At 68.3% G+C, this 57671-nt stretch carries 47 protein-coding genes and 1 pseudogene (2 of these 48 only partly in view); 21 read left to right on the forward strand and 27 right to left on the reverse strand.

Features of this window, described 5'->3' with window-relative positions; genetic code table 11:
- The 5 genes from ACZZZN_RS13065 to ACZZZN_RS13085 all read right to left on the reverse strand — a co-directional run.
- Positions 1 to 1036 carry the 5' portion of an HTTM domain-containing protein gene (locus ACZZZN_RS13065; protein WP_463505567.1) on the reverse strand. Its footprint begins 149 nt before the window's first position, so only the first 1036 of its 1185 coding nucleotides appear in the window; it begins with the start codon at positions 1034 to 1036; its stop codon lies off the left edge, out of view.
- Positions 1033 to 1851 carry a DUF5819 family protein gene (locus ACZZZN_RS13070; protein WP_463505568.1) on the reverse strand — a complete coding sequence of 273 codons (819 nt, stop codon included), beginning with the start codon at positions 1849 to 1851 and terminating at the stop codon, positions 1033 to 1035. Before ACZZZN_RS13070 ends, ACZZZN_RS13065 begins: the two co-directional genes overlap by 4 nt.
- A gap of 77 nt (positions 1852 to 1928) precedes the next feature.
- Positions 1929 to 8306, reverse strand: coding sequence for a hypothetical protein (locus tag ACZZZN_RS13075; RefSeq protein ID WP_463505569.1), 6378 nt, complete (start codon positions 8304 to 8306; stop codon positions 1929 to 1931).
- Between the two features lie 365 nt (positions 8307 to 8671).
- Positions 8672 to 10441 carry a glycoside hydrolase family 3 protein gene (locus ACZZZN_RS13080; RefSeq protein ID WP_463506597.1) on the reverse strand — a complete coding sequence of 590 codons (1770 nt, stop codon included), beginning with the start codon at positions 10439 to 10441 and terminating at the stop codon, positions 8672 to 8674.
- Between the two features lie 2 nt (positions 10442 to 10443).
- Complete coding sequence (locus ACZZZN_RS13085) at positions 10444 to 11742, reverse strand: MFS transporter (protein WP_463505570.1); 1299 nt, start codon at positions 11740 to 11742, stop codon at positions 10444 to 10446.
- Between the two features lie 139 nt (positions 11743 to 11881).
- Between ACZZZN_RS13085 and ACZZZN_RS13090 the strand changes: the two genes are divergently transcribed.
- Entirely contained in the window at positions 11882 to 13219 is a 1338-nt protein-coding gene (locus tag ACZZZN_RS13090; protein ID WP_463505571.1) for a TetR/AcrR family transcriptional regulator, read from the forward strand.
- Here ACZZZN_RS13090 and recQ read toward each other — a convergent pair.
- On the reverse strand, positions 13180 to 15225 hold the full coding sequence (recQ, locus tag ACZZZN_RS13095; RefSeq protein ID WP_463505572.1) for a DNA helicase RecQ: 2046 nt from the start codon (positions 15223 to 15225) through the stop codon (positions 13180 to 13182). The two genes, ACZZZN_RS13090 and recQ, sit on opposite strands and share 40 nt — an antisense overlap.
- A gap of 91 nt (positions 15226 to 15316) precedes the next feature.
- Here recQ and ACZZZN_RS13100 point away from each other — a divergent pair, with 91 nt between their 5' ends.
- From ACZZZN_RS13100 to ACZZZN_RS13110, 3 genes and pseudogenes are all read left to right on the forward strand, one after another.
- Positions 15317 to 15634 carry a GNAT family N-acetyltransferase gene (locus ACZZZN_RS13100; RefSeq protein WP_241796980.1) on the forward strand — a complete coding sequence of 106 codons (318 nt, stop codon included), beginning with the start codon at positions 15317 to 15319 and terminating at the stop codon, positions 15632 to 15634.
- A gap of 62 nt (positions 15635 to 15696) precedes the next feature.
- Positions 15697 to 15933 (forward strand): annotated as a pseudogene (locus ACZZZN_RS13105) (pirin family protein); the annotation flags it as partial.
- Between the two features lie 40 nt (positions 15934 to 15973).
- Positions 15974 to 16552, forward strand: coding sequence for a pirin family protein (locus ACZZZN_RS13110; protein WP_463505573.1), 579 nt, complete (start codon positions 15974 to 15976; stop codon positions 16550 to 16552).
- 343 nt (positions 16553 to 16895) lie between these two features.
- Here ACZZZN_RS13110 and ACZZZN_RS13115 read toward each other — a convergent pair whose 3' ends face one another.
- Entirely contained in the window at positions 16896 to 19949 is a 3054-nt protein-coding gene (locus tag ACZZZN_RS13115; RefSeq protein ID WP_463505574.1) for a S8 family peptidase, read from the reverse strand.
- A gap of 174 nt (positions 19950 to 20123) precedes the next feature.
- Here ACZZZN_RS13115 and ACZZZN_RS13120 point away from each other — a divergent pair, with 174 nt between their 5' ends.
- The 5 genes from ACZZZN_RS13120 (at position 20124) to ACZZZN_RS13140 (ending at position 24821) form a co-directional block, all read left to right on the forward strand.
- On the forward strand, positions 20124 to 20636 hold the full coding sequence (locus ACZZZN_RS13120) for an ECF transporter S component (RefSeq protein ID WP_463505575.1): 513 nt from the start codon (positions 20124 to 20126) through the stop codon (positions 20634 to 20636).
- A gap of 90 nt (positions 20637 to 20726) precedes the next feature.
- A complete protein-coding gene (locus ACZZZN_RS13125) occupies positions 20727 to 22457 on the forward strand; it encodes an ABC transporter ATP-binding protein (RefSeq protein WP_463505576.1) in 1731 nt (576 codons plus the stop codon).
- The gene (locus ACZZZN_RS13130) at positions 22454 to 23272 is read left to right on the forward strand and encodes an energy-coupling factor transporter transmembrane component T (RefSeq protein WP_463505577.1); all 819 of its coding nucleotides are present in this window, start codon (positions 22454 to 22456) and stop codon (positions 23270 to 23272) included. The genes ACZZZN_RS13125 and ACZZZN_RS13130 overlap by 4 nt, the downstream gene beginning before the upstream one ends.
- Positions 23273 to 23283: 11 nt before the next feature.
- On the forward strand, positions 23284 to 24159 hold the full coding sequence (locus ACZZZN_RS13135) for a siderophore-interacting protein (RefSeq protein ID WP_463505578.1): 876 nt from the start codon (positions 23284 to 23286) through the stop codon (positions 24157 to 24159).
- Positions 24156 to 24821, forward strand: a complete 666-nt coding sequence (locus tag ACZZZN_RS13140; RefSeq protein WP_463505579.1) for an ECF transporter S component — start codon at positions 24156 to 24158, stop codon at positions 24819 to 24821. The genes ACZZZN_RS13135 and ACZZZN_RS13140 overlap by 4 nt, the downstream gene beginning before the upstream one ends.
- Positions 24822 to 24864: 43 nt before the next feature.
- On the opposite strand, the gene ACZZZN_RS13145 is transcribed toward ACZZZN_RS13140, so the two are convergent.
- The 4 genes from ACZZZN_RS13145 to ACZZZN_RS13160 form a co-directional block, all read right to left on the reverse strand.
- Positions 24865 to 25236, reverse strand: coding sequence for a type II toxin-antitoxin system PemK/MazF family toxin (locus ACZZZN_RS13145; RefSeq protein WP_463505580.1), 372 nt, complete (start codon positions 25234 to 25236; stop codon positions 24865 to 24867).
- On the reverse strand, positions 25233 to 25454 hold the full coding sequence (locus tag ACZZZN_RS13150) for a ribbon-helix-helix domain-containing protein (RefSeq protein WP_463505581.1): 222 nt from the start codon (positions 25452 to 25454) through the stop codon (positions 25233 to 25235). Before ACZZZN_RS13150 ends, ACZZZN_RS13145 begins: the two co-directional genes overlap by 4 nt.
- 96 nt (positions 25455 to 25550) lie before the next feature.
- Positions 25551 to 26714, reverse strand: a complete 1164-nt coding sequence (locus ACZZZN_RS13155; protein WP_463505582.1) for an acyl-CoA dehydrogenase family protein — start codon at positions 26712 to 26714, stop codon at positions 25551 to 25553.
- A 152-nt stretch (positions 26715 to 26866) separates the two neighbouring features.
- The gene (locus ACZZZN_RS13160; RefSeq protein ID WP_463505583.1) at positions 26867 to 27805 is read right to left on the reverse strand and encodes a M15 family metallopeptidase; all 939 of its coding nucleotides are present in this window, start codon (positions 27803 to 27805) and stop codon (positions 26867 to 26869) included.
- An 82-nt stretch (positions 27806 to 27887) separates the two neighbouring features.
- On the opposite strand from ACZZZN_RS13160, the gene ACZZZN_RS13165 reads away from it, so the two are divergent.
- Both ACZZZN_RS13165 and ACZZZN_RS13170 read left to right on the forward strand, forming a co-directional pair.
- Positions 27888 to 28949: an Rv2578c family radical SAM protein gene (locus ACZZZN_RS13165; protein WP_463505584.1), complete on the forward strand. Its 1062-nt coding sequence runs from the start codon at positions 27888 to 27890 to the stop codon at positions 28947 to 28949.
- A gap of 64 nt (positions 28950 to 29013) precedes the next feature.
- Positions 29014 to 29553: a YaeQ family protein gene (locus ACZZZN_RS13170; protein ID WP_463505585.1), complete on the forward strand. Its 540-nt coding sequence runs from the start codon at positions 29014 to 29016 to the stop codon at positions 29551 to 29553.
- Between the two features lie 55 nt (positions 29554 to 29608).
- On the opposite strand, the gene ACZZZN_RS13175 is transcribed toward ACZZZN_RS13170, so the two are convergent.
- Entirely contained in the window at positions 29609 to 31858 is a 2250-nt protein-coding gene (locus ACZZZN_RS13175) for a DEAD/DEAH box helicase (RefSeq protein ID WP_463505586.1), read from the reverse strand.
- A gap of 293 nt (positions 31859 to 32151) precedes the next feature.
- Between ACZZZN_RS13175 and ACZZZN_RS13180 the strand changes: the two genes are divergently transcribed.
- The gene (locus ACZZZN_RS13180) at positions 32152 to 33048 is read left to right on the forward strand and encodes an aldose 1-epimerase family protein (protein WP_463505587.1); all 897 of its coding nucleotides are present in this window, start codon (positions 32152 to 32154) and stop codon (positions 33046 to 33048) included.
- 111 nt (positions 33049 to 33159) lie between these two features.
- On the opposite strand, the gene ACZZZN_RS13185 is transcribed toward ACZZZN_RS13180, so the two are convergent.
- The 4 genes from ACZZZN_RS13185 to ACZZZN_RS13200 form a co-directional block, all read right to left on the reverse strand.
- Positions 33160 to 36375, reverse strand: coding sequence for an efflux RND transporter permease subunit (locus ACZZZN_RS13185; protein WP_463505588.1), 3216 nt, complete (start codon positions 36373 to 36375; stop codon positions 33160 to 33162).
- A 22-nt stretch (positions 36376 to 36397) separates the two neighbouring features.
- Positions 36398 to 36991, reverse strand: a complete 594-nt coding sequence (locus ACZZZN_RS13190) for a TetR/AcrR family transcriptional regulator (protein ID WP_463505589.1) — start codon at positions 36989 to 36991, stop codon at positions 36398 to 36400.
- Between the two features lie 105 nt (positions 36992 to 37096).
- The gene (locus tag ACZZZN_RS13195; RefSeq protein WP_463505590.1) at positions 37097 to 37456 is read right to left on the reverse strand and encodes a fluoride efflux transporter FluC; all 360 of its coding nucleotides are present in this window, start codon (positions 37454 to 37456) and stop codon (positions 37097 to 37099) included.
- Complete coding sequence (locus ACZZZN_RS13200; protein WP_463505591.1) at positions 37453 to 37842, reverse strand: fluoride efflux transporter FluC; 390 nt, start codon at positions 37840 to 37842, stop codon at positions 37453 to 37455. Before ACZZZN_RS13200 ends, ACZZZN_RS13195 begins: the two co-directional genes overlap by 4 nt.
- Before the next feature lie 86 nt (positions 37843 to 37928).
- Between ACZZZN_RS13200 and ACZZZN_RS13205 the strand changes: the two genes are divergently transcribed.
- Positions 37929 to 39458, forward strand: a complete 1530-nt coding sequence (locus ACZZZN_RS13205) for an FAD-dependent oxidoreductase (RefSeq protein ID WP_463505592.1) — start codon at positions 37929 to 37931, stop codon at positions 39456 to 39458.
- Positions 39459 to 39461: 3 nt separating this feature from the next.
- On the opposite strand, the gene ACZZZN_RS13210 is transcribed toward ACZZZN_RS13205, so the two are convergent.
- The 3 genes from ACZZZN_RS13210 to ACZZZN_RS13220 all read right to left on the reverse strand — a co-directional run bounded on the left by ACZZZN_RS13210 (position 39462) and on the right by ACZZZN_RS13220 (position 41917).
- Entirely contained in the window at positions 39462 to 40286 is an 825-nt protein-coding gene (locus ACZZZN_RS13210) for a nitroreductase family protein (RefSeq protein WP_463505593.1), read from the reverse strand.
- Between the two features lie 4 nt (positions 40287 to 40290).
- Positions 40291 to 40665, reverse strand: a complete 375-nt coding sequence (locus ACZZZN_RS13215) for a hypothetical protein (RefSeq protein WP_463505594.1) — start codon at positions 40663 to 40665, stop codon at positions 40291 to 40293.
- Between the two features lie 463 nt (positions 40666 to 41128).
- Entirely contained in the window at positions 41129 to 41917 is a 789-nt protein-coding gene (locus ACZZZN_RS13220; RefSeq protein WP_463505595.1) for a MerR family transcriptional regulator, read from the reverse strand.
- Positions 41918 to 42057: 140 nt separating this feature from the next.
- On the opposite strand from ACZZZN_RS13220, the gene ACZZZN_RS13225 reads away from it, so the two are divergent.
- The 3 genes from ACZZZN_RS13225 (at position 42058) to ACZZZN_RS13235 (ending at position 46229) form a co-directional block, all read left to right on the forward strand.
- Positions 42058 to 44544 (forward strand): glycogen/starch/alpha-glucan phosphorylase, encoded by a 2487-nt coding sequence (locus ACZZZN_RS13225; RefSeq protein ID WP_463505596.1) that lies wholly within the window; start codon positions 42058 to 42060, stop codon positions 44542 to 44544.
- A 222-nt stretch (positions 44545 to 44766) separates the two neighbouring features.
- On the forward strand, positions 44767 to 45606 hold the full coding sequence (locus ACZZZN_RS13230; RefSeq protein WP_463505597.1) for a DUF4097 family beta strand repeat-containing protein: 840 nt from the start codon (positions 44767 to 44769) through the stop codon (positions 45604 to 45606).
- The gene (locus ACZZZN_RS13235; protein ID WP_463505598.1) at positions 45603 to 46229 is read left to right on the forward strand and encodes a PadR family transcriptional regulator; all 627 of its coding nucleotides are present in this window, start codon (positions 45603 to 45605) and stop codon (positions 46227 to 46229) included. Before ACZZZN_RS13230 ends, ACZZZN_RS13235 begins: the two co-directional genes overlap by 4 nt.
- A 201-nt stretch (positions 46230 to 46430) precedes the next feature.
- Here ACZZZN_RS13235 and ACZZZN_RS13240 read toward each other — a convergent pair whose 3' ends face one another.
- Positions 46431 to 46973: a universal stress protein gene (locus tag ACZZZN_RS13240; protein WP_463505599.1), complete on the reverse strand. Its 543-nt coding sequence runs from the start codon at positions 46971 to 46973 to the stop codon at positions 46431 to 46433.
- 149 nt (positions 46974 to 47122) lie between these two features.
- Here ACZZZN_RS13240 and ACZZZN_RS13245 point away from each other — a divergent pair, with 149 nt between their 5' ends.
- On the forward strand, positions 47123 to 47308 hold the full coding sequence (locus tag ACZZZN_RS13245; RefSeq protein ID WP_463505600.1) for a DUF3073 domain-containing protein: 186 nt from the start codon (positions 47123 to 47125) through the stop codon (positions 47306 to 47308).
- Between the two features lie 133 nt (positions 47309 to 47441).
- Positions 47442 to 48263: an MOSC domain-containing protein gene (locus tag ACZZZN_RS13250; RefSeq protein ID WP_463505601.1), complete on the forward strand. Its 822-nt coding sequence runs from the start codon at positions 47442 to 47444 to the stop codon at positions 48261 to 48263.
- A 33-nt stretch (positions 48264 to 48296) separates the two neighbouring features.
- Here the strand turns inward: ACZZZN_RS13250 and ACZZZN_RS13255 are convergent, their stop codons facing one another.
- Genes ACZZZN_RS13255 through purM form a run of 3 tightly spaced genes read right to left on the reverse strand, consistent with a single transcriptional unit; the run spans position 48297 to position 52234 of the window.
- Entirely contained in the window at positions 48297 to 49652 is a 1356-nt protein-coding gene (locus tag ACZZZN_RS13255; RefSeq protein WP_463505602.1) for an MFS transporter, read from the reverse strand.
- A complete protein-coding gene (purF, locus tag ACZZZN_RS13260) occupies positions 49625 to 51097 on the reverse strand; it encodes an amidophosphoribosyltransferase (RefSeq protein WP_463505603.1) in 1473 nt (490 codons plus the stop codon). The genes ACZZZN_RS13255 and purF overlap by 28 nt, the downstream gene beginning before the upstream one ends.
- A gap of 6 nt (positions 51098 to 51103) precedes the next feature.
- A complete protein-coding gene (gene purM / locus ACZZZN_RS13265; RefSeq protein ID WP_463505604.1) occupies positions 51104 to 52234 on the reverse strand; it encodes a phosphoribosylformylglycinamidine cyclo-ligase in 1131 nt (376 codons plus the stop codon).
- Positions 52235 to 52296: 62 nt separating this feature from the next.
- Here purM and ACZZZN_RS13270 point away from each other — a divergent pair, with 62 nt between their 5' ends.
- Entirely contained in the window at positions 52297 to 52929 is a 633-nt protein-coding gene (locus ACZZZN_RS13270; RefSeq protein WP_463505605.1) for a zinc-binding alcohol dehydrogenase, read from the forward strand.
- A gap of 12 nt (positions 52930 to 52941) precedes the next feature.
- Here ACZZZN_RS13270 and ACZZZN_RS13275 read toward each other — a convergent pair whose 3' ends face one another.
- Together ACZZZN_RS13275 and ACZZZN_RS13280 are read right to left on the reverse strand one after the other, a co-directional pair.
- Positions 52942 to 53256, reverse strand: coding sequence for a potassium transporter Trk (locus ACZZZN_RS13275; RefSeq protein ID WP_463505606.1), 315 nt, complete (start codon positions 53254 to 53256; stop codon positions 52942 to 52944).
- 55 nt (positions 53257 to 53311) lie between these two features.
- On the reverse strand, positions 53312 to 53683 hold the full coding sequence (locus ACZZZN_RS13280) for a sterol carrier family protein (protein WP_463505607.1): 372 nt from the start codon (positions 53681 to 53683) through the stop codon (positions 53312 to 53314).
- 58 nt (positions 53684 to 53741) lie between these two features.
- Here ACZZZN_RS13280 and ACZZZN_RS13285 point away from each other — a divergent pair, with 58 nt between their 5' ends.
- Together ACZZZN_RS13285 and purD are read left to right on the forward strand one after the other, a co-directional pair.
- The gene (locus tag ACZZZN_RS13285) at positions 53742 to 54422 is read left to right on the forward strand and encodes an NUDIX hydrolase (RefSeq protein WP_463505608.1); all 681 of its coding nucleotides are present in this window, start codon (positions 53742 to 53744) and stop codon (positions 54420 to 54422) included.
- Positions 54423 to 54583: 161 nt separating this feature from the next.
- Positions 54584 to 55861 (forward strand): phosphoribosylamine--glycine ligase, encoded by a 1278-nt coding sequence (purD, locus tag ACZZZN_RS13290; protein WP_463505609.1) that lies wholly within the window; start codon positions 54584 to 54586, stop codon positions 55859 to 55861.
- A 90-nt stretch (positions 55862 to 55951) separates the two neighbouring features.
- Here the strand turns inward: purD and ACZZZN_RS13295 are convergent, their stop codons facing one another.
- Entirely contained in the window at positions 55952 to 56680 is a 729-nt protein-coding gene (locus ACZZZN_RS13295; RefSeq protein ID WP_463505610.1) for an amino acid ABC transporter ATP-binding protein, read from the reverse strand.
- Positions 56677 to 57671, reverse strand: partial view of an amino acid ABC transporter substrate-binding protein/permease gene (locus tag ACZZZN_RS13300; RefSeq protein WP_463505611.1) — the 3' portion only. 484 nt of this gene lie beyond the right edge of the window; 995 of the gene's 1479 nt are visible here — the last part of the coding sequence; the start codon falls outside the window, past its right edge — the gene reads right to left on this strand; the stop codon is at positions 56677 to 56679. Before ACZZZN_RS13300 ends, ACZZZN_RS13295 begins: the two co-directional genes overlap by 4 nt.

A 57671-nucleotide genomic window follows, 5' to 3' on the forward strand; every position in this document is an offset into this window, starting at 1 on the left:
GCCCCATGAGCACTGCGATGCCGATATGGAACGACAGGATGCCGAGCAGACCGAGCAGTCGGGTGGGACGAGTCAGCAGCATCAGCGGGAACGCGACCTGCAGGATGATCGATCCCCAGCTCGCGACGACCACCATGGGCCCCCACGCGGTGACCAGGTCGCTGAGCACCGGCCACGTGCCGAAGCGCGCGGTCTGCAGCGGGTTGTAGACCGCGTACCCCTCTTTCCACGGTTCACCCCCGGCCTTGAACAGCGCACCCGAGGCGTAGACGAAGCACACCTGTGCGGTCAGGGCGACCAGTGTGAGGTTGTGGAACATGGTGCCCAGGAGAGCAGGCTGACTGTTCGGCGGGAACCAGTCGCCGCTCTTGGCCCGACGTCTCGCATCGAGCGACCACCGGGCCGCAGGATCGGCGAAGAAGAGCAGGAACAGCGCGATGCGGAACATGTTGTCGCCCTGGTCGCCCACCATGTCATTGGCCTCGATGAAACCGACCCAGAGGCAGAAGAAGACGGGGAGCACGATACGGAAGCGCCAGCCGAGCACGAACAGCACCGCGAGCACTCCGAGCAGCACATACAGCGCGGTATAGAGGACGTCGTTCCCCATCGCCGCGTGGAACGCGCTGAACAGCCAGATCTTCGGGAAGTCGCTGACGGGTTCGGCGAGTTCGCCGTTCCACGCCGACCCGGAACCGAACGTGTAGAGACGTGTGCTGAAATTCGATGCCAGCAGCCCGATGGCGGTGACTCCGAACAGGATGCGCGTCACGGCGAGTCCGTACAGCGCCTTCTTGCCGTTGAAGAGCCAGTCGGCCACGAACGCCGAGATGCGGTCGATCGCCGTGAGGACCATGGCCCACAGCCCGCCGATCATCGACGACAGGAAGGTGAGGACTCTCACGGGGAACGAGACGGTCGACTCGCCCGCCGTCGGCGCGGATGCCGGGGCATCGGGCTGCTCAGCACCGGTCTCCTTCGCCGAGGTCTTCGGCGCCGCGGTCTTCGATGCCGAGGTCTTCGTCGGGGCGCTCACGGCTGAGTCCTCTCGAACTGGCTGCGGAAGGTGTTCGCGAAGTTCTCACGACTCTGCCCTTCCTCTTCTATAGGGGAACGCCAGCCCGTGGTCGAGAAGGTCGGGTCAGGCCGCTGCGCTCCGGGATCGTTCCGGTCCGCGTAAGGCACCACGTTCTGACGGCTCACCCGGTACTGCACCTCGACCACGGCATCCGCTCCCCAGATCGCATAGGCGACCTGGGTGGCGTATGCCGTGGAGAGACGCTCCTCGGCCATGTAGGCCTCGGTCGACGGGTTGTCCCCCTCGAGCTCGTCGAAGGAGCGGACCATCCAGTCCTCCCATCCGTCGTCCGTGAAGTCGAGTGCCACGACCGCCTGTTGCTGCTCGTTCAGCTTGTTGAAGGCACCCATCTGACCGCTCGCCACCTCAGTGGACTGGATGCCGGCGCGGGGCGGGAACAGGTTGTAGCGGATCATCGAGAGCTCGACATCCGTCGCACTGACCCATCCGGTCTCGGCTTCCTCGCCGTCTTTCTCGATGACGGCGCGGACGTTGAAGTGGTAGTCGCCGTTGATGGGTTCCGGCGCGAACACGCTCCACGACTGGCCGAACATCGGCAGCATGTAGCCCGCCAGCACCTCCTGCGTAGGGATCTCCCGCAACGCGGAGTACGGGGCGATCCACAGGAAGGACGCGCCGATGTGCCACAGCGTCAACAGACAGGCCGCGAAGGCGATGAGCTTGACCCACCACGTGGGGCGGGGCCTCTGGGCCGCTGCCGCGGGGAGAGTCTCGTCCTGTGCGTCCGGTGACGTCTGGGTCATCGTGCTCATTCCCATACCTTCTCATCACCGAAGGTCGGGACCGCCGCATTGACGGCCCCGACCTCTCAGCGTTTCTTACTCAGTACTCACTCCGTGTCGACGAGCGGCCGGCGTGAACGTGCGAGCCGCATCGTTCCCAGTCCGAGCATCAGCAGCAGCGCCGCCAGTGCGATCCATCCGCCCTGCACCTCTCCACCCGTGGTGGCGAGGCCCGCCGCCACGACCTGGAACGTCGTCGAGATGCTGCCGGAGGTGGGTCCGGTGAGCGTCACGGTGTGGGTTCCGAGGTCGTTGTCGGCCGGGATCGTCCAGGTGAACGAGACCGTGCCCTGCTCGTTCGCCACCTGAGTGCCGAGCGCGAGCGGGTCGGAGGTCATCACACCGGTGACCACCTCGCCCGGCCGGAAGCCGGTTCCGATCGCCGTCTGCTGCTCACCGCGCTCGATCACCGGGACCACGACTCGGATGCCGAGCTGCTGCGCCGGGTCGGCACCCGCGTCGGCCGAGGCCGAAGCCTGTGCCGTCGCGGAGGCGGATGCCTCAGCCGAGGCTTCCGCCGAGGCGTCGGCCGCTGCACTCGCGGAGGCCGTCGCCGACGCCGAGGCGTTGGCGGCCGCTGCCGCAGAGGCGTTCGGATCGGCATCGGCCGAGGCCGAGGAGTCTGCCGCACTGGTCGACGTCGCGTCGTTCTGCGCCGCAGCCTGCGCTGCTGCCGCCGCCGCAGCGGAGGCGTTCGCGTCGGACGTCGCGGTGGTCGAGGCGTCGGTCGACGCGTCGTCGGTCGCTGCCGCCTGCGCTGCCGCGTTGGCCGTCACATCTGCCGCCGCAGAGGCCGAGCTCGTCGCGTCGGCGAGTGCCGCAGCCTCTGCCGCGGCCTGCGCCGAGGCATTGCTGTCGTCATCCGCCTGCGCCGATGCCGCCGCCGAGGCCGAGGCGTTGGTGTTCGCCTGTGCTGCGGCCGCAGCCTCGCTCGACGCATCCGTCGACGAGTTCGCGATGGCCGCCGCATCCGCCGCCGACGAGGCATTGGCGTTCGCGACCGCCGAGGCCTGAGCCGCGGTGTCGTCGGACGCATCTGCCTGAGCCGCCGCCTGCGCCGCGACAGCGGCGTTGGCGTTGGCCGCCGAGGTCGCGTCGGCCGTGGCCGCCGTCGATGAAGTCGCCGTGGCCGCCGACTGCGCGGCTGCTTCGGCCGCAGGATCAGCCGCAGCCGAGCCCTCAGACGTCGCGTCTGCGAAGGCCGCCGCCTGCGCGGAGGCTTCGGCGACCGCAGCCGTGGTGGCATCGGCGTTCGCGGAGGCAGAGGCCGAAGCCGCCGCGTTCGCGTTCGTCGAGGCATCCGCCGAGGCGTCGTCGCTCGCATCCGCCACGGCTGCAGCCTGGGCTGCCGTCGAGGAGTTCGCGTCTGCGACTGCCGAGGCCGAGGCATTGGTGTCGTCCGAGGCATCAGCCTGCGCCGCCGCCTGAGCCGCGACTGCTGCCTGAGCGTTGGCGTCGGAGGTCGACGTGGTCGAGGCGTCAGCCGACGCGGCGGTCAGTGCCGCTGCCTCAGCCGCCGATTCGGCGCTCGCATCCGCCGCAGCCGACGCGGTCGAGGTGGCGTCGGCGAAGGCCGAGGCCTCGGCCGCGGCCTGTGCGGAGGGGTCACCGTCTGCCGTGGCGTCAGCGGATGCAGAAGCGGAAGCTGCCGCATTCGTGTTGGCCGAGGCTTCGGATGACGCATCCGTCGACGAGTCGCTCGTCGCCGCCGACTCCGACGAGGCCGCGGAGTTCGCATCCGCTGCCGTCGACGCCGAGGCGTTCGCGTCGTCCGAGGCGTCTGCCTGCGCTGCCGCCTGCGCGGCGGTCGCTGCCGATGCGTTCACATCAGAGGTCGCGTCGGTCGATGCCGCCGACGAGGCGTCGGGGGTGGCTGCAGCCTCTGCTGCCGCCGTCGCGTCTGCCGTGGCTGCCGCCGAGGCATCCGATGTCGCGTCGGCCAGAGCCGCGGCCTCCGCCGCAGCCTGGGCGGACGGGTCACCGTCTGCGGTGGCGTCTGCCGACGCGGATGCCGAGGCAGCCGCGTTGGTGTTGACGTCACCCGGGTCGCCCGCCGTCACCTCGGTGGTGTCGGTGGCCGTGATCGCGCCTGCGGTCGCCGTGATCGTGTAGCCGGTGGCCGGCGTCGCATCAGCGGGGACTGCATAGACGGTGGCGAAGGCTCCGAAGCCGTCCGTCGTCACATCGACGGGTCCGCCCACATCAGCGCCACCGCCGGGGGCGGTCAGCTGCAGCGTCACCGTGGTGTTGATCGGCCAGCCGGATCCCGTGACCGACAGGTTGGTGCCGGCCGGGACAGAAGCCGCCGCGTCGACGACGACTGCTGCCGCCGTGACCTCGGTGGTGTCGGTCGCGGTCTGCGTGCCCGCCGATGCCGTCACGGTGTAGCCCGTTCCCGCCGGCGTTCCGGCCGGAACCGGGTAGTCGAGCGTGAAGGCACCGAGCGCGCCGGTCGTCACGGTCTCGGGTCCGCCGATGGTCGCGCCGCCGGGAGCGGTGAGCTGCACCGTGATCAGGGTGTTCGCCGGCCACCCGGCGCCCGTCACCGTCAGGTCGGTTCCCGCCTCGACCGTGTCAGCAGCATCCACTGTCGCGGCTGCGGTGATCTCGGTCGTGTCGGTCGCGGTCTGGGTGCCCGCCGTTGCCGTCACGGTGTACCCCGTGCCCGGCTCAGCGTCGGCCGGAACCGGGTAGTTCAGCGTGAAGCCACCCGTTCCGTCGGTCGTGACCGTCTCGGGACCACCGACCGTCGCACCACCGGGAGCGGTGAGCTGCACGGTGATCTCGGTGTTCGCCGGCCAGTTCGTGCCGGTGATCGGCAGAGCTGCTCCGGCCTGAGCCGTGTCCGCAGCGTCCACCGCGGCCGCTGCCGTGATCTCCGTCGTGTCGGTCGCGGTCTGCGTGCCCGCCGTCGCCGTCACGGTGTACCCCGTACCCGGCTCAGCGTCGGCCGGAACCGGGTAGTTCAGCGTGAAGCCACCCGTTCCGTCGGTCGTGACCGTCTCGGGACCACCGACCGTCGCACCACCGGGAGCCGTGAGCTGCACCGTGATCTCGGTGTTCGCCGGCCAGTTCGCACCCGAGATCGGCAGGTCGGTCCCGGCCTGAGCCGTGTCCGCAGCGTCCACCGAGGCGGCCGCCGTGATCTCGGTCGTGTCGATCGCCGACTGTGCGCCGGCCGTGGCCGTCAGCACATATCCGGCGCCTGCGACAGCGGATGCCGGAACCGGGTAGCCGGTCGTGAAGGCCCCCGTGCCGTCGGTGGTGACCGTCTCGGGTCCGCCGATGTCTTCGCCGGTTCCGGGTGCGGTCAGCTGCAGGGTGATCACGGTGTTCGCGGGCCACGTGTTACCGGTGACCGGCAGATCCGTTCCGGCCTGCACGGTGTCGGCTGCATCCACGACCGGCACCGGAGCCGCCGTCACCTCGGTCGTGTCGGTCGCCGTCTGTGGGCCTACGTTCGCGGTCACGGTGTAGCCGGTCGCAGCGGGGGTACCTGCGGGAACCGGGTAGTCGAGGATGAAGACGCCCGCGCCGTCGGTGGTCGCCGTCTCGGGGCCGCCGATCGCGCCGCCACCGGGAGCCGTCAGCTGCACCGTGACATCGGTGTTCGCCGGCCAGTTCGATCCGGTGACAGCCAGATCGGCACCCGCCTGCACAGCCGGCGCGGCATCGATCGTCGCTGCTGCGGTGATCTCGGTGGTGTCGGTCGCGGTCTGCGTGCCGGCTGTCGCGGTCACGGTGTATCCCGTGCCCGGCTCAGCGTCGGCCGGAACCGGATAGTTCAGCGTGAACCCACCTGCACCGTCGGTCGTGGCCGTCTCCGGTCCACCGACCGTCGCACCACCGGGAGCGGTGAGCTGCACCGTGATCTCGGTGTTCGCGGGCCAGTTGGCGCCCGTGATCGGCAGAGCGGTTCCGGCCTGAGCCGAAGCCGCAGCGTCCACCGAGACCGCGGGAGTGACCTCGGTCGTGTCGATCGCCGACTGTGCACCGGCTGTCGCCGTCAGCACGTACCCGGCGCCTGCGACAGCGGATGCCGGTACGGGGTAATCGGTGGTGAAGGCACCCGTGCCATCGGTCGTGGCCGTGATCGGGTCACCGACGTCTTCGCCCGTGCCGGGAGCCGTGAGCTGGAGGATCACGTCGGTGTCGGCCGGCCAGGTGTTGCCACTGACCGCCAGATCCGTTCCGGCCTGCACGGCAGGAGCTGCATCGACGACCGGCACGGGGGCCGCGGTCACCTCGGTCTCGTCGGTCGCCGTCTGCGCACCGGCCGTGGCCGTGACCACGTATCCAGCGGCGGCAGGAGTCCCTGCCGGCACCGGGTAGGCGAGCGTGAAGACACCCGCACCGTCGGTCGTCGCCGTCTCAGGACCGCCGATCGCGGCGCCGCCGCCGGGAGCGGTCAGCTGCACCGTGACGAGGGTGTTGCCCGGCCAGTTCGAGCCGGTCACCGCGAGGTCAGTGCCCTCCTGCACCGCAGGCGCCGCATCGATCGTCGCCGCGGCCGTGACCTCGGTGGTGTCGGTCGCGGTGACAGCACCATCGGTCGCCGTCACCGTGTAGCCCGCACCGGGAGTCGTGGCGGCGGGGATGAAGAAGTCCGTCGTGAACGCTCCGTTGACATCGGTCGTCACGACGATGGGGTCATTGACGACCCCGCCACCGGGAGCGGTGACAGCGATCGAGACGTCGGTGTTCGCCGGCCAGCCGGATCCGGTCACGGGCAGGCTGGTGCCTGCAGGCACGGTATCGGCCGCGTCGATCGCGGCGACCGCTGCGACAGCGGCCTTGACCGTCGAGGAGCCGAGATCGAGCTCGACGCCTCCGCCCACGGCGGGGAGCAGGTCGATGCCGAGAGCGCGGACCGTGAAGCTGTCGCCGGCGATGTCGCCTGGTTCGTTCTGCTCGTTGATCGTGATCGTCGCGACACCCGAGAGCACGCCCTGGAGCACAGGATCGAGGGTGCCGAGGAGCGGGCCGGTGGTTCCGGCGAGTGTGGTCTGCAGACTCGGGACGACGCCGTTGAGCACACCATTCACCAACGGTCCGGTCGTGCTGCCGATCGCACCAAGAACCGCACCGAGTACCGGGTCGATGATCGTATCGAGATCGAGATCGATACCGAGCAGGTCGATGTCAGCGCCCACGTCAACCGGCTCAAGGTCTGTGCCGGCGAACTGAGCCAGGGTGCCCTGCACTGTCACAGTTCCGCTGGCGATCGGGACGAGCACGGTGAGGTCCACATCAACCGCGAGCGTCACCTCGAGAGCGTTGAGGGCTTCCGTCAGGATGGTCGACAGCTTGCCGTTCAGGCTGTTGGGGTGGGTTCCCGTGAGTGCAGACGTCACCCCCTGCTGGATCGCGGATATGGTCGATGCTGAGAGTACGGGTGTGTTTGCCGGAAGACTGTTCAGGTCGGCTCCGGCCTCCGTCTCGACCAGAATCTTGGCGAGGTCGACCGAGATCGTTCCGGTCTCGAGGTTGACGAACACCGACCCGGTCGTGTTCTCGAGCGGAGTGCTGAGAACCTGTGCCGCAACGTTCGCGCCGATGGTGTCGAGCCCGGCGATCGAGACATCGGAATCGGTTGCGTTCACGCCGATTACCGGGATGCCGACCGCTGAAAGACTGAGTGCTTCGAGCGTCGATGTCACAATGCCGAGCAGCGAGTTGAGTGCACCGCCGGGTTCGACGAGGGCGTTCACTGGCGCAATGGCACCTTGAACGGTCGTATCGAGGGTGTCTGCGAGGCCATCGAGGAGCTGGCTGTGAAGGTCGACGCCGAGATCCGCGATGCGGTATTCGGACGCGACGACGTCTTCGTTCGACTCGGCGCTCGAAGCGAGTGCGCCGATGCTCACGGATGCCTCGTCGACGATGCCGTCCGTCACGCCGTCAAGCCCGAGCTGGTCGAGCAGGCCTGTGAGTTCGAGGCTAGCGGGGCTGCTACTGCCGTCGATCGCGCCGGTGTCGATCGCGCCACCCGAGGTGATCGTTCCCGACGACGCGATCGACTGCGTCTGCGAGGGCGAGGAACTGTAGCTCTGCGTGGTTCCGAGGTCACCGAGCTGCAGAAGGCCGGAGTTCGTCCCGTTGGACAGGAGCGGCAGGTTCACCGCCCCGATCTGGAGGTTCAGCGCTTCGAGCGCTGTGACATCGAGTCCGCCGAGCTCTGGACCTGCCGCGGCCGGGTTGCTCGTGAGCGTGTGCCCGAGCGATGCGATGTCCAGTCCACCGAGCAGCGGCGCGGGCAGCTGGATGATCTGCCCCTGCGCGACTGACGGATCATTCGGATTCGCTGCATCGAGCGCATTCGCCGCCGATGGGACCAAAACACTCGCGAGGACGACCGCGGCGGCTGTAGCGCCGGCGATTCCCCCTCCGATGGCTCTGCGCGTGCGCAGAGTCTTCCCCTCCATGTTGCCCATTCGCCTCTCCCGTGATGCAGATAATCCGCGTCATAGGCCCTCCCCAGGTGTCGACGACTTCATCGACAGAGCGCATGTGGGAAAAGTATTGCCGTTTCTCACGGCCAAAGTCCAGGTTTTGTCTTAAGGCAACCCGTCAGAGGGAGACGTTTTGAGACAATCTGCAACTTGACTGGGCGTTCAATCAACTTAACGTAGATCTGAATATCCGTTCAATCAACAGAATGCCCAGGGGTGAATCGCTGTTCGTCATCGGCGTGTCGCAGCGTCGACCGCGCTCGCGACGTGGGGCGGCAAGACGCAGAACGCCCCGCAGGAGTGAAACCTGCGGGGCGTTCGGGGCGCTGAGGAAGGCGCTAGAAGGTGAGGCCGTGGCCGAAGCGGAAGAGCGGATCAGCCGTGTCGAACGGAACATCCGGCCGCGCGGCCTCGACTGCCGCCATCGATCGCGGAAGGTCGAACGGGAGTCGCCCTCCGGCGCTCGATCGGCCGCTGAGAACGTCGAGCAGTGCGGCACCGGACGCACCCCAGTTCACGGTGACCGCGGCCGCCGCATCCGTGATCGGCTCGAGGATCGGCGGGCGATCCGCGAGCACGTCGACGACGGTGGGCACCTGACCTGCGATCTCGCGGACGTGCTCGACGACCTCCGCGGCGAAATCGAGGGATCCCGCGTGGAAGAAGTTCTCGAAGGTCGTGTCTCTCTGCTCGAACGGTGCCTGCAGACGGATGATCGCGAGATCGGCCTCGGCAGGCGTGGTGACGACCTCGCCGTACGTGGCGGCGACCGCCGCATCGACCCCCTCTACGTAAAGCTTGATCCCGGAGGCGAAGGGCAGGGCGCCGTCATTCGTCAGCACGGTGATCGAGGCGCGCTGCGCCTCTTCACCCGCGGCACGGAAGTCGGCACGGCCGACGATCCGGTCGGCGGCATCCTCGTCGACGAACGGGTTCTCGAAGAGACCCAGCTCGAACTTCTCGCGCAGGATCCGTCGTGCCGAGACATCGAGCCGGTCTTCCGAGACAGAGCCGTCCGCGACGAGTTCGAGGAGCAGTTCGGGACAGTCCTCACCGCCGAACTGGTCGACACCGGCATCCAGGACCTTGAGCATCCGCTCGCGCGGAGTCAGCGACTCGACGCCCCACGCGCGCGCAGGGAAGGGCTGGCCGAAGATCTCCGCGTCGTTGATCAGGCCCCAATCGGTGCACACGAGGCCGTCGAAGCCGAAGCGCTCTCGCAGCAGCCCCGTGATCACTGACTTGTTGAATCCGAACCCGACCTCTTCGAACTCGGTGCCGACGGGCATGCCGTAGTACGGCATCATCTGACGCGTGCCCGCGGCGATGGCATCCTCGAACGGCTTCAGGTGCAGCTCGAACTGACCGCCGGGGTAGACCTGCTCGCGGCCGTAGGGGAAGTGCGGATCCTCTCCGTCCTTCTGCGGCCCACCACCGGGGAAGTGCTTCGTCATGGTCGATACGGAGCCCGGCCCGAAGGACCCCCCCTGGAATCCGCGAATATATGCCGTACCGAGAATGCCCGCGAGTTCGGCGTCTTCCCCGAACGTCGCCGTCTGCCGGGCCCAGCGCGATTCGGTCGCGAGATCGACCTGCGGATGCAGCGCGACGCGCAGGCCGACGGCCGTATATTCCTGACGAGCGATATCAGCGAACCGCTCCACCAGCTCTGGGTCGCGCGCGGCCGCGAGCCCCAGCGTCTCGGGCCACTGCGAAAACGGCCCGGCGAGGATCGATGCGCCTGGGTTCTCGCTGAACGAGTGCCGCGGATCGGTCGACAGGGTCACCGGGATCCCGAGGCGAGTCGACGCCGCGAGCCGTTGCAGGGCGTTCTGCCATGCGGCGATCTCCCGCCCGGTGGGAGCAGCGCCCAACAGGTTGAAGTGCGTCATCTGCTTGACGTCGACGAAGTCGCGGGCGCTGGGCGTGCCGAAGATCGGGTTCTGCTCGTCGAGGTCGCCGATCGCGATCATCGTGTGGAAGAACAGCCCTGCCTTCTCCTCCACGGTCATCTCCGCGAGAAGCAGCTGCACACGCTCGTCGACCGGCAGGGCCGTGTCGAGCCAGGGACGCTCGGTGGTCGCGTCGATCGAGTTCGCATCGGCCATGGTCACTTGACCCCCTTGATGCGGTACACGAGCACGGCGCCCGCGAGCGCGACCAGCGCGCCGAAGAGGTACCAGGTGGTGTAGCCGCCGAGAGGAGTGGCGGCGCCGATCGCGATGATGCTCGGAGCGATCGCCGGCGCGATCGACTGCGGGAGCGCGTTGGCGATGTTGAGGACGCCGAGGTCCTTCGCCACGTCGTCGGGATTGGGGAGCACCTCGGTGGCGAGGGCGAGATCGACGGACAGGAACGATCCGGCTCCGAGACCGATGATCGCCTGAGCCACGATCACGATCGCGATCGAGGGTGCGAGGGCGAGGATCACGAGCCCGACGACCATGATCAGCCCGGCGATGGCGACGAAGGGACGCCGCTTGCCGATCTTGTCGGAGAGGAAACCACCGAGCGGCGCAGAGATCGCCATGGCCGCCATCGAGGCGAGGTTCGCGAGGAGGATCGTGCTCACCGCGCCCTGCTCGTCGAGGCCGAACTTGGTCACGAGGTAGAGCGGCAGGAAGGTCGCGATGCCGGCGTAGCCGAACATCACGAAGAACTTGGTGAGCCAGGTCCAGCCGAAGTCCGGGTGCTTGCGGGGGTTGAAGACGAAGGAGCCGAAGAAGGTGCCGATCGTGAAACGGGTGGCGGGCTTTTCGGTCAGGCGGCGGTCCTTGAGGGTCAGCACGAAGATGACGACGAGGATCAGGGCGATCGCACCGGGCACGACGAACCGCTCGAAGTCACCGGGAAGGAAGTTCACGATGAAGCTTCCCGCGAGGATGCCGAGGGGAGTCGTGATGCCGATGATCCCCGAGACCTTGCCGCGGCTGGAGACGGGCACCTGGTCGGGCAGGGTCGCGTTGGCGGCGGCGAGCACCGCGTTCATGGATGCCTGGACGAGGCACCAGGCCAGCAGGACGACGAGCACCGAGGTGGCGGCGCCGATGATAGCGAAGCCGCCGAGTCCGACGATCGCCCCGCCGAGGATCCACGGTCGACGCATGCCCCACTTGGAGGTCGTGCGGTCGGAGAGTCGCCCGACCAGCGGGTTGGCGATGAGCGCGAAGGCCGCACCGACTCCCATGACGAGACCGAGGCTTCCCTCGGTGTTGACCGGGTCGAGGCGCTGGATCTTGAACGCCATCGACACCATCACCGGGGTGAGCAGCGCCAGATACACGCCGAAGTTCACCGCGGCGAGTCCGGGCGCGTACCCGCGGGGAGTTCTGCGGGGCGTGGTGCCGGGCGCTTTGAAGCCGGTCGTTCCGACGGCGGCCGCAGTCGCGGCCGATGACAGCTCTGTCATGAAGGGGGGTCCTCTCGAGCACAGGTGCGCCGATCCTCCGCGATCGGCGTCGAAAGACGACGATACAGCAAAACCGACCGTGTGGTAACTGAATGTCGACCGATTGGTAATGAGCGAGAATGGGAGGGAGGGGGCATCGATGATGACGACGGCAGCGACCGGGTCGCGACAGGCGCGCGCAGCGGAGACGCGCGTGCGGATCGTCGACGCCGCCCGCGAGCTGTTCGTCTCGAACGGCTACCGATCCACGTCCCTGCGTGACATCGCCGCAGCGGCATCCGTGAGCCACCCCGGTCTTCTCGGACACTTCGCCTCGAAGGATGATCTCCTCGCCGAGGTCGTCGCCGGCTTCGAAGACGAGAACGAGAAGGCCTTCGACCTGATCGCCGCCGCGTCCGAGCCCGGTGAGCTGATCTTCGCCGAGGTCGCCCGGCGCAATGCGACCGCACCCGGATACATCGAGCTGTTCGCAGCGCTCACCGGCGAAGCATCCGCGCCGGATCACCCCGCGCACCAGCGCATGCGAGAGCGGTACGCGCGTCTTCGAGCGATGACCTCCGAACTGTTCGAGGACGCCGTGCTGCACGGGACGATCGACGCGGATCGCGACGTCGACGACGAGACCGTGCGGCACATGGCCGGCTGGGACGGACTGCAGCTGATGTCGCAGTATCTGCCGGAGCGCGTCGACGTGGTCGGGATGCTCGAAGAGCGCGAGGCGCTCTGGGCTCTGCCGCTCGCCTGGCGAGACCCCGCGCAGCCGCCGCGTGCCGAGGACGCCGCCGGACCACTGCCCGCACTCATCGAGACGACGGTCGGAGTTCCGTCGGAGATCGACCCCGGGTATGCGGTCGGGCGACGCCGCCGGGCCCAGATCCTGGTCGATGCCACGCGACTCTTCTCACGCACGGGATACGGCGACACCAGTCTTCGTGACATCGCCGAGGCGGTCGGGGTCTCGAAATCGACGCTGCTGCACCACTACTCCTCGAAGGAACAGTTGCTCAGCGCCGTGCTCTCGGAACGCGATCGCTCGATCCAGGAGCGCACCTCAGCCGACCAGCACACGCGAGCGATCGATGCTCTGCGCTCGACCCCCGAGGGCGCTCAGGTGAACGCCCTCGACGAGCCGGGCCTCATAGAGGTCTATGCGGTGCTGTCATGTGAAGCGGTACCCGCAGCGCATCCGGCTCACGCCTACTTCGCCGAGCGCTTCCGTCGCGTCATCGATCATTTCGCCGGGCTGTTCGCGCTCGCGCAGGTCGACGGCGACCTGCCGGAGCATCGTGACCCCGAGCATGAGGCGATCTGGCTGCTCGCACTGTGGGACGGCCTGCAGTACCAGTGGCTCTACGACCGCAACACCGTCGACGTCGCCGCGCACCTGCGAGCCCATCTGGACGATGTGCTTCCCCGGGGTGAGCACCGCAGTTCCGGTCAGGCGGCCGCGATGACCGCGAGCACTCCCTCGCCGTAAGCATCGCGCTTCTTGGCTCCGATGCCGGTGATGCCGTCGAGATCGCCCAAGGTTCCAGGACGATGCTCGGCGAGCGCCCGCAGCGTCGCGTCTCCGAAGACGATGTACGCGGGCACGCCCTGTTCGCGAGCCGTCTCGGCGCGCCAGGCTCGCAACGCCTCGAAGAGGCCGCGATCGGTCGCATCGAGAGCATCCGCCGCGCTCGCCTTGCGTGCTCGTGGGGTGGATGCCGGGCGCCCGATCGTGTCTTTGCGCAACGGCACCGGGGTCTCGCCCTTCAGCACTTCCCCGGCCTGCTCACCCGGAGCGAGGGTGCCGTAGTCACCCTGCGCGGCGATGATGCCGCGGGCGAGCAGTTGCCGCACCACGCTGCGCCAGTCCTGGTCTGAGAGGTCGGCACCGATGCCGTAGGTCGCGATCTTCTCGTGGCCCTGCTGCCGGATCCGCTCGGTCGAGGCGCCTCGGAGGATATCGATCAGGTGTCCGGCGCCGAACGCCTGGTTGCGCTCCCGCTTGAGCCGCACGATCGTCGAGAGGAGCTTCTGCGCGGGCACCAGTCCGTCAAAGGTCTCGGCGGTCTCGAGGCAGGTGTCGCAGTTGCCGCAGGGCTGGGATTCCTGGCCGAAGTAGCCGAGCAGGTTCTGCCGACGGCACTCGACCGTCTCGCACAGGGCGAGCATCGCGTCGAGGTGCTGTCCCAGACGCATCTTGAAGGTGCGGTCGCCCGGGCTCTGGTCGATCATGCGCCGCTGTTGCACGACGTCGCCCAGACCGTAGGCCATCCAGGCGATCGACGGTTCGCCGTCACGCCCCGCACGACCGGTCTCCTGGTAGTACCCCTCGACGGACTTCGGCAGGTCGATGTGCGCGACGAAGCGCACGTCCGGCTTGTCAATGCCCATCCCGAACGCGATCGTCGCGACCATCACGACGCCGTCTTCGCGGAGGAAGCGCGACTGGTTCTTCGCGCGCACCTCGGCGGGAAGACCCGCGTGGTAGGGCAAGGCGTCGAAGCCCTGCGCCGCGAGATAGGTCGCCGTCTGCTCGACCGACTTGCGGCTGAGTGCATAGACGATGCCCACCGAGCCCTCGGGCTGCGCACGGATGAAGGCCACGAGCTGCTTGCGCGGGTCGACCTTCGGCACGATCCGGTACTGGATGTTGGGACGGTCGAAGCTCGCGACATAGTGCTTCGCGGCGTCCAGGCGCAGCCGCTCGGTCAGTTCCTTGTGCGTGGCACGCGTGGCGGTCGCGGTGAGCGCCATGCGCGGCACACCCGGGAACCGCTCGCCGAGATCGCCGAGTGCGAGGTAGTCGGGGCGGAAGTCATGACCCCACTGCGACACGCAGTGCGCCTCGTCGATCGCGATCACGCTCAGGGTGCCGCGCTGCAGAAGTGCCGTCGTCTGCGGCGACGACAACCGCTCGGGTGCGACGTAGATGAGATCGAGCTCCCCCGCGACATACGCGCGCTCGACCTCACGACGCTCGTCGATCGACTGGGTGGAGTTGAGATACGCGGCGCTCACACCGTTGGCACGCAGAGCATCGACCTGGTCGTGCATGAGGGCGATCAGAGGGCTGATCACGAGCCCGGTGCCCTCGCGCACGAGTGCGGGAACCTGGTAGGTGACACTCTTTCCGCCACCGGTCGGCATGAGCACGACGGCGTCGCCGCCGCCGATCACATGCTCGACGATCGCGGCCTGATCACCACGGAAGGCGTCGTATCCGAAGACCGTGTGCAGCGCCTCGGCCGCGGTCGGGTACCGGCTGGGGGTCGCCCGGCGTGCTGTCGGAGCGGATGCGGCCGTCGCCTGTCGCGCCGGGGTGACGGGTCCCGGACCCCAATCGAGCGGAGGCTCATACCCCGCGCCCTGCGGCTCCCAGTCCATGGGCTCGGGGGGCTCCGACGGCTCCCATCCGGCGCCGTCCCACGGCTCGTCCGCCCCTTCGACAGGCTCAGGGACCCATCCTTCATACGGGTCACGGGGAGTCTTCGGCATCCCTCCAGCGTAACGACCCCCGCCGACCTCGGCCCGCCCGTCCACAACTCGGCGGGCGTAGGTTGGACGCACACGCCCGAAGGAGAACTCGATGACCGACATCACCGTCACCCGCAACGACGACGAGTCCCGCTATGAGATCCGCACCGACGGAACGCTCGCCGGCTACGCCGAGTTCCAGCTGCGCCCCGGTGCGATCCGCTTCATCCACACCGAGCTCGACCCCGCGTTCCAGGGGCAGGGTCTCGCCGGCATCCTCGCCGAGCGCGCATTGACGGACGCCTCGGCATCCGGTGACGCGATCGTGCCCCTGTGTCCGTACATCGCCAAGTACCTCACGACCCATGAGATCCCCGGTGCGGAGATCCGCTGGCCGAAGCGCCCCGGTGATGCTCCGACGGAGGCGTGATGATCGGAGAACGCCGCATCATCCTCGAACCTCGCGAGGTACCGCTCGGCGGAGTGCGCGGCATGAACGTACTGCGCGTGCTCCCGCACCGCAATCTGCCGACGATCGGCGCGTGGTGCTTCCTCGACCGGTTCGGGCCGGCAGACACCAGGATGCGCGTCGAACCGCACCCGCACATCGGCCTGCAGACGGTCACCTGGCCGCTGGTGGGTGAGATCCGCCACCGCGATTCGCTCGGCAGCGACGCCGACCTGCGCCGAGGTCAGCTGAACCTCATGACCGCAGGCAACGGCATCTCCCACTCGGAGTATTCGATCGGCGACGACCCGATCCCGCTCGATGCGCTTCAGTTCTGGGTGGTGCTCCCCGACGGCGCTCGCCAGGGCGTCGGCGGCTTCGAGCGTCACACCGAGCTGCCTCGAGATCGCGATCGATGCCGAGGAAGGAGCGGATGCCACGGCCACCGTCGTACTCGGGGAGTTCGCCGGCACCGCGTCGCCCGCGACCGTGCACACCCCGATCGTCGGCGCGGAGATCTCGATCCCCGCCGGCACGAGCGTGCGCCTGCCGCTGCGCACGGAGTGGGAGCACGGGCTGATGCTCGTCGAGGGCGATGCGACCGTGTCGACCCACGAGATGACGCAGAACGACATGCTCTACCTCGGCGACTCGCGGGATGCCGTCGAGGTGTCGAGCTCGCGGGGAGCACTGCTGTTCCTGGTCGGCGGCGAACCCTTCGACGACGAGATCGTCATGTGGTGGAACTTCGCCGGCCGCACGCATGAGGAGATCGTCGATGCGCGTGCGGACTGGGAATCGGCGTCCGCCCGCTTCGGCGTCGTCGACGGCCACGATGTGCGGATCCCCGCACCTCCGCTGCCCGACGTGCGGTTGATGCCGCGAGGTCGGAAGATCTGACGCGACCCCGGTCGTCGAGCGAGGACGACGGAGTCGACCCCCGTTCGTCGAGCGAGGACGACGCAGTCGACCCTCGGTCGTTGAGCGAGGACGACGCCGTCGACCCCCGGTCGTTGAGCGAGGACGACGCAGTCGACCGAGACGAAACGCGGTGAGCCGACCCTGCAGACCCACCACGTTTCGTCTCGCTGCTCCGCCGCTCGCTCAACGACCGAGACGGAGGTCGTTGAGCGAGGACGACGCAGTCGACCGAGACGAAACGCGGTGAGCCGACCCTGCACACCCACCACGTTTCGTCTCGCTGCTCCGCCGCTCGCTCAACGACCGAGACGGAGGCCCTCCGCTACTGCGCGTCGACCGTGACGATCGTGCGCACGTCCGACTCGCCGTACTGCACGAGTCCGAGGTAGCGGGTGCCGGCGGTGAGGCCGGTCCAGCTGAGCTCGTAGCTCGTCGCCTCGCCGCGGACGGCGTCGATCGGGTTCGGGTTCGCGGTGAACGCACCCTCACCCTCCGGCTGCACAGAGGCGTGGGTCATGTCCCACGTCATCGGGGCCGAGGTCGAGTACACGTTCGCGACCACCAGGTAGGTGCCGGCCGTGGGAGCAGGCAGCGTGACCTGCTCATCCGCCGACCCCGTCGCCGACTGCCAGCGCTCGTAGTAGCGCAGGTCGTCGGGGCTCACGACCCGATAGACCGTGAGGTCGAGGTCGCTGCCGGTGTCGTCCGACGAGTCGAGGTCGAAGCGCGAGAGCGTGGTGCCCTCGGGCACATCGACGATCCACGACACGTCCTTGTTCTCGTCTCCCGACGCCTCGTCGCCCGAGTGCCCGACGACGCGGCCGTCGGGGTCCTCGAGCAGCGTGAACGGGGTGAGTCCCGAGAGTCCCAGCGCGAGCTCACCGTCGACACCGGGGGTGACGTCGACCGTGGCGACACCGTCGACGCCTGTTCCCGACACCTCGGCCGGAGCATCCGCCGTCACGGGGAACACCGCGATCGGTGACCGCACCGTGTTCTTCTTGCTCGTCCAGGTGAGCGATCCGGTCGCCCACTGCTCGACCGGTGCGCTCTGATTGTCGAACGTGACGGTGTAAGTCGCGGTCTGGCCGGGCTTGTCGAACGTGAGCGTCGAGGGCTCGACCGTCACGTTGACTCCCGGCAGGTCGACGGATGCGGTGAACGTGCCCTTCTCCGTCGCGGTGACCGTGCGGGTCACCGTCTGCGCGCTCGCGAGCGATCCGATCGAGAAGGACGCGATGTTGAGGTCGCTGCCGTCGATCGGTTCGACGCCGTCGAACTCCGCCAGCCCCTTGCCCTCGAGGAACGCCGCCCAGTCGGGCACGTCGTTCAGGTAGAGCAGACCCGGGGTGAAGAAGCGCTTCGGATCGACCTGACCGGCGCCCTGCTGGAACGGATCCCTGTTCGCAGAGCCGTCGGCGTTCACGGTGTCGTATGCGGTCGTCATCATCGCCGACTTGACCTCGGCGGGCTTGGCGTTCGGACGCTCACCGAGGTAGAGCGCGGCGAGACCGGCGATATGCGGTGACGACATCGACGTGCCAGACAGGATGCCGAAGGTCGGCGCCTCGCCGGGAGCGTTCTGCGTCGCCGCGAGGATCGCCACGCCGGGCGCTGCGATGTCGGGCTTCATGATGTCGCTGCCGTCGGCCAGCATCGGGCCACGGCTCGAGAATCCGGCGATCTGCGGCACGGGCGTCACGACCCCGGTCGTGTTCTCGCCCACGAGCGTGATCGGACGATCGACCCCGCCCTGTACGTAGGCCAGCACGGCCGCGCGGTGCACCGACGAGAGGTGCACGGTGGGCACCGCGTGGAAGTCGTTGTCGAGCGAGTCGGCGGCGCCGGGTACGTTCACGAGCACGACGCCCATGCCTCCGGCATCCTTCACGACCTGCGACTTCTCGGCGCGGGCGTTGCCGCCGCGGTCGCAGACCACGATGTGACCGGCGACCATCGCCGGATCGAGGCTGCCGGGAAGGCACAGCGCCGCATCGGCGGCCGCCTGACCGGCAGCCGGTGCGTCACCCGCGTAGACCGAGGGACCTGTGACCGTCGTGCCGAACGGCACGCTCACCGAGGCTCCGGCCTGGGCGAAGCCGTCGAACTGCACGGTGCCCTCCCAGGTCGGGACGGTGGATGCCGCGACCGTGGTGTACCACGGAGACGCATGGTCGGCGGTGACGGGATCGGGGCCGTCGTTTCCTGCACTGGTGGCCACGAAGACGCCGGCCGCTGCTGCGTTGAAGAACGCGATGTCTTCGGGGGCGAGCACGGTCGATGCCGCGCCACCGCCGATGGAGTAGTTGATCACGTCGACTCCGTCGGCCACGGCCTGATCGATCGCCGCGATGAGGTCGCTGCCCGCGCAGATGTCGTCGGTCGTGACGGCCTCGTCGGGGCCGATGTAGCAGGCCTTGTACGCCGAGACCTTGGCACCCGGAGCGACGCCCGAGATCCTGCCGAATTCGGTGTCCTCGATCGAGGCCTCGACGCCGAAGTTGCCTGCCGCGGTGCTCGCGGTGTGCGATCCGTGGCCGTCGCCGTCACGCGGCGAGAGGTAGTCGTATTGGAAGTCGAAGCCCGCCGCCTCGGCGCCCGCGTGGAAGTACTGGGCACCGATGAGCTTCGACGAGTAGTCGCTCTTGTCCCAGTCCTGGCCCTCGACCATCGCGGCCTGGAACTGCCCGCCGTCGGACTTGTCGAAGTACACGTGGGTGCCGTCGGTGTAGGGCTGCGAGCCCTTGTGTCGCTTGTCGTTCTTCTTCTGCTTCTTGAGCTTCTTGCCCTCGAACGAGGGGTGTTCCGGGGCGATACCCGTGTCGATCACTCCGACCACGACGCCCTCGCCTGCCTTCTCGACGCCCCCTGTCTGCTGCCAGACACCGCCGCGACCCTTCCGGTCGTCCCCGAGACCGAGGAAGTCGGTGGAGGTCTGGGCATCCGGATGCCGGACGAAGTCGGGGTAGACGCCGTAGACGTCCTTCGACGCGCGGAGCTGGTCGACCTGCTCGCCCGAGAGGTCAGCGCTGAAGCCGTTGAGGACCACCTGATAGGTGGTGTCGGGAGTGACGCCGACCTCCTGCGCCAGCGTCTGCTGCTGCGTCTCGAGGTGCTCGACGTAGCGCTGCGAGTCCTGAGACTGCGTCTCGAGCTGCTCGCCTTCGGCGGGCTTCGTCGCCTTGAGGCCGTTGACATCGCCGGTGTAGCTCGCGAGCGGGTCGGACTTCATCACGACGATGTAATGCCCTGGCGTGCCGTCGACCGGAGTGGGGTGGTTCACCTCCTCCGCCGCATAGCCCGTGGTTGCCGTCGATGCGATGAACAGCGTGGCCAAGGTGGTGGCCGCTGCCATCCGGAGGGGTGTTCGACCCATGTGCTTCTCCCGATGATCTTCGTGCGACCGGGTTGCCGCACCGCCGCTCAAGCTACGCCTCAGTCAGCTGCCGGTTCCAGGTTCCAGGGTTATTACTGGACGATCGGCCAGCCGACTCGCCATTGGTCGACAGTAGGCTGAGAGGGTGGCCCCCTCCCCGTCCTGACGACCCGTGTGCTGCTGATCTGCGCCGCGATCGGCGTCGCCACCGGCATCCTCGGCGGGATCGCCGGACTCATCACACCGGGCGTCATCGTGCTCACTCCGTACCTCTACGGGCTGGTGCTGGGGTCGCATGTGCTGCCGGGGATCATCGCGCAGGAGGTGCTGCGCCGACCGTTCGTCGCCCTCGTCACGCACCTGATCGCGGCACTCATCTCGAGCGCGTTCAACCCGGCCTGGGCACTGCGGTTCATCGGCACGGCGCTGCTGTTCGGCGCGATCCAGGAGGGCATCGCCGCCCTCACCCGTTACCGGTCGTGGGGCCCGTGGCGCTTCTTCATCTCGGCCGGGGTGATCGGTGTGATCGTGGCGGTCGTGGTCTTCTTCGCGGTCGATCTGGCGACCTTCGCCCCGTGGGTGCAGATCGCCTATCTGGCGATCTCCGTGCTCGGTCCCCTCGTCTGGACCGCGGTCGGACTCGCCATCGGCGCAGCCCTGTCCCGCGCCGGCGTCGCGCGGCGCTGACGCCCTCGCCACCCGAATCCGACGCGTGGCGATTCAGGTAAGGCTCAGCTAAGTTAGAACGGTACCGATCCGCAGAACCGGGGTTATGCCGTGCGCACATCTGCGCCTCTTCTCCGCGTGCGTGACCTCTCGATCACCCACGCCGATTCCGTGCACCCCTCTCCCGAAGACGTCACCTTCGACATCGCCGAAGGGGAGGTCGTCCTGCTGCTGGGCCCCTCGGGCTCGGGCAAGTCGACGCTGACCCTCGCGCTCAACGGGCTCGTCCCGCACGCCGTGCCGGCCACCATGACCGGTGCCGTCGAGGCCGGCGGCGTCGACACGGCCCACGCGACCACCGCCGAGCTGAGCACGCGGGTCGCGATGGTCTTCCAGGATCCGGATGCCCAGATCGTCACCGGAACCGTCTACGACGAGGTGGCCTTCGGCCCCGAGAACCTGCTGCTCCCCCTCGCGGAGGTGCATCGGCGCGCCGAAGACGCGATCCGCCGAGTGGGGCTGTGGGATCGACGCGACGAGAATCCCGACCGGCTCTCGGGAGGCGGTCGGCAGCGTCTCGCGATCGCCTGCGCACTCGCGATGGGGTCTCCGCTCGTCGTGCTCGACGAGCCCACCGCGAACCTCGACCCGCAGGGCATCGACGACGTCTACTCGGCGCTGCGTGACGTGATCGCTGCCGGCGATCGCGCCATCCTGCTCGTCGAGCACAACCTCGACGCGGCCATGGGATTCGTGACCAGGACGATCGTGCTCGATCGCGCCGGGCGTGTGGCATTCGACGGACCACCGGCCCAGATCATCCGTGACCACGTCGACGAGCTGATCGCACTGGGCGTCTGGCTGCCCGCGGCGACGCTGGCCGCGCTGCGCCTGCGGGATGCCGGGATGCAGTTCGCCGAGCTGCCGCTCACGCCGGACGAGCTCGCAGCGGTACTGGCCGCGGCCACGACTCACGACGTGTCGTCTCGCTCCGCTCGCTCGACGAGCGAGGAGCGCAGCGGCGAGATGACACGCGCTGACGCGGCCGAGGCCGCTCGCTCGACGGCCGAAAAGGCCCACACCGCACCGATCATCACCGCCCGCGGTCTCACCGTGCACCGCCGCCGCACCGAGATCCTGCGCGGTGTCGACCTCGACGTCGACCCGGGCACCCTCACCGCGATCATCGGCACGAACGGCGCGGGCAAGACCACGCTGCTGCAGGCGCTGGCCGGTGTCGTGCCCCCACCCAGACGACAGGTGACGGTCGACGGCATCGACCCGGGATCCGCATCGCCTCGTGAGCTCGCGAGCCGCATCGGCTTCGTGTTCCAGAACCCCGAGCATCAGTTCATCGCGCACACCGTGTTCGACGAGCTCGCGCACGGACTCCGGCTGCGCCGCACCCCGGATGCCGAAGTCGGCGAGCGCGTCGACTCGATGCTCCGGCGATTCGGGCTCGAGGCGAAGGCCGCAGTGCATCCTTTCCTGCTGTCCGGCGGGGAGAAGCGGCGCCTGTCGGTCGGGACGGCGCTGATCACGCGCCCTCGAGTGCTCGCACTCGACGAGCCGACGTTCGGGCAGGATCGCGCGCGGGCATCCGAACTCCTCGCGCTTCTGAACGACCTGCGAGACGAGGGCACCACGATCCTGATCGTCACCCACGATCTGCAGCTCGTGGCGGAGCACGCGTCGCACACCGTGATCCTGAAGGACGGACGTGTGCACGCCGCCGGCCGCACCGGCGACCTCTTCGCCGATGAGACGCCGTTCGTCGAGGCGGGTCTGCGTCTGCCCGCACTCCAGCGGATGCTGGCCGCGACAGGACAGGCCATCGCATGAGCGTGCAGACCTTCGATCCGTACGCCGGCGTGGCGGCATCCGCTCCCCGCCAGTTCCTCTACGCGCTGAACCCGCTCGCGAAGGTCGCCGGCGTCGCACCGGCGATGCTGGTGCTCATCGCCGTGCGCGATCTCGCCACCCCCGCCACCTTCCTGATCGTGGCCCTCGCCACGATCGTCGTGGGATCTCGGCTCACTGCGCGCATCGCGGCCCTGCTGTTCGCCGCCCTGCCGATCGGCCTGCTCGCGATCGGCGTCGGATTCTCGCTGTGGGTCGATGCGGGGCTCGTCGACGGCACCACTGCGGTGGTGGAGCTCGGTGACTGGACGCTGTACCGGGGCGCTCTCGCGATCGGCTTCGCGACGGCACTGCGTCTCGGCGCCATCGTCGCACTGGCGCTCATCGGCGGTCTGACGACGAGCGGCCCCGACCTCGTGCGCGCGAGCGTGCAGCAACTGCGGGTGCCGTATCGAATCGGATACACGGCGCTCGCGGCCTTCAGATTCGTCCCGCGCTTCGGGCACGAGCTCGCCGTGATCCGCGCGGCGCATCGGGTTCGCGGACACCACGGAGGCAGTGGGCCCTTCGCACGCATCGCGCGCGGGTGGGGCTACATCGTGCCCCTGCTCGCCGGAGCGATCCGCCACGCCGAGCGGGTCGCGCTCGCGATGGACTCCCGCGCCTTCGGCGCGCACCCGACGCGCACCGAGCGTCACCTCGTACCGTTCCGCACGCGCGACACCGTCTTCATCGTCGTCTGCGTGCTCGCATCCGCCGCGATCTTCACGTTCTTCTTCCCCTGGCAGCTGCCCTGAAAGGCGCCCGCATGGCATACAGCAAACTCGTCAAGCCCGAGTCGTCCGAACTCATCCACCTCAGCGTGCTGCGCACCGAACGACTGTCGGAGCACTGGATGCGGATCACGCTCGGCGGCGGTGAGATCGAGAAGTTCCGGCCGATGGGCTTCGACCAGTGGTTCCGCCTGTTCCTGCCGATCGGTGGGGATGCCGGGCTCGACCGCGTGCCCGCCAAGGCCAACAGGATGTTCGGGTACATGAAGTTCCTGCGCATCCCCGACGGCGAGCGCCCGGTGATGCGCAATTACAGCGTGCGCGCATACCGGCCGGCGACCGCGGATGCCGGGGCCGAGATCGACGTGGACTTCGTGCTGCACGGGTCTGCCGCTGACGGAACCGCCGGCCCCGCATCCCGGTGGGCCGAGACCTGCGAGCCCGGCGAGAACGTGCTGATCATCGACGAGGGACTCACCTTCAACCCGCAGCGCGGCACCGATCGCGTCGTGCTCATCGGAGACGAGACGGCCCTGCCCGCGATCGCCTCGATCTGCGCCTCGCTGCCGGCAGACGCCACGGGCACGGCCCTGATCGAGGTGCCCACAGACGAGGATGCTCTCGAGTTCGCGCATCCGAGCGGTGTCGACGTGGTCTGGCTCGTGCGCCCGCACGAGTTCCCTCCGGGGTCGTTCGCGCTGGCCCGACTGGGTGAGCTGACGCTGCCCGAAGCGCCGTTCCACGCGTACGCGGCCGGTGAGCAGTCGCTGGCATCCGGTGCCCGCAAGCATCTCGTCGGCGAGCGCGGTGTCGACAAGAACGCCGTCAGCTTCTGCGGCTACTGGAAGATCGGCGCGGCGTCGCCCAGCTCCAAGGCCGCCCGCGACGCGGCGGCGGAGCCCCTCTCGTGAGCGGTCCGGATGCCGGCGGCACGAACCCGTACGTCGATCCGCGTCCCGCTGCGGAGCCAGAACCGCATCCGAATCCGGCATCCGGGGTGCGGAATCGACCCCGCACAGGTGGCGGACGCTCACGCTTGCGCTTCCCGACCGCGATCCTGCTGACCTGCGCGGCGCTCGGCGTCGCCGGCGGCGCGCTGCTCGCCCCGGCGAACTGGATCTCGACGATCCTCTTCCCCGGCCTGCCGTTCGTGAGTGTGGGACTCGCCGGACTCTGGCTGCTGCCCTCGGTCGTCGCCCTCCGACTGCTGCGGCGCCCGCTCGTCGGCCTGCTGGTGGGCCTCCTCGCCGGCCTCGTGATCGTGCCCTTCTCGGGCTACGGCTTCAGCAGCGTCGCGACGAACCTCTGGTGGGCGGCGTTCACCGAGTTGCCGTTCCTGTTCGTCATCTGGCGCTATTGGCGAACCTGGCTCCACTATCTCGGGGCGGCGATCGTCGGCATCGTGTACCCGATCCTCGCCTGGGCGTCGTTCGATCTCGGAAGCTTCAGCGTCGCGCTGCAGATCACGTTCTTCGCCGTGACTCTCGCCAGCTGCCTCGGCGGCACCGCCCTCGGCATCCTCATCGCGGACCGACTGCGCAAGGCCGGCGTCGGATCTCGCCTGCCGCGCTGACCGGCCCTTCCGCACTCCGGACACAGCTTCGGAGTCGGGAGCGTCAGAGTGAGAGATGCAGACGAAGGGCATCATCGATCGCGGCGATGAGATCGGCCGGCACCCATCCGATCGGGCGCACGATCCGAGTGACGGCGATGGTGCGCACCTGCTCGGCCTGCGCCTTCGAATCGTGATCAAGGCCAGTCGCGTCGGCGGGCAGCAGCACCTGGAACGGCCAGATCCGCGTCGTGTTGGACGTGACCGGCACGACCGTCACCGTGGCGCGTGGCGACCGCATCGCTTCGGCATTCGCCGCATTGTTGCTCACCAGCACGGCGGGCCTGATCTTGCTCGCTTCGGAACCGACCGCCGGGTCGAAGGACACGAGCATGATCTGCCCCCGGCGCAGGAGGGGGATGGACGAATCGGTCATGCGGACGCGAGGCCGTCGGCGTCAGCGGCATCCCACGCGTCGTCGTACCCCTCGGCGAACGCCTCTGCATAGGCATCAGCCAGCCGGCTCTCGCGCAGGAGTCGAACGGCATCCTGCACTGCGGCAGAGCGAGAGGCGTATCTGCCGCTCAGCGTCTCCAGATCGAGGAATGCGACGTCAGCTTCGCTCAAGCTCAGACTCACCTTGGCGTTCGTCATACCTCGATGCTACCCAAGTAGGAATGTTCCTACCACCGTCAGCACGGCAGAAGGGCCCAGGATGCCGGCACCCTGGGCTCTTCTCCAGAAGACTCGTCAGCGCTTGCCGACGATCTGGCGACCGACGAGGTCGCGCATGATCTCGTTCGTGCCGCCGTAGATGCGGTGCACCCGGGCATCGGTGAAGGCGCGGGCGATCGGGTACTCCATGATGTAGCCGTAGCCGCCGTGCAGCTGCACGCCCGTGTCGAGCACCTCCCACTCGCGCTCGGTCGCCCAGAACTTGACCTTCGCGGCGTCCTCGGCGGTGAGCGTGCTGTTCTTGTAGGCGATCAGCGCGCGGTCGATGTACGCCCACATCGCGTCGGTGGTCGCAGCCATGTCGGCGAGCCGGAAGCGGGTGTTCTGGAAGTCGGCGATGCGTTCGCCGAACGCCTCGCGGTCTTTCGTGTAGGCGACGGTCCAGTCGAGAGCGGCCTGCGCAGCCGCGGCCGCGGCGACGCCGATCGACAGACGCTCGAGCGGCAGGTTCAGCATCAGCTGGATGAAGCCCTGCCCTTCCTTGCCGCTGATGAGGTTCTCGTCGGGGATGAACACGTCGGTGAAGCTGAGCTCGGCGGTGTCCCAGCCGTGGAAGCCCATCTTGCTGAGCTTCTTGCCCTGATCGAAGCCCTCCATGCCCTTCTCGACGAGCAGCAGACTGAACGCGTCGGGACGGTTGCCCTCGCCGGTCTTGACGAAGGTGACGACGACGTCGGCCGTCGTACCTGAGGAGATGAACGTCTTGGCGCCGTTGAGGATGTAGCCGCCGTCGACCTTCTTGGCGTTGGTCTTGATGCCTCGCAGGTCGGAGCCCGCACCGGGATCGGTCATGGCCAGAGCGCCGAGCACCTCACCCGTGGCCATACGGGGCAGCCACTTCTCCTTCTGCTCCTGCGTGCCCATGTGCACGAGGTAGGGAACGGCCAGATCGTCCTGGATGCCGAAGGCACCGGCCAGCGAACCCGCGCCCGCGGCGATGACCTCTTCCATCACGACGGTGCGGAAGCGATAGTCCTGCAGCATGCCGGCTCCGCCGAACTCCTCGGGGACGGACAGTCCGATCAGGCCGGCCTCACCGGCCGCCAGCATGGTGGGCCGATCGATCTCACCCGCGGCATCCCACCGCTCGATCGCCTCATTGCTCACATGGCGCTTGACGAAGTCCTTGACGAGGTCGCGGAAGGCCTCGTGATCCTCTTCGTAGATGTCGCGTTCCATTGCGTCCTCCCGAACGTCTCGTGCGTCTTTGCTCCCGGCGATTCTATGCCGGTTCGCCGACACGGCGACAGACCGTTGTGGGAATGCATCTCACAGACCGTGAGACTGGGTCTCGCACTTGTCGGATGCCCTCAGAGCGCCTTTAGGGCTGGTCAGTGGGTGTAATCAGGAGCCGCGGGAAGTGCGAAGAACTCCTCGAGCGTGTGATAGCCGCCCTGGTGATAGGCGGCGGCGAGCTCGGGGCCGAGATACCGGAGATGCCACGGCTCGGGCTTGTACCCGGTGATGCCCGACCCGACCTGCTCGTAGCGCACGATGAAGCCGTACTCCCACGCGTTCTCGGCCACCCACGCGCCCTGGGCTGTGCCGCCGAAGGCATCGATTCCACCGCACGCGGGGCCGCAGGCCACGAGATCGAGCGCGAGCCCGGTCTGGTGCTCGCTGTGACCGGCACGCGCCGACGACGCATCCGCCCCCGCCTGGCCGCTGTTGCGCACGTGCGACGCGTGCGTGACGACCTGCAGATCATACGAGCGGTAGCCGTTGTTCGCGCCGATGGTGCCGGCTCCTTCGGCGGCAGCATCCGCAGCCAGCGCGCCGACCGCCGCGGCGACGTCGGACCTCGCCTGGCCCGACCGTGTGGTCATCTGCACGGGGAGATCGGCGAGCGACGCCGGCGCGAACTCGATCGGATCGAGCGGGCGCGCCTTGTTGACGACGACCCAGACGTGCGCAGGGTCGGAGAGCGAGACGCAGGGTGCGTTACCCGCCACGACCGCCGCCCGGAAACTCTCGCCGCCACCGAATCCCGCGATGATCGCCGAATCGTCGGCCACCGCGATCGCCTCGAGGACGCTCGGCTCGGAACACGGATCGGCCGCGGTGGTCGCACCGACCTGCACCTCCGGCACCGCCTGCACCACCACGGGCTCGGGAAGGATCTCGAGCGCAGCCTGCGGGGCCGCAGCCACCGGGGCACTCGCTATCGACAGCAGGATGCCGAGGGCGGTCACCGCGAGTCCTGCCGGGAGAGCGGGTCCGCGGATCGGAGATCGCGGCGCAGCATGCTGAGGCTGCAACGCGGAAGTCATGGATCCATTGTCCCTTAACTCGAGTAGAAGAGATGTCCGATCCGGGTTGACGCGACTGTCGTCTTTATGTTCGACTGTAGGCATGCGGTGGCAGGGACAGAAGGTCGGAGACGTCGACGACTCTGCGCTGCCCGGGCTCGAGAACCGCGCCGGCATCGTCCGCTCCGTGACCACCCCGGAGTTCGCGGGCATGACCTTCCACGAGGTGCTGTCGAAGTCGGCACTCAACCACGTTCCGGGCGCCTCGCGTATGCCGTTCGCGTGGACGATCAACCCCTATCGCGGATGCAGTCATGCATGCGTTTACTGTTTCGCTCGCGGAACGCACGAGTATCTCGATCTCGACGGCGGTTCCGATTTCGACTCGCAGATCGTCGTCAAGACGAACATCGTCGAGGTGCTGCAGAAGGAGCTGCGACGAGGCAGTTGGCAGCACGAGACCGTCGCACTGGGCACGAACACCGACCCGTATCAGCGCGCCGAAGGTCGCTACAAGCTCATGCCCGGGATCATCGAGGCGCTCGCGGCATCGGGCACCCCGATCTCGATCCTGACCAAGGGCACACTGATCCGGCGCGACATCCCGCTGCTCGTGAAAGCCGCTCGGCGGGTGCCCATCGACATCCAGATGTCGATCGCGATGTACGACGACGAGCTGCAGAAGGCGATCGAACCGGGCACCCCGACAACCCAAGCGCGACTCGACACGGTGCGAGCCCTGCGCGATGCGGGGTTCCGTGTGACGGTGTTCCTGATGCCGATCATGCCGCACATGACCGACTCGCTCGAGGCGATCGACACCGCATTGCGTCGCATCAGGGAGGCCGGAGCGAGCAGCGTCGTCTACGGCGCCCTGCATCTTCGGGCCGGGGTGAAGCCCTGGTTCATGCAGTGGCTCGGCGAGCACCGCCCCGACCTCGTGTCGTCGTATCGCGGGCTGTATCCGGGGGTCTCCGCCGAGGCCCCGAAGGGCTACCGCCAGTGGCTCGCCAAACGCGCGCGACCGCTGATCAGACTGCACGGGCTCGACGGACAGCACGAAGACGACTATCCGGTGCGTGGCATCCGGGCCTCTGCACCTCACGGGCGCCCTGCGCCCGCGTTCACGCCGTCGCCGGCTGCCGCGCAGCCGATGCTGTTCTGAGGGCAGAGCCTCTGATCGCACCGACGTCGAACGCGTGCGCCGCAGGCGCGTAGGCTCGTTCGTTATGGCTACCGGCTCCACGATGCACACGTTCGACGTCCAGCTCGCCGACATGGATCGCGGCGTGTATGACGACTTCGCACTGCGCGCCGCGCGGCATCCGTCCGAGACCGATGCCTACATGCTCACCCGGGTTCTCGCATACGGACTCGAGTTCACCGAGGGGATCACCTTCGGCGGTGGCATCTCCCAGACCGACGAGCCCGCTGTCCTGGTGCGCGACCTCACCGGCCAGATCACCGCCTGGATCGAGGTCGGCGCGCCCGACGCCGAACGCCTGCACTACGGCAGCCGTCTCGCCGAGCGTACGGTCGTCTACACGCATCGTGACCCGGCGAAGGTGATGGCGCCGTGGGCAGACAAGCGCATCCACCGCGCCGAAGACCTCCGCGTCTACAGCTTCGACCCCGGATTCGTCGACTCCGCCGCGCCGCTCATCGCGCGCCGCAACACCATGACGATCACGCGCACCGAGGGCACCCTGTATCTCGACCTCAACGGCACGAGTCTGACAAGCGGCGTGCACGAGCACGAGCTCGGCTGAGTCGACGAAGGCCCCGCCCCCGCAGATGCAGGGACGGGGCCTTCGTTGTGACGGATCAGGCCGTGAGGTCTGCCGCGGTCGGCACGCGACCGGCGATCTCCTCGATCAGGTCGTCGTTCAGGCGAGCGTTCTCGAACGGCGCGTCGATCTCGGCGCGCTCCAGCAGCTCGGTCATGCGACGCTGGCGCTGACGCGTGATCAGCGTGACGACGCGACCCGAACGACCCGCGCGGCCCGTACGGCCCGAACGGTGCAGGTACGTCTTGTACTCGTCGGGAGCGTCGGCCTGGACGACCAGGTCGATGTCATCGACGTGGATGCCGCGGGCGGCGACGTCGGTCGCGACGAGCACGCTCACGCGGCCCGAGGTCAGGCGCTCGAGGTTGCGCGTGCGCTTGGCCTGGTTGAGGTCACCGTGCAGCGAGACCGCGGGGATGCCGGCGTCGTCGAACTGCTCGGCGAGCATGTCGGCGTACGCACGGGTGCGCGCGAAGACCAGGGTCTTGCCGGCGCGGTCGACGAGCGAGGTGAGGATGTCGGCCTTGTCGCGGTGCTCGATCACGAGCACGCGGTGCTCGATCGTGCTCGAGTCCTGGTCTTCGCCGGCGACCTCGTAGACGGCCGGGTCGACGAGGAACTCGTCGACGAGAGCCGCGACCTCACGGTCGAGCGTGGCCGAGAAGAGGAGCTTCTGGCTGCCGTCGGCCGTGTGACGCAGGATGCGCTGCACGGGCTCGACGAATCCGAGCTCGCACATGTGGTCGGCCTCGTCGAGCACCGCGATACGGCAGTCCGAGAGGTCGAGCTTGCCCTGGTTGATGAGGTCTTCGACGCGACCGGGCGTGCCGATGACGATGTCGACGCCCTTCTTCAGTGCACCCACCTGGCGGCCCTGCGGCACACCACCGTAGATCTGCGTGGTGAAGAGGCCCACGCTGCGGGCGATCGGCTGGATGGTGCGGTCGATCTGCAGCGCGAGCTCGCGGGTCGGAGCGAGGATGATCGCACGGGGCGACCGACCGAACTCACGACGCTTGCCGGCCTGCGACTGCAGCACGCGCTCGACGAGCGGTGCACCGAAAGCGATGGTCTTGCCCGAGCCGGTGCGGCCACGCGCGAGCACGTCACGACCGGCGAGCACAGCGGGGATGCTGGCGGCCTGGATCGGGAACGGCGTCGCCGCGCCCATGCCGACGAGGGTCTCGACGATGTTGGATCCGAGACCGAGGTCACCGAAGGTCACACCGTCGACCTCGACCGCTGCGACGGACTTCGCCTCGAGGCGCTCGTGCACGACGTCATCCGTCTGCTCGAACTTCTTGGCGGGTGCCGCCGTGGCGTTCCAGTCGTTGCGGCTGGGACGCTCGTTGCGCGACGGCCGCCCGCGGGTGTCCGACGTCAACGGGCGGGGACGCTCGGTGCGGTACGCGCCACCGGTCGAGGGACGCGAACGCTCGTCGCGGCCGCCCTCGATCGAACGCTGAGTGCGGTCACGGTCGAAGGCACGACGAGCACGGTCGGCGTCGTAGGAGCGCTCAGAGCGCTCGGCGCCACCACGGTCATCGCGACGCGGGCCTGCGCCACGGTCATCACGACGAGGACGGTCGTCACGGTCGAAGCGCGGACGCTCGGTGCGGTCGCCCGAACGGGCAGGGCGGTCGTCACGGGTGAAGCGCTGGCCACCGCGATCGTCGCGGAAGCCACCGGAACGCTGGTCACGGCGGTCGTCACGGCCCGGACGGCCGCCATCGCGGTGATCGTTGTCACGGAAGCCCTGGCGCTGCGTGCCCGCACCGCGGTCGTCACGGCGAGGACGCTCGTCGCGCTGGCCGCCGCGCTCATCGCGGTACGTGCCGGGACCGGTCGGACGCTGGCCGCCACGGTCATCGCGACGCGGACGATCGAAGCCCGCGGAGGAGCGGTCGTTGTAGCGCGGGCGGTCGTCGCGGTTGTGCGGCGCCTCGCGGCGACCCGACTCCGCGCGGTTGCGGATACCACGGGCCTCGTCGCGGCCGGCGCGCTCCTGCGACGACCAGCGCTGCTTGGGGGCACCGCCCTCTTCAGCCGGACGGTAGCCACGGTGGCTCGCGCTGCGGCTGCCGGGGCGACGGTCGAAGCCGGCAGCCGGGGTACGGCGCTCGCCGGCGTCCGCTCGCCCGCCACGGGCATCGCGGGAGTCGCGCGTGTCGCGCGCACCGTCGCGGCCGCCCGAGTTGCGGTCGTGGAACGAGGTCTTGTTCGCGCCGTAGCGCGGCTCGAAGTTGGCGGCGGGGCGTCCGCCGCGGGGCTTCTTGTTCTTGGGCATGGGGATGTCCTTCTGAGTTCTCGCACGAGAACGGCGCCGCGCACACGCGCGAGCACCCTGCGCCGGATCGGATGCGATCGGGCGGGGTTCCGGACTGTCAGCGGCCGGGGCCATTCATGTGATGGTTGATTAGCGTCGAGCGACGCTCACCATCGGCCCCTGGACTCACACTTCTTACACAAAAACGTCCGCGCACTGCGCGGGTGTCCGAAGCCGACCCAGCAATTGTAGCGGTCGCTCCTGAAAATCCGCCCAGTCCCCCTGACACTCACGCATCGCCATACGATTGCGGGGTGAACTCCGCATCCCCCACCGGCACCCAGGTGTACCTCCAGCTCGGCGACGTCAGCGCGCAGGTCGCTCAGGTCGGCGCCTCCCTCCGATCGCTGCGCATCGGCTCGGTCGATCTGATCGCCCCCTACCCGATCGACGCCCCGACACCGTCGTGCTCGGGCGTGGTGCTCGCACCGTGGCCGAACCGTGTTCGCGACGGGCTCTGGGACGACGAGGGCGCCGCGCGCCAGCTCGCGGTCACCGAGCCGAAGTTCCGCAACGCGAGTCACGGACTGCTCCGCTTCACGGCGTACGACATCGAGGAATCCGCGTCGGCGACGGCGCTGAGTGCCACGATCTTCCCGCAGACCGGATACCCGTACCTAGTCGAGACGAGCGTGACCTACGTGCTGCACGCCGAAGGCATCGACGTCACGCACACTCTGACGAACCGCTCGGCCACGGCTGCGCCGGTCGCCCTCGGAACGCATCCGTTCGTCACGATCGGCGACGTGGACGCGCACGATCTGGTGCTGCGGGTGCCTGCGCAGACGCAGTTCACGACCGATGAGCGGATGCTGCCGACGGGCACAGTGCCCGCGGATGCTGCGCTTCGCGACGGCGTGCGGCTCGGCGATGTCAGCCTCGACACGGGGTATACAGACCTCGACCGCGATGCCGACGGACTCGTGCGTCACTCGCTCACCGCCCCCGATGGCCGGCGCGTGACCCTCTGGCAGGGCACCGGCTTCGACGTCGTGCAGGTCTATACGACCGACAAGTATCCGGGGCAGCCTCTCGCGGTCGCGATCGAGCCGATGACCGCGCCCGCCGACGCGTTGAACAGCGGTGTCGGCCTGCGCCGCCTCGCCCCCGGCGAGACCTGGACCCTGCAGTGGGGCATCCGACTGGACTGAGCTCGGCCGCGCGCCGTTCACAATTCAGCGTGGGCGCGACGACGCCCGCCCGAAAAGCGGTTCCGGGCGGGCGTCAGGCACTCGGCTGCTGAACTGTGAACGCGGCAGCGACTACTCGCCGCGCTCTCGAAGCTCCCGGCGAGTCAGCTGGTTCGCGTGGGGCAGGCCGGACTCACCGGCATCTGACCCAGCACCGGCCATCGCGAGCTCGCCCGCAGGCGCAGGGCCGCCGGTCGGCTCATCACCGCTGACCGGTCCAGAATCGTCGTCTCCCGATCCGGCCTTGCGCGCCCGGCGCCGCTCCTTCGCACCCTCGACGAGGTTGTAGAGCGTCGGCAGCACGATCAGCGTCAGCACGGTCGATGAGATGAGTCCGCCGATCACGACGATCGCCAGCGGCTGCGAGATGAATCCGCCGTGCCCGGTGATGCCGAGCGCCATCGGGGTCAGCGCGAAGATCGTCGCGAGTGCCGTCATGAGGATCGGGCGCAGACGCTTCTCGCCGCCGGCCTTGACCGCGTCGAGAGTCGACAGCCCCTTCTCGCGATACTGGTTGACGAGGTCGATCAGCACGATCGCGTTCGTCACCACGATGCCGATCAGCATCAGCACACCGATGAGCGAAGCGACACCGAGAGGCACACCGGTCACGATCTGCAGCAGGATCGCGCCGGTCGCCGCGAACGGCACCGACACGAGCAGCAGCAGCGGCTGGCGCAGCGACTTGAAGGTCGCCACCATCACGACGTAGACGATCAGGATCGCAGCGAGCATCGCGAGACCCAGCTGCGAGAACGAGTCCGCCTGCTGCGTCGCGACACCGCCGACCTCGGCCGACGCGCCGTCGGGAAGGTCCACTGCGGCGAGCGCCTCGGTCACCGACTGGGTCGCCACGGCGAGGTTGTCGGATGCCGGGGGCACGGTGATCGTCGCCGTGCGGCGCCCCTGCTCGGTGGTGATCGACGTGGGGCCGTTGCGCTCTTCGACCGTCGCGATCTCCTGCAGCTGCACGACTCCGAGCGGTGTCGGGATCGTCAGCTCGCGCAGCGCCTGCGCGGTGGTCGGCGGTTCGGCCGATGCGAGGTAGATCGTCAGAGCGGTGTCATCGATCTCGACCGTGCCGACCTGCTGCGGGCGCATCGTGTTCGAGACGATCGACCCGACGGCCACCTCAGAGAGGCCCCGCTGGGCGGCGGCATCCCGATCGACGACGACGGCGAGGTAGGGAAGGGCGGCGGCGAGGTTGTCGGTCACCTGACCGATGCCGTCACGCCCGTCGAGTTCATCGACCACTGCGGTCGTCGCGGTCTGCAGGTCTTCGGCGTTCGAGGCCGAGACCGAGATCTCGATGTCGCTCGACCCGAAGCCCGCCGCCGATGCGACCGTCACCTCGCCGACGTCGGTGAGGTCCTCGACGGCATCCTGCACCGAGGCGCGCAGCTCTTCCTGGTCGGCATCGGCATCGGTGAGCACCGAGTAGGTGATGCCGGCACCGCCCGAGAACGCGTCGCGCAGCGCCGAACCGCTGGAGCCGATCGAGGCCTGCACCGTGGTGACGCCGTCGATGTCGAGCAGGGCATCCTCGACCGCGACCGCCGCCTCCGACTTGGTCTCGAGGCTCGCGGTCGGACCGAGGTCCTGTGTGACCGTCATGGTGTTCTGCCCGGAGTCGCTGAGGAAGTTGACCTTCATCAGCGGCGCGGCGGCGAGGGTAGCACCGAGCACGACGACCGCGAGGATCACGGTCACGCCCGAGTGCTTCAGCGTCCATCCGAGGATCGGGCGGTAGGCCCGCTGCAGCGGCGTCGGCGGCGCAGCCGGATCCTCCGGATCGATCTGCACGCCGTTCTCGTCGAGCAGCGGCTTGCCGGGGCGCAGGAACCAGTAGGCGAGCACCGGCACGATGGTCAGCGAGACGAGCAGCGACGCGACCATCGCGATCGACACCGTCATCGCGAACGGCCGGAACAGCTCGCCGACCATGTCGCCCACGAACACGATCGGCAGGAACACCGCGACCGTGGTGATGGTCGACGAGGTCACCGCCATCGCGACCTCACGCACAGCGAGGCGGATCGCGTCGCCCTTGTCGGCATCGCCGACGTAGTGCCTCTTGATGTTCTCGATCACGACGATCGAGTCGTCGACGACACGTCCGATCGCGATCGTGAGCGCGCCGAGGGTGAGGATGTTGAGCGAGTATCCGAACGCCTGCAGTCCGATGAACGTGATCAGGACGCTGGTCGGGATCGAGATCGCCGTCACGAGCGTCGACCGGATCGACAACAGGAAGACGAGGATGATGATCACGGCGAAGACGAGCCCGAGCAGCCCCTCGGTCGCGAGCGTCTCGATCGACTGCTGGATGAACGGCGCCTGGTCGAAGATGATCGTGAACGTCGCGTCGGGGAACGCCTCGCCGATCTCGTCGAGTGCCGCGAGCACTCCCTGCGAGACCTCGACGGTGTTGGCGGCGGGCAGCTTCGTGATCGAGATCGAGAGGGCGTCCTCACCGTCGACCCGCGAGATCGACGAGACCGGATCGCTCTCCTGCACGACCGTCGCGACCTCTCCGACTGTCGCCGTCGTGCCGACGAGCGGCAGGGCCGCGATCTCCTCGACGGAGGTGATCTTGGCGCCGGTCTGCACGGTGAGGGTCTGACCGTTCTCGGTGATCTCGCCACCGGGGAACAGCGTGCCGTTCTGCTGCAGCGCGGTGCTGATGGCCTGCGTGCTCTGTCCGAGCGCTGCGAGGGCGGCGGCATCCGGAGTGATCGTGATTCGCTGGCCGACCCCGCCGATGAGCTGCGCGGCGTTGACGCCGTCGACGTCTTCGAGCTCGGGGATCGCGATGCTCGTCAACTCCGCCTGAGCATTCTCGGCATCGTCGAAGCCGGTGACCGCGACCTGGATCACCGGGAAGTCATCGATCGACACGGCGAGCACCTGGGGGCTCAGGTCTTCGGGCAGTTGCCCCGAGATGCGGTTGATCGCTTGCTGGATCTTCTGCTCGGCCGTCGCGAGGTTCGTGCCGTACGCGAACGTCGCCTGCACGATCGACGCGTTGGTCGTGCTCGTGGCCGTGGTGCCCTCGAGCCCCGGCACCCCCTGGATCGCCGACTCGATCGGCGTCGAGACGTCGTTCTCGACGACCTCGGGCGAGGCGCCGGGGTAGGTCGTCATGACCATCAGGTTGGGCAGCTCGAGCGACGGGATGAGCTCCTGCTTGAGGTTCGTCAGAGCGAGCCCGCCGAACACGGCAGCGACGATCGTGATCAGTGCGATCAGTGCGCGGTTCTTGAGACTCAGGACGGCGAGGTTCGACAAGGCGGGTTCTCTCTCGATCGGATCAGGCGGATGCTGCGGCGGCGGATGCGGAGGGGGACGCCGGAGAAGGAGTGAGGATCCCGGCGAGGGCGTCGCGGATGAGCTCTTCGTCGAGCGGCTCGTCATGGATCTGTGCATGCCAGAGTACGCCGTCGATGAAGACGGCGGCTGCCTTGGCGCGGTCCGGTCCGTGAACGGGTGCGATGAATCCGACGACCTCGTCGGACCACTGTCTGGCGAACGCGCGAACCCGGGGATCATGCACCGCAGCGGTGACGACGGCGCGGTCGGCCTGGATCGCCCGCGCATCGGTGAGCCCCTGATGCACCAGCCTCGCCAGGCCCGCAGGAGTGACGCCCTCGACCACCACCGCACGGCGGGTCTCGTCGATGCGCGCCTCGATCTCGGCGGCGAGCGCGCCGATGGCGGCCTCACGCAGGTCGTCGAGCGTGGCGAAGTACTGTGTCGTGGCCCCGAGCGGCACACCGGCTCGCGCGGCGACCTTGCGATGGGTGAGTGCGTCGACACCGATCTCGACGATCAGCTCGGCTGCGGCGGTGACGATCTCGAGACGGCGCGCCTCAGGGTCGCGGCGGCGGCGTGTGCCTTCGCTCATCCGATCCCCCTGCGCTGTCTGCCTGTACACGCGTACATGTACATCTGTACATTCTGCCTCGCGAACCTGGAGATTCGCCCGGCGGGAGAGCGACATCCAGGCAGATCAGAGCAGTGAGCCGAGCGCCAGGCCGAGGCCGGCCGCGAGCAGCCCCAGCAGCAGCATCCCGATCGCATTGAACGCGGATGCTCGACGTTCGCCGTCACGCCAGAGCGCGACCGTGTCGAGCATCGCCGTGCTGAAGGTCGTGTAGCCCCCGAGCAGTCCGGCGCCGAGCAGGAAGGCCTGATCGGGCAGGGCAGCGGTGACGAACCCCAGGGCGAACGACCCGCTGAGGTTCACCACCAGGATGCCCCAGGGGAAACGGCGTCCGGCGACCCTCGCGACGCCGAGGTCGACGAGATATCGGAGCACGGCGCCCACTCCTCCCGCGAGTGCGGCGGCGACGAACAGCAGCGGACTCACGCGTCGGCTCCTGCCGGACGGGAAGACAGGCGAGGACGCCCCAGACGGAGTCCCAGAGCCGCGGCGGCGAGACCGAGCAGCAGACCACCCGCGGCGTATGCGAAGGCCAGCAGTGGCGCATCCGCCCAGAGAGTGACCGTGCCGGTCATGGAGGCGCTGTACGTGGTGAAGCCTCCGAGCACGCCTGTACCGAGAAACACCCGCAGCCCTGCGGTCGAGGCGAACCGCGCCGCGACCACTCCGATCAGCAGCGCGCCGAGAACGTTGACCAGGAGTGTGGCGTACGGGATGCCGCCGGAATCCGGTATCCAGAGGCCCACGGCCAAGCGAGCCGCTGTGCCGAGGCTGCCGCCCGTGAGCACGAGGAGCAGGCACCGAGGGGTCACGCGGCAACTCTAGTCGCGCCTCGCCGACGCATCCGTCTCTTGTCAACCGGGTGCGCGCCGAGCGGGCCTGGGTCGAGACTGTCACCATGAAGCCACTGTGGAAGCTCGACCGGACTCCGCCCACCGGCACACCGTTCGACCCCGGCGCACGGCACGACGTCATCATCGTCGGCGCCGGCCTCACCGGACTCACCACCGCCGTCATGCTCACCCGTGCGGGCCTCGACGTCGCCGTGATAGAAGCCGGCGAGGTGGCCGAGCTCGCGACCGGCGGCAACACCGGCAAGCTGTCGCTGCTGCAGGGCAAGCGGCTCGCCGAGATCCGAAGGCATCACCCCGCATCCCTGGTGCAGGCCTACGTCGAGGCCAATCGCGATGGCATGGACTGGCTCACAGCCTTCGCCGACCATGCCGGGGTCCCCTACGAGCGGCGTACCGATCACTCCTATGCGCAGGACGCGAGCGGACTCGAATCCGTGCGCGAGGTGCACGCGGCGGCCCGCGAGGCCGGACTGCCGACCCGGATGCTCACGCGCGATCAGCTGGCGTCGACGCCCTTCCCCGTGTTCGGCGCGGTCGCGCTCGACGAGCAGGTGACCATCGACCCGGCGCTCGTGGCTCAGGCGCTCGCGGAGGAGTTGCTCGCCGCCGGCGGCACGCTGCACACCGGCATCCGGGTGACGGCGACCCATGCGCTGCCCGACCCGCGCGTCGAGACGACAGCCGGCCCGATGTTCGCCGAGCACATCGTGATCGCGACCGGTTACCCGATCCTCGATCGCGGTCTGTATTTCGCGAAGATGCGCGCGTTCCGCTCGTACTGCGTCTCGTTCCGGGTGGGCGGCCCGCTGCCCGAGTCGACGTTCATCTCAGTCGACGGAGCGACCAGGTCGATCCGCCCGGTCTCCGACGCGGACGGCCCGGGCGGCGATGCACGGCTCGTGGTCGGCGGCAACGGGCATCCGGTCGGACGATCGGACAGCGAGGCCGCCGCCGTCGACGACCTCGTCGCGTGGACGAAGAGGTACTTTCCGGATGCCGAAGAGACGCATCGATGGTCGGCGCAGGACTATGAGTCGCACAACCAGATCCCCTTCGTCGGCGCGATGCCGCGAAGCCTCGGCGTCATTCGCTTCGCGACGGGCTACGCCAAGTGGGGCCTGTCGAACGCCCCGGCCGCCGCGTTGCGCCTCACCGCCGAGATCCTCGGCGCGAGCTGGCACGATCGGCCGTCGTGGATGGTGAAGATCGGCACGAGACTGACGGTTCCCGCCGACCTCGCACGGGGAGCGGCTGAGGGTGCGAAGGTCGCAGCCGCCGCGACGACCGGATGGGTCGATGCGGAGCGCCGACCCGTGCCCGTGACGAAGCCGGCCGAGGGAGAAGGTGTGGTCGCGAACCGCGGCGGGCGCCCTGTGGCCATCTCGACGGTCGACGGCGTGACCCGTTCGGTCTCGGCCGTGTGCCCGCACCTGGGCGGAGTGCTCGCCTGGAACGACGCCGACTGCACGTGGGACTGCCCGCTGCACGCCTCGCGCTTCGAAGCCGACGGCACTCGGATCGAGGGCCCCGCATTGCAGGACCTCAAGGCGCTGCCCCGCAAGAGCGGGGGCTGAGGGTCAGCTCGCCCCCGGTGCTCCCGCGCCCGGGGGCGGGGCATCCCAGCCCTGCTGAGGCTCGTCGCAGTTCTCGCGGAACACGTACTGCGAGGCGAGCTTGCGCTGATGGCTCGACCAGTCGATCGCCGGGCGGCGCTGCTCGGGCGGCAGGTAGCCGAGGCGGTAGACGGCCATGAGCTCGAGGTCGTCGGGCACGCGCAGCAGCTTCACGATCTCGTCCCACTGCCCCGGAACCTCCATCGGGAACGAGATGAACTGGATGCCCATGCCGAGCTCCACCGTGGTGAGCCAGACGTTCTCCATGGCCGCGCCCATGCTGAACACCGAGTAGAACGACGAGAGCTGACCCGGCCGGTACTCGCTGCGATCGAGCATGACGCCCAGCAGCAGCGGCGAGCCGGCGACGAGCTTGTGGTTCTCCTCGCCCAGGGTCTTCGGCACCCCGAAGGTGTTCATCAGCTTCTGGCCGCGCTTGGTGAACACCTGGCTCGTGAACGGGCGAAGGGCTGCAGGGAGCTTGTCGAACAGCATCCCGCTGCGCTTCTCTTCCATCTCGGCCTGGCTGAAGCGGAAGTACGGCTTGTAGCGCTCGAAGAACGTGCCGTTCGACATCGCCTCGGTCATGCTGTCGCCCGAGATGCGGGCGATCTTGTCGATCGTGTCGCGGTTCTCGATGACCACGAACCGCCACGGCTGGCTGTTCAGCTGCGAGGGCGCGCGGCCTGCGGCTTCGAGCAGGATGCGCTGATGCTCCTCCGACACCGGGTCGGGCAGGAAGGGCCCGTTCGTGGTCTTGCGGCGGCGGATGGCGTCGAGCAGTTCCATGCGTTCACTTCCGGTCGGTGGCGAGGCGCGAGCAGATGAGGCCCGCGATGATGAAGGGGGCTGCGGCGAGCGCGATGAGCGGATGCCGGCGGCCGTGCGTGCCGAGGTACGGGATCGCGGCGAGCGGTGCGGCGGCGGGCGCCAGGGCCAGAGCGGCACGGCGGCTCGCGGGCCTCGGCGTACCCCAGAAGATCGCCGAGAAGGCGGCTGCGGAAGCCACACACGTGGCGATGTAGATCGCGTGGTGCAGCCAGCGGAAGTTGCTCGTGTCGATGAGTCTGGCCGCGACCGCCGACCCGAGGGCGACGTTCGCACCGTAGGCCACGGCCGCCACCGCGAACAGCGGCGCAGCATCCGTGCGTCTCCGTCGGTGGCTCATGCCCCGACCCTACGCCCACCCCCGGCATCCGTTCTCGGTCTTGCCCTGGTGTCTCCATCTGTGCAAAAGCGCCCTGCCCCGGGTCGTCGAGCGAGCACGGCGAAGCCGAGCCCCCCGGTCGTTGAGCGAGCACGGCGAAGCCGAGCGCCCCCGGTCGTTGAGCGAGCACGGCGAAGCCGAGCGAGACGAAACGCGCCACCTGAACGAGATCGGCTCACCACGTTTCGTCTCCGTCGACTCCGTCGTCGTCGCTCAACGACCGAGATGGCTTCCCGGTCGTCGAGCGAGCACGGCGAAGCCGAACGCCCCCGGTCGTTGAGCGAGCACGGCGAAGCCGAGCCCCCCGGTCGTTGAGCGAGCACGGCGAAGCCGAGCGAGACGAAACGCGCCACCTGGACGAGATCGGCTCACCACGCTTCGTCTCCGTCGACTCCGTCGTCGTCGCTCAACGACCGGGGACGGTCTACAGGTTGCCCTCCGCGTAGATGCGGAGCGCATCGCGGACGAATTCCGCGCCCTGCGTGCCACCGGCGGACGTCGCGTAGTTGGCGCCGAAGCGCGGGTCTGCGACATACATCTCACCGAGTCCGATGACGTAGGCCTTGACGTCACCGCCCGGCACTGCCGCGGGGGTACCCGAAATGCCGGTGAGCCACTCGACGTGGCGGCGGGCGACGTCCTGAGCCTCAGCGGATGCCGGGTCGATGCCGCTCTCCGCGGCGGCGATCCAGTCCCGACCGAGGTCGGAGACGCGCTGCTGCCAGTCGGCACGCTCGGCGTCGGTCATCCCGCGCCACCAGCGGTCGCTGTCGGCGTAGGTCTTGCGACCCCAACGCTGTTCGACCTCCTCCTTGTACTGGGTGTGGTCGAAACCGTCGAACATGTTCTCTGCCATGAGTTCTTCACCTCCTCTCAATGCGTTGATGGTGTTCTCGACCGACGCGATCTGTCGCGCCAGCCGGTTCTGCTCCTCACGCAGCAGCGCGAGGTGTGTCTCGAGAGCGGATTCCTCGCTCTGCCGCGCAGTCGCCGGGTTCAGCACCTCGGCGATCTGCGGCAGTCCGAGTCCGAGCTCGCGCAGCAGCAGGATGCGCTGCAGGCGCACGAGCGCAGCCTCGTCGTAGTGGCGATAGCCGTTGTGCGCAATGCGCGAGGGCGGCAGCAGGCCGACGTCGTCGTAGTGACGCAGCGTTCTGCTGGTGGTGCCAGCGAGTCGGGCGATCTCCTGGATCGACCAATCACGACCGGTCATCGCCTCCTCCTTCCGTGGTTCCGTTCTTCGATGACTCCACGGTAGAAGTTGACGCTGCGTCAAGGTCAAGCCATCGTCCGAACCAATATTCTTCATCCGCTCGTCACACGATTCCGCCCGGCGCTCGCTACGGTCGTCACGTGCCCGAATCACGCTCCTCTCTGCATCCGCTCGCCCTCGCCCCCGTGATCGCTCCGCCGAGCACTGCGGATGAATTCGCGAAGCGCTTCCTGCACAACCTGAACTTCGACCGAGGCGTCGCCCTGTCGGCATCCAGCGCGAACGATCGCTACCTCGCGCTCGCCCACACCGTGCGCGACTACCTGATGGCCCGCTGGCTCGAGGATGTGCGGCACCAGAAGGCGGTGCAGGCGAAGGGCGTCTGCTATCTCTCGGCCGAGTATCTGCTGGGGCGCCAGCTCGACAACAACCTGCTCGCCGCCGACCTCACCGACGTCGCGACCCAGGCCCTGGCATCGTGTGGCATCGACCTCGACGAGCTGCGCGCCCACGAGGTCGAGCCCGGCCTCGGCAACGGCGGACTCGGACGCCTCGCGGCCTGCTTCATCGACTCGCTCGCCACGATGGCGGTGCCGAGCATCGGCTACGGCATCCGCTACGAATACGGGATCTTCCGCCAGACTTTCGTCGAAGGCCAGCAGGTGGAGCAGCCGGATGCCTGGCTCGCGCTCGGCTCGCCGTGGGAGTTCGCGCGCCCCGAAGACGCGCAGACCATCGCATTCGGCGGGCACACCGAGAAGTACGACGACGAGGGCGTCACCCGCAGCCGATGGGTGCCCGCCTGGAACGTGCAGGCCGTGCCCTACAACTACATGGTCCCGGGGTTCCAGAACGGCCGCGTCAACACGCTGCGTCTGTGGAGTGCCGTCGCCACCAGCGCCTTCGACCTGCGCATCTTCAACTCGGGCGACTACGAAGAGGCCGTGCGGGCGCAGACATACGCCGAGAACATCTCGAAGGTGCTCTACCCCGAGGACTCCACCCCGCAGGGCAAAGAGCTGCGCCTGCAGCAGCAGTACTTCTTCGTCGCGGCCTCCATCCACGACTTCCTCGACAACATGCTCGCCGAAGACTTCGATCTCGCGAACCTGCCCGACCGTGTGATCTTCCAGCTCAACGACACCCACCCCGTGATCGCGGTACCCGAGTTCATGCGCGTGCTCATCGACGAGAAGCACCTCGAGTGGGATGCCGCGTGGGCGATCACCCGGCAGTGCTTCGCCTACACGTGTCACACGCTGCTGCCCGAAGCGCTCGAGGTGTGGCCGGTCGAGCTGATGGGCCGACTGCTGCCCCGGCACCTCGAGATCATCTACCGCATCAACGACGAGTTCCTCCTGGCCGTGCGCGAGCGTTTCGGCGACGACGAGATGCTCGTGCGCAACATGTCGATCATCGCCGAGCATCCGGTCCGTTCGGTGCGCATGGCTTATCTCGCCACCGTCGCCGGCGCGAAGGTCAACGGCGTCGCCGAGCTGCACTCGCAGCTGCTGCGCGACAAGGTGCTCCACGACTTCGATGCGTTCTTCCCTGGCAAGTTCACGAACGTCACGAACGGCGTCACCCCTCGGCGGTTCCTGCGTCTCGCGAACCCCGAGCTCTCGTCGCTCATCACCGCGGCGATCGGCGACGGCTGGACCACCGACCTCGAGCGGCTGCGCGAACTCGAGCCGTTCGCCGAGGATGCCGAGTTCCGGGCGGCCTTCGCGGGCGTGAAGGCCGCGAACAAGCGCCGCCTGAGCGAGGTGCTGCGCGAGCGCGACGGCGTCGAGATCAGCGACGGCCACATGCTCGACGTCATGGTCAAGCGTCTGCACGAGTACAAGCGCCAGCTGCTCAAGGTGCTGCACATCGTCACGACCTACGAGGGCGTGATCTCGGGGCGCATCGCCGTGTCGCATGTCGTTCCCCGCACCGCGATCTTCGGGGCGAAGGCGGCCCCCGGGTATGCGATGGCGAAGCGCATCATCCACCTCATCAACGCCGTCGGTGAAGTCGTGAACACCGATCCTCGCCTCGAGGGCCGACTGAAGATCGTCTTCCCGCCGAACTACAACGTGACCCTCGCCGAGCGGGTGATCCCCGCCGCCGATCTGTCGGAGCAGATCTCCCTCGCCGGCAAGGAGGCATCGGGCACCGGGAACATGAAGTTCGCCCTGAACGGCGCGCTCACGATCGGAACGGATGACGGGGCGAACGTCGAGATCCGCGAGCTCGTCGGCGATGACGACTTCTACCTGTTCGGCATGAGCGAGCCCGACGTCTCCGACCTGTCGGCTCGCGGTTACCGACCGCAGGAGTTCTACCAGGCCGACGAGGGCCTGCGTCGGGCGATCGATCTGATCGCATCCGGCGCCTTCTCGCGCGGCGATCGCTCGGTGTTCGAGCCCGTGGTCTCGAATCTCCTTTACGAAGACCGTTTCATGGTGCTCGCCGACTACGCGTCGTACATCGAGGCACAGGGCCGAGTGGATGCCGACTACGCCGACCAGGATGCGTGGACCCGCTCGGCGATCCTCAACGTGGCCCGCACCGGGTTCTTCTCGTCCGACCGCTCGATCCGCGACTACATCGACCGGATCTGGCACACCCCGCCGCTCGTCTGACGCGTTCTCCGGCGCTGTTTCCTGTGTTTCAGCTCCGGTCATCCAGACCGTTTGCAGGACCGAAGCACGTCTGCAGGAGCATCCCACGCGAACTCTCCTGCAGAAGTGCCGCGCTCCTGCAAACGGCACACCCATGCACCCCCTCTTGACAAAGTCGAGATATATCGTGTTACGCTTCCCAGACACGATATATCGTGATCCCTCAACACAGGAGAAGCAGACATGACCGAGAAGTGGCTCATCGCCCCGGGCGAGGAACGCGTCGTCGACATCGAGAACGTCACCCGACTGAAGATCGGTCTGGTCGGCGGTCAGGTCGACGTCATCGCGCACGACGAACCCGGCATCCGCATCGAGGTGCACGGCGTCACCACCAAAGACCTCCGCATCGAGGCGCACGACGGCGAGGTCGAGATCGACCACCCGCAGCTCGGCTGGGACAACTTCCTCGAGGTGTTCCGCAACTTCGGCTCCGGCGGCCCCAAGGCCGAGGTCAGCGTCGCGGTCCCCCGCTCGATCGCTCTCAACCTGGGCGTCGTCAGTGCCGGCGCCCTGGTCTCTGGCATCCGCAACGACGCCCGCCTCAACACCGTCTCGGGCGACATCATCGTCGACACCCTGATCGGCGACCTGTCGGTCAACTCCGTCTCCGGCGACGTGCAGGTGCGCGGACTCACGGGCTCCATCACTGCCAACAGCGTCTCGGGCGACGTGGCCGTCACCGGCACCGTGCGCAAGGCCACCGTCGACATCGTGTCAGGCTCGACGCTCGTCGATGCCGCAGGCGACGTGAACACGATCAACATCAATTCGGTCTCGGGCGGCACGACCGTGCGTCTCGACGAGTCGCTCGCCGCGAACTACGTCATCCGTTCGCTGAGCGGTCGACTGCTCATCGACGGTGTCGAGCGCGGCTCATCGGGCATCAACAACTACACGGGATCGACGGGCGAGCTCGCAGGACGCTTCGTCGATCTGCGCGCCAACTCCGTCTCGGGCGGCGTGACCGTGCTGCGCCGTACCCCCGCATCGATCACGGATGACGCGGAGTGGGAAGCATGAGTCCCGCAGTCTTCTCGCACGGCGATCTCAGGCTCTACCTGCTCTCGCTGCTCGCCGAGGCGCCGCAGCACGGGTACGGCATCATCCAGGCGCTGACCGATCGCACGGGCGGCACGTACACCCCGAGCGCCGGCACCATCTATCCGCGACTCGCGAAGCTCGAGGAAGAAGGCCTGGTCACCAAGAGCGTCGACGGCCGCACCACGATCTACGCGATCACGGATGCGGGCCGCGCGGAACTCGCATCTCGCGAAGGAGACCTCGCCGGAATCGAGGCCGGGATCACCGACTCTGTGCGGCTGATCGCCAATGAGGTGCGCCAGAGCGTCAAGGAGGCGATGAAGAGCCTCCGCGCCGATCTCGCTTCGGCGGAGAAGGACGACCGCGCGGCATCCAAGTCCCGGCCCCGCAGCGCCGGCGACGACGAACGCCTCGTCACTCGCGAGGAGATGCACCGGGCGGATGCCGTGATCAACGCGTTCCGCGCGCGGGTGAGAACGGACCTGCGCACCCACGTCGCCAAGGGCGGCACGCTGCCGGCATCCGTCGTGTCCGACCTCGAAGACGGACTGGATGCCGCAGCCCGCGGCATCACCACCGCGCTCGCCTCGCTCGGACGCTGACCCCGCTTCACGGCGCGTTTCGTCACTTCGACTCGCTTCGCTCGCTCAGTACGGCGCTCGCTCGGCTCCGCCGGGCGCGCTCAACGACCGGAAGACCACGGTCGTTGAGCGAAGCCGACGAAGTCGACTGAGACGAAACGTCGCAACCCGATCTCGCACCGAAGCCACGTTTAGTCACTTCGGCTCGATCGGATGCGACGCCTACTCGGTCCAGATCTCGGGCTGGGAGTCGGGCACGGGCTCTTCGAGCGGCACGACGAGCACCGACCGATGCTGGCGATGCGCGAGGCGGGCGGCGACCGATCCGGTGAAGAACTCGCGGATCGACTCGCCGATGCCGCGCTTGCGCGTTCCCACCACGATCAGCTGGGCGTCGAGCCTGTTCGCGAGCTGCTTGATCGCGAGGGCTGGGTCGCCCACCAGCTGCCTGGCCGTCCAGGTGATCCCGGTGCCGTCGAGTGACGCTGCCGCCTCGGCCTGCACAGCCTCGAACTCGGCGGTGCCGGCATCGAGATTGAGGTCGATGGGCGCGGAGTGCACGTATCCGTCGGGATCCTCGTACGTCACGAACCGGGTGACGTCGACGTGAGCGACCACGAGCGGCACACGCAGAAGCCGCGCGAACCGCGCCGCCTCATCGATGACGCGTGCGGCCTGCCCCGGCTGCATCCCGACGATCACCGCTTTCTGCAGCGTCGCGTTCTGTGCCGCCTCGTCAGAGGGCGTGGAGATGTTCTCGGTCATGATGATCGCTCCATTCACCAGCTGCGAACGGGCCAGTGCGGTCTGGCCGCGTGCTATTCTGAATGCTACTCTTACCGGCCTTGAGCCGGTGTCGTGAATGACTCGGGCCGCAGATTGCCCGCAGCTTAAATCGTGAGGGGGTCTCAGGCATGGGCCGTGGCCGTCAAAAGGCGAAACACACCAAGATCGCCCGCGAACTGAAGTCGTTCAGTCCGTCGGTGAACTACTCCGCGCTCGAGCGTGAGCTTGCACATCCGAGTGACTCGGACGCATACGTCGACAAGTGGGCCGACGAGTATGCAGACGAAGACGAGGACGAACTCGAAAAGGCCTGACCGCCGATTCGTTCGTCGTCGACTCCCCCGTGCGACACACGGGGGTTTCGTCATGTCCAGAATCCTGGAGTTCAGCAGCATCCCCGCCAGCGCGCTGACGTGTCGGCGCCGACTGGCCTGAGAGGATCGTCACATGGCCCAAGTCGTCTCCCTCTTCCGTCATCCGATCAAGGGCTTCACCCCCGAGTCCGTGGACTCGCTCACGGTTCAGTCCGACGGCCGCATCGCCGGCGATCGTGTGCTCGCGTTCCGCTTCGCCGACGCGGTCAACCCCGAGGTCCGTGACGGTCTCGACCACTGGCCGAAGGCGAGGGGACTCTCGCTGCAGGATTTCCCCGGCCTCGCGGCGCTGCGCACGAACTACGACGATGCTCGGAAACGGGTGCGGATCGAGCATGAAGGATCGGTGCTCGTCGAGGCCGGACTCGACGACGCCGGACGGGTGGAACTCGCGGATGCCGTGACCGAGTTCGTTCTCGCGAGCCCGGAGGGCCGTCGGATCCAGCGCCCGGGACGCCTGCCGCTCGTGCTCGTGGGCGACGGTGTGACCTCGAGGTTCCAGGATCGCGCTCGCGGGTACGTCTCGGTACACGGTCGCGGCAGTGTCGACGCACTGAGCGATGCGCTCGGTTTCGGCATCGATGACCGCCGGTTCCGCTCCAACGTCGTCATCGACGACGCTCCTGCCTGGTCCGAGCTCGACTGGGCGGGTGAGCTGACCATCGGTCAGGTGACTTTCCGCGCTGCGGGACCGATCGTGCGATGCCTCGCGACACACGCCAATCCCGACACCGGAGTTCGCGACGCGAAGGTGCTCAAGACGCTCACCAGCGCCCTCGGGCAGGAGGAGCCGACTCTCGGGCGGCTTCTGCTGCCGCCGCATGCGCCGTCCGACGATTCAGCCCCCTGGGTCGGCGGAACGATCAGCATCGGTGACGACGTTCGCGCACACTGAGCGCAGCAGCCGCAGCCGAGCGTGCGGGTGCGGTCACCAGCGCCCGTGTCGGCGTTCCCAGTCCTCTTCGATCGTGCGGCGTCGACCGGCGATCCATCCGGCGGGGATCACGGCGATCAGCACACCCACGAGCAGCCACAGCGGAACCAGCCAGCTGTCGGTCGCATCGTGCAGCAATCCGATCAACAGCGGGAAGAGCGCTGCCACCGCGTAGCCGATGCTCTGCACGAACCCGCTGAGCGCGACGGCGCTCTCAGGGGTGCGGGCGCGGATGCTGAGAAGCACCAGGGCCAGCGGGAACATGGCGGGCGCGAGGCCGAAGAACACGACCCAGAGCGGAAGGCCCACCGTCGGGAAGAAGAGGAAACCGAGGAGTCCGATCAGCCCGGAGGCGACGGCGATGAAGAAGACCGGGCGGGTCGCCTGGAAGCGCACGATGAGGATCGGTACCAGCAGCGAGCACGGCAGACCCATGAGGCCGAACAGCGAGAGCAGCAACCCGGCGTTCGACGGCGAGACTCCGCCGACATCGATCATGATCGTCGGCAGCCAGGCGAACGACACGTAGGCGACGGTCGATGAGGCCCCGAACACGAGAGCGATCGACCATGCCATCGGCAACCGCCACAGTCGACCGAAGACGCGCGGACTGGCGGGCGTCGTCGCGATCGGACCGGTGGCCACGGATGCTGCGTCGTGGCCGTCACGCTCGACCTCGTACTCGTACGAATCGGGGTCGAAGTCGGAGTCGGAGTCGATCTTCGCCGGCACCGCGGCGACGGCATCCGCTCGACTCGTGATGAGCATCGCCACCCATGGCACCAGCGCGATCGCGGCGAACACGCCCCACAGGCCGAGCGAGACGCGCCACCCCGCCGTGTCGGCGATCGGCACGGCCACCAACGGCGGCACGAACGTCGACACCGCCATCGTGGTGGAGTAGACGGTCATCATCAGCCCGAGGCGATCGGGGAAGTACTTCTTGACCAGAGGCGGCAGCAGCACATTGCCCGAGCCGACACCCGCGAACACCACGGCCGTCGCGGCGAGCAATGACGTCGAGTCGACCGAGAGACCGCGCAGCAGCAGACCCGCGGCGATCAGAGCGATCGCCACCACCGCGACCCGCTCGAGACCGAACCGCCGCTCGAACAGCGGGGTCAGAAGGCCGAACACGGCGAAGCAGACGGGCGGCGCGGCACCGATCATGCCGATCACGACCGACGACACCGTGAAATCCTCGGCGACATGGTCGATCACCGGAGACAGGGACGCCACGGCCGAGCGCAGCGAGAAGGCGACCAGCACGATGCCGATCAGGGCGAGCGCACGACCCCGCCAGAGCGGTTGCGCACCCGCGGTCACGAGGTCTGCGACCCCTCCACCCACGCGAGGTACTCGTCTGAGACCGTTCCGGTGACGTACCGACCGTCGAAGCAGCTCATGTCGAGATCGCTGAGGACGGAGCCCTCGGTGATCGCAGCCTTGAGGTCTTCGACCTCCTGGTAGACCAGGTGGTCGCAGCCCAGCTCTTCGGCGATCTCGGGGATCGTGCGGCCGTGCGCGATGAGCTCGTGACGCGACGGCATGTTGATGCCGTAGACGTGCGGATGTCGCACCGGCGGCGCTGCCGAGGCGAACGTCACGGAGGTGGCACCGGCATCCCGAGCCATCTGGATGATCTGCTTCGAGGTCGTGCCGCGCACGATCGAGTCGTCGATCAGGAGCACGTTCTTGCCCTGGAACTCGGTCGACATGGCGTTGAGCTTCTGTCGCACGCTCTTCTTGCGCACGGCCTGGCCCGGCATGATGAAGGTGCGGCCGACGTAGCGGTTCTTGTAGAAGCCCTCGCGGTATTCGATGCCCAGCTTGCGGGCGACCTCCATGGCTGCGGGTCGCGCAGAGTCGGGGATCGGCATGACCACGTCGATCTTGTCCATCGGCACGTGCTTGGCGATGGTGTCGGCGAGCTTGTCGCCCATGCGCAGTCGCGATTCGTAGACCGAGATGCCGTTCATGACCGAGTCCGGACGCGCGAGATACACGTACTCGAACGCACACGGCGCGAGAGTGGCCTCGGTGGCGCACTGCTTGCTGTGCAGCTCGCCCTCGCTGGTGATGAAGATCGCCTCACCCGGCTCGACCTCACGGACGACGTCGTAGTCGGCGTTCTCGAGGACCAGCGACTCACTCGTCACGACCCACTCGTCGCGGCCTTCGGCCCCGGCGACGGTCGACGGACGACGTCCGAGGATCAGCGGGCGGATGCCGAACGGGTCGCGGAACGCGAGCAGACCGTATCCGGCGATCACCGCGATGACGGCGTAGGCGCCCTCGATGCGCTCGTGCGTGCGCGCGACGGCCTCGAAGACGCGCTCGGCGTCGAGATCGACCGTCGACGTCGTGTTCTGCAGCTCACCGGCGAGAACATTGAGCAACAGCTCGGTGTCGCTGGAGGAGTTCAGGTGACGACGGTCGCGCTTGGCCATGTCGGCCGTGAGCTCACGCGTGTTGGTCAGGTTGCCGTTGTGGATGAGGATGATGCCGTACGGCGCGTTCACGTAGAACGGCTGCATCTCCTCCTCGTTCGAGGCGGTGCCCTTGGTCGCGTAGCGCACGTGGCCGAGCCCGACGTTGCCGAGGAGTCCGCGCATGTCGCGGGTGCGGAACGCCTCGCGCACCATGCCCTGCGCCTTGGCGTTGTGCATGACGCCGTTCGCCTCAGCGGTGGCGATGCCCGTCGCATCCTGGCCGCGATGCTGCAGCAGCAGGAGTGCGTCGTAGATGTCCTGATTGACCGGGGCAGAGCCCACCATTCCGACGATGCCGCACATGGACTCTTACTTCGCTCCGTCCGCGTAGGCGCCGACCAGGCGCACTGCTCCACCGTCGACGCCCTTGGCGCCCTGTTCGAATTCTCCTGCCGGGCGTGCGCCGAAGCCCACGGTGGCGACCTGCCATGCGGGCATGCCCTCGGCGGCGAGGGCCGCGATCGCGGCATCCTTCTGCTCGGCCGAGATGACCGCGAGGAACCCGATGCCGAGGTTCCAGGTGCCTTCTGCGGACTCGAGCGTGGAACCGGCGATGTCGCTGAGCACGCGGAACACCGGGCTCGGCGACCAGGTGCTGCGGTCGACCTCGGCCCAGCTGCCCTGCGGGAGCACGCGGGCGAGGTTCGCCGCGATGCCGCCGCCGGTGACGTGGCTGAGCGAGTGGACTCCGCCCGTTCCTGCGCCGCCGCCGAGACGCTCGATGAGACGCAGCAGCGGGAGCGTGTAGAGGCGCGTCGGCTCGAGAAGAGCCTCGCCCCAGGTCTTGCCGAAGTCCGCAGCGTTGTCGCCGTAGCCGATGCCGGCGTTGGTGACGATGTGGCGCACGAGCGAGTAGCCGTTGGAGTGGAGTCCGCTCGACTCGATCGCGAGCACGACGTCTCCGTCCTGCACGCGGTCGGCACCGAGGATGCCGTCGGCCTCGACGACGCCCGTAGCGGCTCCTGCCACGTCGTAATCGCGCGGGCCGAGAAGGCCGGGGTGCTCTGCGGTCTCGCCGCCGATGAGCGCGGTGCCGGTGGCGGTGCACGCCTCGGCGATGCCGCGCACGATGTCGGCGATGCGCTGCGGGAAGACCTTGCCGCAGGCGATGTAGTCGGTCATGAAGAGCGGCTTGGCACCCACCACGACGATGTCGTCAACGACCATGCCGACCAGGTCTTGACCGATCGTGTCGTGCTTGTCGATGGCCTGCGCGATGGCGACCTTCGTGCCGACTCCGTCGGTGCTGGTCGCGAGCAGCGGGCGACGGAAGTCGCGCAGTGCACTCGCGTCGAACAGGCCGGCGAAACCGCCGACACCGCCCAGCACTTCAGGGCCGTGCGTCGCGCGCACGGAAGACTTCATCAGCTCGACGGCGAGATCGCCTGCAGCGGTATCGACGCCGGCTTCGGAATAGGGATTGGTGGGGGAGGCAGCCACGCCCCCAGCCTACCGCCCAGCGAGGCCCCCTTTCCCCTCCCCGCATCTCCTACGATGGGGCCATGGCCGACAAGCCGCAGTGGTTGATCCGCGAAGACGCGAGCGTTCCGGTGCTCGTCGCGCTCGCGCTGCGCCAATCGCTGGGCATCCGCGCCCCCGAAGACCTCCCCAGCCTGCGGGATCTGCCGGTCAGAGCGCCGGATGCCGTCGAGGTCACCCCCGAGCTCGAGAAGCAGTGGCGCGACTACTGGGACATGACGATCGAGCCGCGCGCGCATCCCTCGGGCGTTCCGCTCGAACTGATCGACGGATTCGACACGCTGGTCGCCCTTCCCGCATCCGGCGCGGAGCAGCTGGCAGCGGCGATCGTGCCGCACGCGGAATCGGCCCTGCACTTCGCCCGCGTCGCGCACGACCGGTATGTGTCGTCGATCCGCAGCTCGATCGCGACCCGCTCGGGCAGCGGGACCATCGGCGGCGAGGCCTATCGTGCGTACGCCAGCGCCATCGCCGAGTTCGAGCGCGATGTCGGCCGTCGGGCGCACTCGTTCGAGTTGAACGTGCAGGTGCTGCCGTTCTCACAGCGCGGCATCTGGTGGATCGGGGCGCTGACCGTGGCCGTCACCGACGGGCTGCGGCGCGACGTGGTGTCGTTCGACGCGGCGATCCGGCCGATCATCGCCGAACTGGCGTGATCGCGCCTGAGGTCAGTCGTTCTCGATGATGGTCTCGTGCTGCACGCGCACCACGTGATCGTGGCGGCGGGAGGTGCGCTCGAGGATCAGCGCGACCACGCTGGCGAGCGCGATACCGATCGGCACCGTCCACAGCAGCAGGAACCCGAACACCTGGCCGGGAGGGTAGACGACGTTCACGGCCTCGGAGGGCTCGTAGCTGCCGACCATCGTGAGGATGCCCGCGGCGATGACGCCGAGCACGACCCCGATGCCCATGAACACGCCGAATCGTGGCACGCGGCGAACGGTCGCCTCGACCGTCTCGGAGGAATCGTGGGAGGACATGCCTCCATTGTCCCACCGATGCATGCGTGCCGCATGCGGCTCTGCGCGGACGCTGTCAGGGACGCAACGGCAGCACGTCCGCGAGGTCGGCGCGGGTGCCCGACGCGCTGATGCGACCGGATGCCGCAGCATCCGCCCAGTGCTCCGCACCCGTCGCGACGGCGATCCAGGTGGCGGGGTCCATCTCGACGACATTGGGCGGAGTGCCCCGGGTGTGACGCGGCCCCTGGATGACCTGCACTGCGCCGAACGGCGGCACGCGCACCTCGACACTGTTGCCCGGCGCCTTCTCGTCGAGCAGCTGCAAGAGGTACCGCACCGTCGTCGCGAGCGCTGTGCGCTGCGGCTTCTCGCCCGCGGCCTCGGCTGTGCGCACCGCGTCGAGAGCGGCGCGGCCGTCGACGATGTCGATCTTGCGAGAGGGCATGCACCCCAGAGTACGCCGGGCCGACCGGCGGGGTCACAGCGGGCATAGGCTCGAGTCGATGAGCCAGAATCCCGACACTCTGCACGGCGCACGCGCCGAGCTGCTCGCCGCTGCCCGGCGCACCGACGCCTGGGCACGACCGTTCCCTCCGGTCGTCGGCAGCGCGCATCCGGCATCCGTGCTCGTGCTGTTCGGGCGGCTCGACAGCATCCCGGCGCAGACCGACGAGCTGACCGTCGCAGCCGACCTCGACGTGCTGCTGCAGCGTCGCGCCGCCACCCTCTCGTCGCATCCCGGCCAGGTGTCGTTCCCCGGCGGACGACGCGAGGAGCAGGATGCGGATGCCGTCGCCACGGCCCTCCGCGAGGCGCAGGAGGAGACCGGACTCGACCCCGCGGGTGTCGACGTGCTCGCGACCCTCGCCGAACTCCCGCTCGCCGCGAGCAACCACCTCGTGACGCCCGTGCTGGGCTGGTGGCGTTCGCCGTCGCAGGTCGCGGCGGTCGACCATGCCGAGACTGTCGAGGTCTTCCGTGTGCCTGTGGCGCAGCTGCTCGACCCCTCGACGCGATTCACCTCGACGCTCAGCCGCATGGGCCGCACCTGGAAGGGCCCCGCGTTCGATGTCGACGGCACCATCGTCTGGGGTTTCACCGCGATGGTGCTCGACGCGCTGTTCGACGCGACCGGGTGGACGGTGGCGTGGGACCGGTCGCTCGAACGCCCGATCGCGCTCTGACCTCGCCCCGTCGCGCGTTTTCGTCACTTCGACTCGCTTCGCTCGCTCACCGGCAGGTGGTCGTTGAGCGAAGACGACGAAGTCGCCTGAGACGAAACGCTGTGAGCCGACCGGGGGCCTCACCGCCGAAACCCCGCGGCCCGCGTCGGTAGTCTGGACGGGTGAAGATTCTCGTCCTCGGTTCCGGTGCCCGTGAGCACGCGATCATCCTCGCTCTGCGAGCTGAAGAGGCGGAGCACGAGATCTTCGTCTCCCCCGGCAACGCCGGCATCGCGCAGGACGCGACGCCGGTCACCCTCGACATGCTCGACGGCGCTGCGGTGACCTCCTTCGCCAACGAGCATGCTGTCGACCTCGTGGTCGTCGGCCCCGAGGCTCCGCTGGTCGCCGGTGTCGCCGATGTGCTGCGCGCCCACGGCATCCCGGTGTTCGGTCCCGGCAAGGCCGCGGCTCAGCTCGAGGGATCGAAGTCGTTCGCGAAGCGGATCATGGATGCCGCGGACGTTCCCACCGGTCGCGCAGTTCGCGCCACCACGACCGCAGAGGTCGAGGCCGCGTTCGACGAGCTCGGCGCCCCGTACGTCGTGAAGGCCGACGGGCTGGCAGCCGGCAAGGGCGTCATCGTGACCTCCGACCGCGCAGACGCGCTCGCCCATGCCGAGCACTACCTGCCTTCGGGCCCGGTGCTGATCGAGGAGTTCCTCTCGGGCCCCGAGGTCTCGCTGTTCTTCCTGAGCGACGGCGACACGGTGCGTGCACTCAGCCCCGCGCAGGACTTCAAGCGTGCACTCGACGGCGACGCGGGCCCCAACACCGGCGGAATGGGCGCGTACTCTCCCCTGCCGTGGCTCGCCGACCAGTTCGGCAGCGAGCAGGCGTTCGTCGACGAGGTCACGCGCGATGTCGCACTCCCCGTCATCCGCCAGCTCGACAGCGAGGGCACCCCGTTCATCGGACTGCTCTACGCCGGCCTCATCCTCACCCCCGCCGGCGTGCGCGTGATCGAGTTCAACGCCCGCTTCGGCGACCCCGAGACGCAGATCGTGCTGCCTCGCCTCGTGACGCCGCTGTCGGAACTGCTGCTCGCCGCGGCATCCGGCACTCTCGAAGACCAGCCGGAGCCGGTCTTCAGCGACGACGTCGCCATCACCGTCGTGCTCGCGAGCGAGGGCTACCCCGAGGCGCCGCAGACCGGACGCCCGATCGAGGGCCTGGCCGAGGCCGCTGCCGTCGAGGGCGTGCGCCTCGTGCACGCGGCCACCGCGAGCCCCGACGCCCCCGGCGGATCCCTCATCGCAACCGGCGGACGCGTGCTGAACGTCGTCGCCGTGGCATCGGACTTCCGCACCGCCCGCGACCGCGCCTACGAGGCGATCGGCCGCATCACGCTCGACGGATCGCACTTCCGCACCGACATCGCCGCGCGCGTCGCCGAGTAGTCCGGGTCCGCTCCGCCGAGTACGACGCCCCCAGAGACGACGAAGGCCCCCACCCGACACCGGGTGGGGGCCTTCGACATGGGAAACCTGTCAGAGCACCTTCGAGAGGAAGTCCTTGAGGCGGTCGTTCTTCGGAGCGCCGAACAGCTCGGCGGGCGGCCCCTCCTCGACGACGACACCGGCATCCATGAACACCGTGCGACCCGAGACCTCGCGGGCGAAGCCCATCTCGTGCGTCACGAGCACCATCGTCATGCCGCCGGAGGCGAGGTCGCGGATGACCTGCAGCACCTCGCCGACCATCTCGGGGTCGAGGGCGCTGGTGGCCTCATCGAACAGCATGATCTCGGGATCCATCGCCAGCGCACGGGCGATCGCGACGCGCTGCTTCTGACCGCCCGAGAGGGATGCCGGCTTCGCATCCGCCTTCTCGGCGAGGCCCACGCGGTCGAGCAGACCCAGCGCACGTTCCTTCGCCTCGGCCTTCGACAGCTTGCCGAGCTCGACCGGAGCGAGCGTGATGTTCTCGAGCACCGTCATGTGCGGGAACAGGTTGAAGTGCTGGAACACCATGCCGATGCGCTGGCGCACCTCATCGAGCTTGACGCTCTTGTCGGTCAGGTCGACGCCGTCGATGACGACCTGACCCGAGGTCGGCTCCTCGAGCTTGTTGAGGCAGCGCAGCAGGGTGGACTTTCCCGAGCCCGACGGACCGATGACCGCGACGACCTCGCCGTCGTCGACCGTCAGATCGATGCCCTTGAGCACGTGGTTGTCGCCGAACGACTTGTGCAGGTCTCTGACCTCGATCTTGCTCATGCGTTGAACTTCCTCTCCAGGCGGTTCGCGAGCAGCGTCAGCAGCGTGATCACGACGAAGTAGATGATGGCGACGATGGTCAGCACCTGAGCCGACAGGTACGTCGAGGCGATGATCTGACGCGACACGAACGTCAGCTCGGCGAGGCCGATGACGCTGATCAGCGACGTGTCCTTGAGGGTGATGATGCCCTGGTTCACGAACGACGGGATCATGATGCGGAACGCCTGCGGCAGCACGACCTTCTGCATGGTCTTCCAGTGACCGAGGCCCAGCGACCGCGAGGCCTCGTTCTGGCCCGGATCGACGGCCTGGATGCCGCCACGGATGATCTCTGTCATGTACGCACCCGTGTTCAGCGAGAGCGTGATGGCCCCGGCGACGAACGGGTTGAACGTGAGGCCGGGGAACAGCTGCGGGATGGCGAAGAACACGAAGAACGCCTGCACGAGGATGGGTGTGCCGCGGAAGACGAACACGTACGCGGTCGCGAGCCATCGGAACGGCAGGAACTTCGAGATGCGTCCGAAACCGAAGACGATGCCCAGGATGAACGCCGCGACGAGGGCGACGAGCGTCGCGAGGATGGTGAGCCACAGGCCCTCCATCAGCGCCGGCCAGTACTTGACGGCGACCGAGAAGATGTCGGTGGCCTGCGTGGTCTCCTCACCGCCGGCGAGGTAGGTGTCGACGATCTCGTCATACTCGCCGGATGCCTGGAGGTTCGCGAGCCCCTCGTTGAACTTCTCGATCAGGTCGGGGTTCTGCCCCTTGTTGACCGCGAAGCCGTACTCGCCGCCGAGTTCCGGATCGCCGACGAGGCGGAAGCCGGATCCCTGCTGGATGCCGTAGGCGAGCACGGGGAAGTCCTCGAAGTAGCCCACTGCCTGTCCGGCCTTGACGGCGTCGACCATGTCGGTCGTGTCGGAGTAGGGCGTGACTCGGAAGCCGTACTCGTCCTGGTTCTCCTCGGCGAAGGTCTGCCCCTGAG

It is taken from the genome of Microbacterium sp. AC145 (assembly GCF_979258505.1).

Excerpts from the sequence above, each read along its gene's own strand:
- ACZZZN_RS13145 (WP_463505580.1), bottom strand. The coding sequence starts at position 25,236 with ATGACCGATTCGTCCATCCCCCTCCTGCGCCGGGGGCAGATCATGCTC.
- ACZZZN_RS13275 (WP_463505606.1), bottom strand. The coding sequence starts at position 53,256 with ATGTCCTCCCACGATTCCTCCGAGACGGTCGAGGCGACCGTTCGCCGC.
- ACZZZN_RS13165 (WP_463505584.1), top strand. The coding sequence starts at position 27,888 with ATGCGGTGGCAGGGACAGAAGGTCGGAGACGTCGACGACTCTGCGCTG.
- ACZZZN_RS13160 (WP_463505583.1), bottom strand. The coding sequence starts at position 27,805 with ATGACTTCCGCGTTGCAGCCTCAGCATGCTGCGCCGCGATCTCCGATC.
- ACZZZN_RS13075 (WP_463505569.1), bottom strand. The coding sequence starts at position 8,306 with ATGGAGGGGAAGACTCTGCGCACGCGCAGAGCCATCGGAGGGGGAATC.
- ACZZZN_RS13210 (WP_463505593.1), bottom strand. The coding sequence starts at position 40,286 with ATGGAACTGCTCGACGCCATCCGCCGCCGCAAGACCACGAACGGGCCC.
- ACZZZN_RS13250 (WP_463505601.1), top strand. The coding sequence starts at position 47,442 with ATGGCCCAAGTCGTCTCCCTCTTCCGTCATCCGATCAAGGGCTTCACC.
- ACZZZN_RS13240 (WP_463505599.1), bottom strand. The coding sequence starts at position 46,973 with ATGACCGAGAACATCTCCACGCCCTCTGACGAGGCGGCACAGAACGCG.
- ACZZZN_RS13190 (WP_463505589.1), bottom strand. The coding sequence starts at position 36,991 with ATGAGCGAAGGCACACGCCGCCGCCGCGACCCTGAGGCGCGCCGTCTC.
- ACZZZN_RS13135 (WP_463505578.1), top strand. The coding sequence starts at position 23,284 with ATGGCATACAGCAAACTCGTCAAGCCCGAGTCGTCCGAACTCATCCAC.
- ACZZZN_RS13285 (WP_463505608.1), top strand. The coding sequence starts at position 53,742 with ATGAGCCAGAATCCCGACACTCTGCACGGCGCACGCGCCGAGCTGCTC.
- ACZZZN_RS13070 (WP_463505568.1), bottom strand. The coding sequence starts at position 1,851 with ATGAGCACGATGACCCAGACGTCACCGGACGCACAGGACGAGACTCTC.
- ACZZZN_RS13115 (WP_463505574.1), bottom strand. The coding sequence starts at position 19,949 with ATGGGTCGAACACCCCTCCGGATGGCAGCGGCCACCACCTTGGCCACG.
- ACZZZN_RS13130 (WP_463505577.1), top strand. The coding sequence starts at position 22,454 with ATGAGCGTGCAGACCTTCGATCCGTACGCCGGCGTGGCGGCATCCGCT.
- ACZZZN_RS13150 (WP_463505581.1), bottom strand. The coding sequence starts at position 25,454 with ATGACGAACGCCAAGGTGAGTCTGAGCTTGAGCGAAGCTGACGTCGCA.
- ACZZZN_RS13270 (WP_463505605.1), top strand. The coding sequence starts at position 52,297 with ATGGCCGACAAGCCGCAGTGGTTGATCCGCGAAGACGCGAGCGTTCCG.
- ACZZZN_RS13205 (WP_463505592.1), top strand. The coding sequence starts at position 37,929 with ATGAAGCCACTGTGGAAGCTCGACCGGACTCCGCCCACCGGCACACCG.
- ACZZZN_RS13100 (WP_241796980.1), top strand. The coding sequence starts at position 15,317 with ATGACCGACATCACCGTCACCCGCAACGACGACGAGTCCCGCTATGAG.
- ACZZZN_RS13280 (WP_463505607.1), bottom strand. The coding sequence starts at position 53,683 with ATGCCCTCTCGCAAGATCGACATCGTCGACGGCCGCGCCGCTCTCGAC.
- ACZZZN_RS13170 (WP_463505585.1), top strand. The coding sequence starts at position 29,014 with ATGGCTACCGGCTCCACGATGCACACGTTCGACGTCCAGCTCGCCGAC.
- purF (WP_463505603.1), bottom strand. The coding sequence starts at position 51,097 with ATGTGCGGCATCGTCGGAATGGTGGGCTCTGCCCCGGTCAATCAGGAC.
- recQ (WP_463505572.1), bottom strand. The coding sequence starts at position 15,225 with ATGCCGAAGACTCCCCGTGACCCGTATGAAGGATGGGTCCCTGAGCCT.
- ACZZZN_RS13220 (WP_463505595.1), bottom strand. The coding sequence starts at position 41,917 with ATGACCGGTCGTGATTGGTCGATCCAGGAGATCGCCCGACTCGCTGGC.
- ACZZZN_RS13175 (WP_463505586.1), bottom strand. The coding sequence starts at position 31,858 with ATGCCCAAGAACAAGAAGCCCCGCGGCGGACGCCCCGCCGCCAACTTC.
- ACZZZN_RS13080 (WP_463506597.1), bottom strand. The coding sequence starts at position 10,441 with ATGGCCGATGCGAACTCGATCGACGCGACCACCGAGCGTCCCTGGCTC.
- ACZZZN_RS13110 (WP_463505573.1), top strand. The coding sequence starts at position 15,974 with ATGCGCTTCAGTTCTGGGTGGTGCTCCCCGACGGCGCTCGCCAGGGCG.
- ACZZZN_RS13085 (WP_463505570.1), bottom strand. The coding sequence starts at position 11,742 with ATGACAGAGCTGTCATCGGCCGCGACTGCGGCCGCCGTCGGAACGACC.
- ACZZZN_RS13295 (WP_463505610.1), bottom strand. The coding sequence starts at position 56,680 with ATGAGCAAGATCGAGGTCAGAGACCTGCACAAGTCGTTCGGCGACAAC.
- ACZZZN_RS13230 (WP_463505597.1), top strand. The coding sequence starts at position 44,767 with ATGACCGAGAAGTGGCTCATCGCCCCGGGCGAGGAACGCGTCGTCGAC.
- ACZZZN_RS13155 (WP_463505582.1), bottom strand. The coding sequence starts at position 26,714 with ATGGAACGCGACATCTACGAAGAGGATCACGAGGCCTTCCGCGACCTC.
- ACZZZN_RS13215 (WP_463505594.1), bottom strand. The coding sequence starts at position 40,665 with ATGAGCCACCGACGGAGACGCACGGATGCTGCGCCGCTGTTCGCGGTG.
- ACZZZN_RS13090 (WP_463505571.1), top strand. The coding sequence starts at position 11,882 with ATGATGACGACGGCAGCGACCGGGTCGCGACAGGCGCGCGCAGCGGAG.
- ACZZZN_RS13245 (WP_463505600.1), top strand. The coding sequence starts at position 47,123 with ATGGGCCGTGGCCGTCAAAAGGCGAAACACACCAAGATCGCCCGCGAA.
- ACZZZN_RS13235 (WP_463505598.1), top strand. The coding sequence starts at position 45,603 with ATGAGTCCCGCAGTCTTCTCGCACGGCGATCTCAGGCTCTACCTGCTC.